Below are 56,646 nucleotides of genomic sequence, written 5' to 3' on the forward strand. Positions count from 1 at the left end.
CCGACCAGTCCGGGGTATAAATCATAATTGGCACTGGCTTTACAAAGCACCCTGTTGAGTTCTCAAAGAACAACCACACACCGACCAGAAACCCGAAGGATCCCGTTTCGGGGCAACCGCTCAAACTTACTTGGTCGAACTTTCATTGTCAACCTCGTGTCCGAGGCGATCAATTGTGGTTCGTCCGGGACCCACGATGACGCACACCGTACCCGGTGGTCGTTACTGTCGTGGGAAGCCGCAGACCGGCCGATCACCGCTTCGCGGCTCTCCGCCCGGCTCCTGCCGGCTTCAGAACTCTACCCGGTCGGCTTCGCGTCCGCAACCCCGTTTCCGGAGTGTTCCGCACCGCCCGAATCTCCAGCCTCGCTCGGCGTTGCCGCCCCGAGCCTGGTGCCCGGTCTTGGCCCGTTTGTCCGGCCTCCCCCGTGCAGAGAGAAAGTTACGCGGACCGCCCCGAGAAGGCAAATCAGGTTTCATCACTGGCTGATCGCAAGACCCCCGCGGCGTCCGGCGCGAGCTCTGCTCCATTGGACGGCGTACTGCCTGGTGCGGGTTCTGGCCCACGGGACCGAGTGGTGCCCGACGCGGAGTGCAACGGCGTGCCAGAGTGTCAGGCATGGATGAACCCGGGCCGGACGCCACGGTGCTCGCCGAGGAAGCCCTGCTCGGCCTCCTTCTGCCGTTCTGGCAGGTGGTGATCGGCGCCGTCGTGCTCGTCGTCCTGGTGCTCTCGGTACGACAGCTGGCCCGGCGCGGCAGGTCCCGGATGACCACCGCCCTGCTGGTGACCGGCGGGGTCATCGTCGGTCTCGCGGCGATCGGCGTCCTGCTGGAGGGCTGACCGCTCAGAGTCGGCGGTTGGCCAGGCTGGGCAGTTCGGCGCGGATCGTGGCGAGCCTGTCGAGATCGAGGTCGGCGAAGGCGACTCCGGACCCGTCCGGCAGCTGGGTGAGGACCGTCCCCCACGGGTCGATCATCATGCTGCGTCCGAAGCAGGTGCGGCCGGGGTCGTGGTCGCCGGTCTGACCGGCCGCCGCCACGTAGCACTGGTTTTCGATCGCCCGCGCCCGCAGCAGCACCTCCCAGTGGTCGCGGCCGGTGTGCAGCATGAACGCCGCCGGGACCACGAGCAGATGGGCGCCGCCCTCGCTGGTGAGCTGCCGGTAGAGCTCGGGAAAGCGCAGGTCGTAGCAGATCGACAGCCCGACCCGGAGCCCTTCGACGTCCACCACGACGGGTTGGACCCCGGGCGCGACACTCGCGGATTCCAGATAGGACACCCGGCCGGGGATCTCCACGTCGTACAGATGGATCTTTCGGTAGCTCGCGGCCAGGCTGCCCGTCCGGTCGAAGACCAGCGAGGTGTTGAAGGTGTGCGCCGGATCCGGGCCGACCTCGTGGAACGAGCCGGCCACCACCCAGATGCCGAGCCGCCGCGCGACCCCGGCGAAGAAGCTGCCCACCTCGCCGTCGACCGGCTCCGGCTCGGGCATCCCCGCGGCGGGGCCGAGATAGTCGACGTACTCCGGGAGGATGGCCAGGTCCGCGCCGCCGGCGGCGGCGCGTTCCAGCAGAACCTCGGCGGCGGCCAGGTTTGCCTTGCGGTCGTCCCGGGCGTTCAGCTGGCAGACTGCGACGCGCATGATCCCAGAGTACGGCCGGGACGGCCGGTACGGACAGCGTCAGATGCTGGCGAGCACCAGGGCCCCGGCGGCGAACCCGAGGCCGGCGACCTGGATCGGCCGCAGGCGCTCCCGGTCGACGGCTAGTGCGAGGAGCACAGTGCTGGCCGGGTAGAGCGCGGCGATCGCCGCCACGATGCTGAGGTGCCCCCGGGCGGCGGCGGCCAGGAAGAGCGCGTTGGCGGCGCTGTCGAGCACACCGGCGACCGCCGCCCAGACCAGCACCCGTCGCCCGAGGCGCAACCGCACGCCGGTGCCGACGGCCAGCGCGAGGCCGAAGGCGATCGAGCTGACCCGTACCGCCGCCACCGGCCACATGCCGGCGCTCTCGTCGGCCTGACCCAGGAGCGTGTAGAAGACGCCGAACAGCGCACCGGCGGCGAGCGCGAGGCCGACCTGGCGCGCCGGCACGCTGGCCCGGCCGCCGCTCGCACCCAGGCTGACCAGCGCGATCGCCAGCACCGCGAGGCCGGCGCCGGTGAGCGCCAAGGCACCCGGGAAGGACGCGGTGAACAGGCCGGCGACGATCGGCACCACAGCGGCGGTGATCGCGGTGACCGGCGCCACGACGGCCATCATCCCGCCGGCCAGCGCTCGGTACAGCAGCATGACGCCGCTGGCGCCGGCCAACCCGGCGAGCAGCCCCCAGGCGGTGTCCCGGACGGTCAGCGTGCCAGGCACGACCAGCACCAGCACGACCAGCAGCGGGACGCTCAGCAGTTGGGAGACGACGGTCACGGCGATCGGGTGAGCCCGGCGGGACGCCTTTCCGCCGGAAAAGTCGGCCGTGCCGAACGCGACTGCGGAAATCGCTGCGAGGACAATGGGGAGCATGCGTCAGTCGTACCATAATAGTGACCGTGAAGGATAGTTTGATGACCGAGGCCGCAGGCCGGGTGGGCGCGGTGACCGCTGCTGTGGCCCGGCAGGTACGTGAGCTACGCGCTGCCCGGGGCTGGTCCTTCGAGGAGTTGGCCGGCCGCTCCGGGGTGAGCAAGGCGATGCTCGTGCAGATCGAGAACTCCCGCACCAACCCGAGCATCGGCACGCTGTGCCGGGTCGCTGACGCGTTCGGCGTCAACATCGCGCGACTGCTGGAGCCCGACGAGGAACGCGCCGTGAAGATCACCACCGCGGCGGAGGCACCAGTGCTCTGGCAGGGCGAGCACGGCGGCACCGCCCACCTGCTCAGCGGGCTCGGCGAACCGGACCTTGTCGAGCTGTGGGACTGGCGGCTGGAACCCGGCGAGGCGCACCGCTCCGCCGACCACTCCCGCGGCACCCGCGAGGTCGTGCACGTGCTGACCGGCACGGTTGTCGTCCTGGTCGACGGGCAGGACCACACAGTCCAGGCCGGCGAGACGATCGAGTTCCACGCCGACCGGGAGCACGGCTACCGCAACGACACCGACGAGCCGGCGAAACTGATGATGGTGGTGGTCATCCCGTCGGGCGAGTGGGACCGCCGAACGCGATCACGCCGGCCGCGTCAGGACTGAGCGACCGGCGTGACGCGGGGAGGATCAGGCCGACTTCTCCTCGCGGTCCCGCCGGGCACGGCGCCCGGTGAACTCGCGCGGAACGATCGTCGGGTTGACGTTCTCCAGGACGACCTCGCGGGTGATCAGCACCCGGGCGGCGTCGGGGTTGCTCGGCACCTCGTACATCGCGGAGAGCAGCACTTCCTCGATGATGGCCCGTAGACCGCGGGCGCCCGTGCCCCGCAGCATGGCCTGGTCGGCAATCGCCTCCAGGGCCGGCTCGTCGAACTCCAGCTCGACGCCGTCCAACTCGAAGAGGCGCTGATATTGCCGCACCAGGGCGTTACGGGGCTCGGTGAGGATCCGCACCAGGGCGCTGCGGTCCAGGCTCCGGACGTTGGTGATCACCGGCAGGCGGCCGACGAACTCCGGGATCAGCCCGAACTTGAGCATATCTTCCGGCATGACCTGGCTGAAGATATCGTCGGTCGACCGCTCGGACACCGACCGGAGCCGGGCACCGAAGCCGGTGCCACCCTGCCCGGTGCGGGACTCGATGATCTGGTCGAGGCCCGCGAACGCGCCACCGCAGATGAACAGCACGTTCGTGGTGTCGATCTGGATGAACTCCTGGTGCGGGTGCTTACGACCGCCCTGCGGCGGGACGTTCGCCACAGTGCCTTCGAGCATCTTGAGCAGTGCCTGCTGCACGCCCTCGCCGGAGACGTCACGAGTGATCGACGGGTTCTCCGACTTGCGGGCGATCTTGTCGACCTCGTCGATGTAGATGATGCCGGTCTCGGCGCGCTTGATGTCGTAGTCGGCGGCCTGGATCAGCTTGAGGAGGATGTTCTCCACGTCCTCGCCGACGTAACCCGCCTCGGTCAGCGCTGTGGCGTCGGCGATGGCGAACGGGACGTTCAACATCCGCGCGAGCGTCTGCGCCAGGTGGGTCTTGCCGCAACCCGTCGGGCCGAGCAGCAGGATGTTGGACTTGGCCAGCTCGACGGCGTCATTGCCGGAGCCCGGCGCACCGGCCGCCTCAGCCTGGATCCGCTTGTAGTGGTTGTAGACCGCGACGGCGAGCGCCTTCTTGGCCTGGTCCTGCCCCACGACGTAGTTGTCGAGGAACTGGCAGATCTCCATCGGCTTGGGAAGCTCTTCCCACTTCACCTCGCCGGACTCGGCCAGCTCCTCTTCGATGATCTCGTTACAGAGATCGATGCACTCGTCGCAGATGTAGACCCCTGGGCCCGCGATGAGCTTCTTCACCTGCTTCTGCGACTTGCCGCAGAAGGAGCATTTAAGTAGGTCGCCGCCGTCACCGATCCGTGCCACCTACGTTCTCCCTGCACTCATCGGCCGGAGACCCGGCCCTGACCTGCGGACGCTGCGCGCCGCCCGGCTTGGTTCACCTCACCGGCCGAACCGGCGAAGCGGTACGGACCCGACGTTACCCGCTGACGGGGCATTCTCCGACCCCCAAAACGGGTGTGTCAGAGGTCGGCCGGGAACGGGTGCCCCGGCCAACCTCTGACCCGGTGCTGACTCAGCTGGCCGCGTTGGCAGCCAGCAGGCCCTTCTTACGACTGGTCAGGATGGTGTCGACCAGCCCGTACTCCTTGGACTCCTCGGCCGTCATGATCTTGTCACGGTCGATGTCCTTGCGAACCTGCTCGATCGGGCGGTTGCAGTGGCGGGACAGCATGTCCTCCAGCTGCGTCCGCATCCGCAGGATCTCCCGCGCCTGGATCTCGATGTCCGAGCCCTGCCCGTAGCCGCCCTCGGTGGCCGGCTGGTGGATGATGATCCGCGAGTTCGGAAGAGCCATCCGCTTACCCGCGGTGCCCGCCGACAGCAGCACCGCAGCCGCGCTGGCCGCCTGTCCGAGGCACACAGTGGAGATGTCCGGACGGACGTACTGCATGGTGTCGTAGATCGCCGTCATGGCCGTGAACGAGCCACCCGGCGAGTTGATGTACATGATGATGTCGCGGTCCGGGTCGGTGCCCTCCAGCGTGAGCAGCTGGGCCATCACGTCGTTCGCCGACGCGTCGTCCACCTGCACACCGAGGAAGATGATCCGGTCCTCGAAGAGCTTGTTGTACGGGTTGGACTCCTTGACCCCGTACGACGTGCGCTCGACGAACGACGGGAGGACGTAACGGTTGTGCACGGCCGCGAACTGGGGCGGCAAGCTCAGATCGGTCATCGTCAGCTCCTCAGCTCAGGGTCCCGGCGCCATCCGGAACCTGAGCGGCCCCGATGATCACCTTGTCGATGAAGCCGTAGTCCATGGCCTCCTGGGCGGTGAACCAACGGTCCCGGTCCGAGTCCGCCTCGATCTGCGACTGGCTCTGGCCGGTGTGGTGCGCGACCCGCTCCTGGAACATGCGCTTCGTGTAGAGCATCTGCTCCGCCTGGATGGCGATGTCGGACGCCGTGCCGCCCAGACCACCGGACGGCTGGTGCATCATGATCCGGGCGTGCGGCAGCGCGTACCGCTTGCCCTTGGTGCCCGCGCAGAGCAGCAGCTGGCCCATCGAGGCAGCCATGCCCATCGCCACTGTCGACACGTCGTTGTCGATGAACTGCATGGTGTCGTAGATGGCCATGCCGGAGTAGACCGAGCCACCCGGCGAGTTGATCCACAGGTTGATGTCGCGGTCCGGGTCCTCCGCGGCGAGCAGCAGCAGCTGCGCGCAGATGCGGTTGGCGACCTGGTCGGTCACCTCGCTGCCCAGGAAGATGATGCGTTCCTTGAGCAACCGGTTGTAGACCGAGTCGTCGAGGTTGCCAATCGAGTCGCCACCGCGGGCATCGATCGCCCGGCGCGACGTCGTTGGGATGTGCATGTCGGTCATGGCAGCCCTTCGCTCTCCGTACCGTCTTTCCCGACACTAACCGCTACCCGAGGCGGCAGAGTCCCGGTCGGGGCACTGTTCGCTCTCAGCGCAGTTGGGTCGGGCGCACCCGCGGCGCGGGCTTCCGGGCGTACCCGGGAATGGGTGTGGCCGCCGTGCACCGCGCAAGCGGCGGACGGCGGCCGCACCCGACGATCAGTGCTCGTGGTTGTGCTCCGCCTCGTTGGCTGCGCGCAGCGCGTCCAGGGTGACCTCGTTGCCGGCCGAGTCCTTGATCGTGATCCGCTCCATGACGGCGGCGAGCGCCTTGCCCCGGCGCACGTCACCGAAGACCGCGGCAGCAGCGCCCGAGCGCACCAGCTGGTCGTAGTACTGCTGCGGAGCCATCCCGGCGCGCTGCGCCCGGTGCACGATCTCGTGACCGAACTCGTCGTCGGAGACCTGCACGTCCTCGGCGTCGGCAAGCGTGTCCAGCAGGAGCTGCACCTTGACGCCCTCGGTCGCCGCCTCGGTCAGCTCGGCGTCGATCTGCTCCTCGGTCTTCTCCTCGGCAGCGAGGTACTCCTCCAGGGAGGCGCCGATCCGCTCCAGCTGGTCGACCATGGCCTGCTTGCGGCTGGCGACCTCCTCGCGGATGACACCCTCCGGCGCCGGCACCTCGGCGGCCTCGACAAGCTGCGCCAGCGCCTTGTCCCGCGCGGCGTAGATCTGCTCGACCTGCTTGCCCTGCGTGACCCGGGCCCGCAGGTCGCCGCGCAGCTCCTCGATGGTGTCGAACTCGCTCGCCATCTGGGCGAAGTCGTCGTTCAGCTCCGGCAGCTCCTTCTCCTTGACCGTGCGCACGGTCACCGCCACGTCGGCGTCCCGGCCGGCGAAGTCGCCGCCGACCAACTGGGTGGTGAAGGTGGTGTTGTCGCCGGCGGCGAGGCCGACCACTGCCTCGTCCAGGCCCGGCAGGAGCTGCTTGCTGCCCACCTCGTGGGAGATGTTGCTGGCCTGACCGCCGGGCACGTCCTCGCCGTCGACAGTCGCGTTCAGGTCGATCTGCACGTAGTCGCCCTCGGCGGCGGCCCGCTCGACCGTCTTGAGGGTGGCGAACCGCTCACGCAGGTTCTTCACCTGCTCGTCGATCTCGCTCTCGTCGATCTGCAGCTCGTCGACGGTCACCTCGATGGTGCTCGCGTCGGGCAGGGTGATCTCCGGGCGGACGTCGACCTCGGCCGTGAAGTTCAGCGAGTCACCGTCGTTGAACTCGGTGATCTCGACCTCCGGACGACCAAGCGTCTTCAGGTCGTGCTCCCGCACGGCGGCGAGGATGTTCTCCGGGATGGCGTCCTGGACCGCCTCGTTGAGGACGGTGCCCCGGCCCACCCGCTGGTCGATCACCGCGGTCGGCACCTTGCCCCGGCGGAAGCCCGGAACCTGGACCTGCGAACCGATCTCCCGGTACGCCTTCTTGAGGCTCGGCTCGAGCTCGACGAACGGCACCTCGATGGCGAGCCGCACGCGCGTCGGGCTCAGAGTCTCGACGGTGCTCTTCACAGGCGTACTCCTTGACGGATCTTGGTTTTTAGTCTGGGCCTTCGATTGGCCCATCGAGTGTAGGCGAGCCGGCACGGCCGGCCACTAGCGCCCGGGGCGACCCGGACGCTGACGACAGTCGGGGTGGCGGGATTTGAACCCACGGCCCCTCGCTCCCAAAGCGAGTGCGCTACCAAGCTGCGCCACACCCCGTGGCGACGTGCAGTCTATGCCGTCGCCGCCCCGCGAGCGGTGCCGGGGCGTCCCCACCGGGACAGATTCCCCGAAAGCGGGCGCGGCCCGCGCGTGGGCACCTGCAAGATCCGCACAACATCAAGGAAATCGTGGCCTGCGCGCGTGGCTGCCCGCAAGATCCGCACAACATCAGGGATGTAGTGGTATCCGCGCGCCGTGAGGCACCACTTTCCCTGAAGTTGCGCAGATCTTGGACGGAATGCGCGGCGGTGGAGGAGCGACGCAAGGCGGTGGCGCGGGGGCCAGGGGCATTGGGTACGCTGTCGGCGCGTCCCGTTTCGGCGGGGTGTGCGCGGGCGTAGCTCAATGGTAGAGCTTCAGTCTTCCAAACTGACGGTGCGGGTTCGATTCCCGTCGCCCGCTCCAACAACACGCGCAGGCCAGCACCTTGATCATCGATCACCGGCTCAACCGTGGTCGTTGGCGATCGGCCTTCGTGCCACTGATCTATCACACACGGTGTCACATCACGCCGGCCGCGCGCTTGCTGCGGCGCCGGGATCAGGTCTCGCCCCGCCCAGGCTTTCGTGGCCGGCGGCGGCGCTTCCGCAGCGATAAACCGGCCTCCCGCCCGCCCCCGGCATCGCCCGACCCCTGCTCGGCGGCACGCTTGCCAGCTCGCTCCTGCCGCGCACGCCGATACGTCAGATAGGCGACGATCGTGGCGCCCAGCGCGGCCATCCCCGACCCGGCACCAACCACGAAGCGGTTCAGCGCGGCCACGATCACGCTGGTGCGGTTCTGAACCGTGTCCGTCACCTCCACGTCAAGGTCGAAGTAGCGGGTGGGGAACAGCGGTACGTTGCTGTCGCCCCTCAGGCTTGTCACGCTGATCTGGAAAATCAGCCGCCCCGGGTTCGCGCCGACCTGCACCGACCAGCGCCACTCGGCAACATCACCGGGCGCGGCTATGACCTGCTCCGGTGGGCTGCTGGCTCTGACTGTTGCGTCACTGCCGTACCAGGACAGTTCCGCCTGCACTCGGCCGCCGACCGGCACGTTGCCCAACTCCTCCGCCTCAGCTGGACGGGTGGGGTTCTTGGGCAGTTGCTGTGGTGGTTCGGATGGGTTGACGGTGCATGGGATGTTGCCGGGGGCGCACACGGCGAGAGCGACGGGGAAAGATTCACCGACTTCGACCTGCTGTCGCAGGCGGGCGCTGGCGTTGCCGCTGTAGAGGGCGGCCCGGTCGGTGAGGAGGGCGTTCAGGTATTCGCTCTGCTTTTGCTCCGGCGTAGGTTTCGCCGTTGGTGCCCCTGGGTCCAGGCCCTCAGGTCGTTCCGGCGGCACCGGAGCCCCTGGCTCAGGAGAGTCGGCACCCGACAGGGGTATCAGCAGGGTTCCCACCCCGCAGCCGACCATTACGGTGCCGACGATGGCGGCGACGGTGGCGAGGCGTTTCACGACGTTGACGTCCTGGGTGTTGAACTCCCCCACGCGGGCCTCCTCGTCGCCGTCGAGTCACGTCAAGTGTGAGGTGTCGGGGCGACATCCGCGGCCCGCGCGAACCCCATATCGCGTAAGGCCGACATTCCCTGAGGACGTCTTGTACCTGGCATCCGCGCAGTCGGTCAGGTGGTTGGCATACCGGGAGCACGGGGCGGAAGACAGTCTGGTTGGATCGGCGTTCATGCAAATGGTGGAACGCCCCTGGGGCATCACCGCGTTCGGTGCAGCGAGCGTGAAGGCCCTACCGAATCTTGTACGCGTAAGGTTCAAGATCGTACGGCTGGAGCAGACCCCGGCCGCCGCGTTCGAGGCGGCCCGCACAGCCGTGCGGGCCGTGCGCGGCGCACTGCGCGAGCACGGGATAGCCGACGCGGCGGTCGAGGGTTCGCGCCTGGACCTGAAGACAGCCACCGAATACGCGGACGGGTCACGCAGGTTCATCGGCTACCAATGCCAGGCGGCCTTTGCGGTCCAGTCCGGCGTACTGGACGACGTCGAACCACTGCTGATCGACATCGTCTCGGCGGGTGCCAACGAGATCGAGGGCGTCGACTTCGACGTCACAGGCAAGCGCGAACTGCGGGCCGAGGCTCGGCGCCAGGCAGTGGCCGCGGCCCGGGCAAAGGCCGAGCTGTACGCCGAGGCCGCCAGCGTACGCATCGGTGCGGTCCTGCACATTGAGGACATCGACCCGGAACAGCCGGGCGCTGCCCGCTACCGCGGCCACGCCGAGGCCGCCGCTACGAGCGCCCAGGACCTCGCCCCAGGCCACGTCGTCGTGTCCGCCGCCGTGGTCCTTGGCTATGCCGTAGCCGGTGCCTGACCAAACCCGCAAGCGCGGACGCTCAACATCATGTGCGTGCAGCTGCCGCGAGGCGCGAGGTCATCAGGGCTCGGGTTACCTGCCGGCCCGTTTACCTCTCCCCCGCTGCGGATCTTGCCGTGGCGAGCGCGAGGCCGGCAGTCGTACAGACCCGTCCCGTCGGATGGGCTGGCGTGTGCGACGCTGCGGCCGTGCGTACCGTATTCGTCTTTCCGGAATCGGAGCAGGCTTCCGTCGTCGCTCTGCTGGACCGGTTGTCTCCGGGTCAGAGGAATCCATGGCTCGTGGACGGGTGCCTGTACGGGGAGCTGACCAGTGCGGGCGAAGACCTGTACGCGGATTGGGAGCCGGAGGCCGTGCGAGGGCTGACCAGGGCGTGCGGCCGGCTACCCGGTTGGGCGCTTCAGGTCGACGTCTCCGGCCGGGTCGACGGGACGGTTGAGGTACGCCGTCTGACGTTGGCGCTGCTCGTACGGGGCGGTGTCGCCGTGGACGACTACTCCGACCATCCGTGGACGGCAGAAGAGATCGCCGACGACGTGACGGTTGACGGTCTGCGCTTCTTCGACTTCGCCACCTACCACGAACGGACCAGGCAGCGGTCGGACCTCAGCCCGCCTGCACAGACCTCGTGAGCCACGCGGCGAGCTGTGCGCTGACCTGCTCGCCGACGGCGGGCGCCGCGCGTTGGGCAAGTGCGCCGAGGTCGGCGCGTTGCGCGGGCGGGATGTCGAGTGTGGGCAGTCGGGTACGCCGCCAGGTGGTGTGGTCGGCGTCCCGCACGAGCCGGGTGAGGTCGGCGCGGCCGCGTCGGGCCAGCCCGGGATCCGGGTCGACGGCCAGGAGAAGGGCGGCGCGCAACCGCTCGGGTACGTCCCGGGTGCCGAGCAGCCGGTAGCCCGCGCGCCGCAACTCCACCCGCGGTCCGGCGAGCAACTGCCAGGGCAGCTCCGCCGCAAGGGTTGCCGCGACTGGTCGTAGCGCGTTGACGGCCTCGCGGACGACCGACGGTGACGGGTCCGTCAGCAGTGGCGTGACCTGGTGGGCGTCCACGGCGCCGAGGTGGCGGAGGCCGCGTACGGCCGCAGCGCGGATCTTCGCGGCCGGGTGGCTGAGAAGTCCGTCGAGCAGGTGCGCGTCGGACTCCGAGGCGGTTTCGCTGAACCCGGCGATCGCGCCCGGCGTGGGCTCCGGGCCACCGATCGACGCCCGGTAGTGCGCCCTGGCGTCGATGCCGGCGCGGCGCGCGGCCTCCCGGGCGATGGCCCGCACCAGCGACGCGGTGTCGTCGAGGCGCGTGGCCACCTCGGCCTGCTCCCCGAGGCGCAGCAGGCCGGTGAGGGCGACGGAGCGTACGTCCGGCCGACGGTCGCGGGCCTACCGCCGCAGGATCGGGAGCCGGCCGGTCCACACCGCTTCCCGGCAGGCGGCTTCGGCCGCGAGCGAACGGAGGCGTACGTCGGTCTCGGACTCGGCGACGGCGACCAGGTCGTCGATGCGCAGCCGGCGTTGCGTCATCTCCAGTTCGAAGACGAGCCGCCGCTGGGCCGGCGAGCCGGCGGCGCCGACCACTCGGCGTACGGCTGGCGGTGCGCTGAGCAGCGCGGCCGTGACCTGGTTGACGGCGAAGCCGCCGCGCGTGCGTGCGTCCATCAGGAGTGCCATCGGCAGCGCCGCCGGAAGGTACCTGGCCGGGTCGTCGGCGAGCAGCAACGCGAGACCCGCGCGGGCCGGCTCCCGGACCTGCGCGACCCAGTCCCCGGTGCGCAGCGCCAGGAACGGCAGCAGGTCGGGGCTTCGATCGGTGAGCATGACCCGCACCGCGCGTTCACGGACGTGGCCGTCGGAGTGGATGCTCGCCAACGCCGCGACGAGCGGGGCCACTGTGGGCTGGTGCAGCCGCTTGATCAACTGGTTCAGTTGCGAAGACCGGCTGGGCCGGTGCCACACCGTCTGCCGGGCGGAGTTGTCGAGCCAGGCGGTGAGCCTCGGGGACTCTGCGATCACGGCGAGCGCCGCCCGACCCAGGTCGCTGTCGTCTGTGGCGGCGACGTCGGTCAGCAGGGAGGCGAGGTCGTCCAATGGCTCCCTGCCACCACCGACGGCACGGCGGGCAGCGGCGACGATTGCCGCCAACGCCACGTCCGCGCTGGGTCTGTCCCCGTGCCTCGGTGTCCACCACCTCACACGATCATGCTGCCGTACGCGATGCTCGGCGCGGACGCCAGCACACCCCTGGCGCCGCGCCCGATCCCAGTCCATGATCTCGCCATGACTCCCTCTCCGGTCGTCAGCCCCGTGGAAACGCGGCCCCGTCGTAACTGGTTCTTCCTTGTGTCACTGATCCCCATTGCTGTCGCGCTGGCCGGCTCCGTGATGTTGCTGTTCGTCCTCCGCTCCGAAGGTGACCTGGGACAGCCCCTCCCGCTGGGCCAGGCGGTCACCGTGCAGCTCTCGGACGAAAAGCTGGTGTGGTACAGGACGACCGATGGAGGCCCTCCTGACGTCACGTGCGCGGCGTCGCCAAAGGACGGCATCGAGATTGTCGAGTTCAGGCAGGAAGGCGCGCTCCTCAAGGGCATCACGCTCGACGACGGACAGTGGCGCGGCCTGCTCACGCTTCACGCCAGGCCAGCCGCCAGCTACGAGGTGACCTGCACGGCAGCGAATACCGGTCCGCAGGCGGCCCTGTCGATCGGTGATCCGCCACGCTTCTACGGCCCCAAGGAGACCGCACTGGGCAGCCTTGCGGCGTTGGGTGTGGCAGCCGTAGGCGCGGTCACCGGCCTGTTGCTGGCGGTGGCCCGCATGGTTCGACGCGGTGTACGCAGGGCCCGCCTCCAGCGGGAGCGCACCTCCGCGCAGGGTGGGTGACCCGCTGCGGGCGCCCCAGATCTCTTGACAGGTGTCGATCCGTGCACTGGTGTGGGCAGCAGTGACATCGACGTCCGTCAGGAGGGCACATGATCGTCCGACGACGGTGGACAGCTGCCGCCACCACAGCGATCCTGATCAGCGCGGCACTGTCCCACCCCGGTCCGGCCACCGCGGCACCCACCGCGCCCGCACCCATCACCCTGACCACCACCGAAACCGCTCTGGTAAGGGTGCAGCTGCGCGACCAGGCGCAGCTCGACCGTCTGGTCGCCAGCGGCGCGGACCTCGCCAACCGGCCCAGGGCCCGCGACGGACGGATCCTCGCCGACCTGGTGCTCACCGGCGCACAGCTCGCGGACCTGACCGCACAGGGCGCGACAGCTGTGCAGATCGTGCAGCGCGCCGGGGACGGCAGCCGGCACTTCGCCGAGAGCGTCCGCGCGGCCCAGGCCCGCACCGCTGCCGGGCTGCGCGCGCCGTCGGCCAACGCTGGCGAGCGGACCACCACCGCTGCCGCCGTCGACACCCTCCAGGTGCAGCAGGCGTACTGGTGGACGACCGGCGGTCAGACGTTCCTCCAGGCCCAGGTGGCCACCACCGCCACCGACGACCCGGACGTGGAGATCACCGTCAGTTGGCGGACGGCCGACGGCGCCACCGGCTCGTTCCCGCTGTACCGGTTCGAGGATTCGGGTGAGTACCAGTACCACTACAACCTCCCCCAGCCGGTGCCGAGCCGGCCGGTCCAGTTGACCGCCACCTCCAGCCTCGGCGGGGTCAGCCGGGTGGTCACTCCGGCGCTCTGGCCGAACGCCACCCCGCCCCCGCTGCCCGCCGGCTACCAGAAGGACTTCATCGACGCGTACCTGACGCCTGTGGACATCCAGGCGCGGATCAAGCGGCTGGCCCGCCAGTACCGGGACCTGGTGGACGTCATCGACCTGCCGAACAAGACCCAGGGGTACCGGCGCACCGCCGCCGCGTACCTCGGTGACCCGGCGGTCGCCGCCGTGGTCGTCGAGTCGGTCCGCTTCGGCGACCAGAACATGAACGGCGTGCAGGTGCGCACTGTCGACCCGGGCCGGCGGAACCGACCGCTGACAGTTGGCTACCGCGACCGGGTGCTCACCGTCTCGCTGGCCACCGACACCGCCGGCAAGACGGTGACCACCACCGACGAGGTCGCGGCGGCCATCAACGCCCGGCAACCGAACCGGTTCCGAGCCACCGTCGAGGACGGCTCGGCCGGGCTGCCCATGCCGGTCGCCGGCCCCGCCCGGCTCGACGACGGCCTCCAGGGCACCGAGGTGCCGGCGAAGCCGTGGACGGTGCAGGCGCTGCGCCTCGGCGTACACCGCGACGGCTCCCGGGTCGGTGTGCTCGCGTACTCCCAGGAACACGCCCGGGAGTGGGCCACGCCGCTGGTGACGCTTGAGTTCGCCGAGCGGATGCTCGCCAACTACCGCACCGACGCGGCAACCCGTGAGCTGCTGGAACAGGTGGACATCTTCGTCATCCCGACGGTCAACCCGGATGGCGCGAACTACTCGTTCAACGACTACAACTTCCAGCGCAAGAACCTTGTGAACCACTGCACCGGGCCGGCCCGCGACCCGAAGAACCGCAACTCGTGGGGCGTCGACGTCAACCGCAACTACACGGTCGGGTCGTACTTCGACGGGTACGTGGGCGCCAGCGCCAACTGCCTGTCCGGCAACTACGCGGGCACGGCCGAGCTGTCCGAGGCCGAGAGCAGCAACGTCATCGCGCTTGCCCGGGCCCACACCAACATCAAGTTCGCGATGAACGTGCACTCCTACGGCGGGTACTTCATGTGGCCGCCGGGGGCGTACCGGGCCGACGGGCGGATCACGCTGCCCCGGCCGTCGATCGACGAGTCGACGCTGTTCCTCAACAGCGCCCGGCGGATCGTCGGCGCCATCGCGCAGGAACGCGGCACCGTGACCTGGCCGTCGCAGACCGGCCCGGTCGCCGACGTGCTCTACTCCGCCGCCGGCAACTCCGCCGACCAGCTCTACTACGAGCTGGGCATCTTCGCCTGGGACTTCGAGGTCGGCAACGACAGGTGGAACCCGACGACGGGCGAGTGGGAGGGCGTCGGCTTCCAGCCGCCGTTCGACGAGGCACACGGCGAATCTCAGGAGTACGCCGGCGGGCTGGTCGAGCTGGTCCGGGTGGCCCGCGACTACGCAGCCGCCCAGGGCTGACCCTCAGGCGGTGCCGCACCCGATCGTGGGCGCGGCACCGCCTGGTGGCATTTCGGCTGTTTCCGGCCGGTTGCCGTCGGGTACGGCTTCTCTTCATGGAGACGAAGAGCACCGCACACCTGATCGGCGGCCCCCGGGACGGCAGCACCCACGACACCGGTGGAGACGCCCTCGTAGAGATCGAAATCGACGGCATGATGCACCGCTACATCCGGACCACCAAGCACCACGACGACGGCGGGCCGCTCTACAACTACGACGGGATGGTCGCCCCCGACGGCGGCGAGCCCGGCGTCGAGGACCCGGCCGCCCGGGTCGTCTCACCGCGCGCCGACGCCGAGGGGCACGGCGGAAGCCACTGACCCGCACAACGACGGCACCAATCGGCCCGGCCGGCCACGGATGAACCGTGGCCGGCCGGGTAAGCAGCGGCACTGCCTGGTGGGGAGACGACCGGTGTCGCGCGGGCGGGCGGCGAGAGCCCGCCCGCCCGGGCGTACGCCGGATCAGGTGTTCGTGGAGATCCAGTTCCAGGCGGAGACGACCCACTCGGTCTGCTGGAGCCACGCCACGCCGAGGCCGACGAGGAAGACAGCGGTCGCCAGGTGGGCACCCCGAGCGGTACGCCGGACCCGTCCGAGCTGCCGCTCCAGCACCATTCGGCCGATCAACCGGGACAGCGCGAACAGGCCGACCGCCACCAGCAGGCTCAACACCAGCACCAGCAGCGGGCCCGACAGGTCACCCTGACCGGAGAGCGCCCAGATCCCCCAGCAGACGAACGCGAACAGGCCACCCGCCGCGCTCCACTCGCCGCCGCGACGTAGCTGCGCCAGCCGCCAGCTCAACGGCCGGCGCGGCGCCTGCTCGCCCGGCCAGCCCGTCCCGGTCGGCTCCTGCCCGACAACCGGGAACGGCACGGTACGCGGGTTGGCCGACTGACCCACCGGCGCCACACCACGGCGGAAACCGTCCCGCTGTGGCGGCACACCGACGCCGGCCTGCGGTGGCACCTCCACGGTTCGCTCCGCCCACGGCTGCGTCTGGTCTGCCATCTTGTCCTCCCCCTGACCGGCGGCACCAACACCGCCTGAACCCGAGGGTAGCCAGCCGGCAAATCGGTCGCCGAATCCCGTACGTCGCGGACCCGCACCAGGTGTCGGATACGACACCGGCCGGGGTACGGTCGACTGATGGGTGACCCGGACCGACGCAGGCGACGGCTACGGCACCAGATCGCCCCCGACCCGGCCGGGCCGGGCGTCGACGGGTCGACGGTCAGCACGGCCGGTGTGCACGACGGCGTGGATTCGCCACCGCCGCCGCGCCGCCGCAACGGCAGCGCCAACGGTGACGAGCGTGACGGCGAGCGGGGCCTGCGCGGGCTGGTCGGCTCCGGCTCGTCGCAGGTGGGGCTGAGCGCCGCGCTGCGGGCCCGGGACGCGGCACGGCCCACCGACGCCGACCTCGCCGAGGCGGAAGCCCGGGTGGTCGTCGTCCGGCGCAACTGGGTGCCCCGCGAGGACCTCCCCCGCGCGCCACGCTGACCGCGCCGAGCACGGTCAGCGCAGGCACGGTCAGCGGTAGCCCGCGAGTAGGTCAGGGCAGGTCGGGCAGCTGGCGGGTCCGCTCGTACTCGGCGACCTGGTCGATACGCCGTGCGTGCCGCTCGTTGCCGGAGAACGGGGTGTTCAGGAACGCCTCGACGATGGCGGTGGCCTCGTCCAGGGTGTGCTGGCGGGCACCGACAGCGACCACGTTCGCGTTGTTGTGCTGGCGTGCCAACTCCGCGGTCTCGACGCTCCAGGCCAGTGCGGCGCGTACGCCCGCGATCTTGTTCGCGGCGATCTGCTCACCGTTGCCGGACCCGCCGATGACAATGCCGAGAGCGTTCTCGTCGGCCACCACCCGGTCGCCGGTGTGCAGGCAGAAGGCCGGGTAGTCGTCGTCCGGGTCGAAGTTGTGCGGGCCGACGTCGACCACGTCGTACCCCTGCTTGGCCAGATAGTTGGCCAGGTGCACCTTCAACTCGAAACCGGCGTGATCGGATCCCAGGTAGACGCGCATACGCGCAGTCTCTCAGGCCGCTGTCGGGGACGCCGCAGGGGCGGCGTCCCCGAGCCGGGTATGTCACACAGGTGCGCGGGGCACCGTCAGTGCGGCAGCTCCGCGACCACCAGACCGCCGCGCGCCTTCGGGGTGAACCAGGTGCTCTTGCGGGGCATCTTCTCCCGGGCCAGGTTCACCGCGACGAAGTCCTCCACCGTCACCGGCGCGATCAGGATGGCCAGCTCGGCCCGGCCGGCGTCGACTTCACCGGTGAGCCAGCTCGCCGGGTAGTCACCGCCGACGTAGGTGATCCGCTTGTCGCCCGGCTCCAGTCCCAGCGCGTCGCGCAGCAGCAGTCGCTCGACCTGGGCGTGGTCCAGGTTCTCCAGCCGGTCGGCGGCGGTGGCGGGCAGCCGCACCGCGTACCCCTGGCCCGCGAGCCGGAGATGGACGGTGCCGCCGGCCGCCGGAACCTCGACCGGGCCGTCGATCGGCTCGACCTCCGCGCCGGACGCGCGCAACCGGTCGAGCAGCTCGGCGGGGGTGGTGGTCAGCTCGCTGACCAGCCGGTTGTAGGGCTGAATGGCCACCGACGCGGGGGTGGTCACCACGGCCAGGAAGCGCGGCAGCCCACCGGTCTGGGCGGCCAGGCTGCGGTGGTTGCCGTCGGCGACGACCAGTTCGCCGCCGCTGGCGAGGGCGGTGAGCGTGTCCTGCTCCGGCCCGGGGCCGATCAGCCAGATGGCGTGGGTGCGCCCCGCCTGGTCGGTGTCCGTCGCGGCGGGCACGCCGGCCGTCTCGGTCGCCGCCGCGAGCGCGGCGTGCAGCTCGTCGCCACTGCCGGTCTGCAACAGGAGTACGGGTGAGAGCAGGTGACCGAGCGCCTCGGCCAGCGCCACCCGCTCACGCACCTTCGCGATGAAGACGTCCTCGTTGCGGATGACCAGGCCCGGCTCGTCGGCCCGGGTGGAGATCTGGTCGGTGTCCACCATCGCGAACAGCCCGTACGCCGGGGACTCGTCGGGGGCGCTGATCCGGTACAGCACCACCACCTGCTCGGCCGGGGTGTAGCTGCCGTCGGCCTTTGCCTCGGCGAGGCGGGCCACCGAGTCCGGCAGCGCGTCGAGGAAGGACTTGCCCAGGCTGTCTGGCGCCCGGTGCGGCATTTCGATGCCGAGGGCACTGTGCGGGTTCGCCTCGATGATCGAGGTGATCTCCGCGTCGTCAGCGAACTCGTCATAGTTCTGCGCGCCGGTGCCGCCAGTGGTGATCCAGGCCCGGGCGATCGGATGCACGACCGTCATGCCCACTGACGCTACCGGCGCTGGCGGTACCACCGGCGGGGACCCGCGCGGCGTCCACCAGATGAAAGTGCTGTAGCAGGGTTCCGAGGTCAGCCGGCGCGACCGGATGCGCCGTTGTGCCGGCGGTGCCGGCCAGCGACCACCGGACCGCCGTTGTTGCCCCGCCGGCCGGTCCCGACCGGGCCGCTTATCGCGTTGCGGCGGGGCGAGGCGGGCGGCCCCGGCACGGGACGCTCGGGCGGCGGCGCCGGAACCGGCCGCGGGCTCAGCGGCGGCGTCGGCACGGGACGCGGAGCGGTGGGCGCCGGCGGGGGCGGGGCCGGCTCAGCCGGAGCTGCCGCCGTTACGGGCACCGGCGCGGCCGCGACGGCCGGCACAGCCGCAGGCACGGGCGCGACGGACGGCACGGGCACGACGGACGCAGGCGCGGGCACGGCTGTCGGCACGGGCTCGGCGGCCGACGTGGTCGACACCACCGGTGCGCTCCCGGCCGGCGCGGCGGGCACGCCCCCGGCCGGCGAGGTGGGCGGGGTCAGGCGGGAGGTGACAGGCACCCGGGCCACGCCGACCACGATGGGCGGCGCGAGCATGTCCACGAGGTGTGCCGGTAGGTCGGGTCGGACCGTAGGCCAGCGGGAGTCGTCGACCGACCAGTACGCCGGGTCGAGAGTCTCGATCACCCCCTGTCGGGTCAACTGATCGTCACCGGACGCACGGTGCTTCGCCATCGGGATTGCCTCCACGAGCTGCGGGGTGCGGCCCTGCGGGTCGCTGCGGCGGACACCGAGGGAAACGACGCCGCCCGCCTACCGGTGACGCCGTGACCGCAAGGCGTACCCGTCGTCCGGCGCGGCGCGCCCCCGCCAGGACAACCGAGGATGACCGGACGGGGGCGCGGGTACGCGTGGATCAGTCGAAAATCGGGTCCTGCTCGCGGGTGCGCTTGAGCTCGTAGAAGCCGGGGGTACCGGCCACCAGCAGCACGCCGTCCCAGAGCCGGCCGGCCGCCTCACCCTTCGGCGCTGGCGTGATCACCGGGCCGAAGAACGCGACAGGGCTGCCGTCCGGGCCGGGCGCGTGGACGACAGGGGTGCCCACGTCCTGGCCGACCGGACGCATACCGGCCTCGTGGCTGGCCCGCAGCGCCTCGTCGTACTCGGTGCTGTCGGCTGCCGCGGCCAGCGCCGGGTCCAGGCCGGCGTCGGTAAGCGCGGCGACGTACAGCTCGTGGCCCCGCTCCTCCCGGCCGAGGTGGATCCGGGTGCCGAGCGCGGTGTAGAGCGGGCGCAGGGCGTCGTTGCCGTACCGCTGCTCGGCGGCGATGCAGACCCGCACCGGCCCCCACGCGGTCTTCAGGAATTCCCTGTACTCCTCCGGCAGCTCGTCCCGGCCGTCGTTGAGCACGGCCAGGCTCATCACGTGGAAACGAATGTCCACGTCACGGACCTGCTCGACTTCGAGCAGCCAGCGGGACGTGATCCACGCCCACGGGCAGGCCGGGTCGAACCACATGTCGGCGGTGACACGATCGGTCACTGTGAGGTCCCTTCATGACGGTGGCGTCAGGTGTGCGACGCCGCACCTTTGATCCTCACCCCGCAGCCCATCGACCGGCACCTGAACGAGAGCGTGACCTCGGCCACCGCGGGCTGCCCGTCCGTGGAAGACTCGGGGCCGGGCCGGCGCCAGGAGTGGTCGGCAGACGGGCGCCGCCGGGCGTACGGCGAAATGTGGGATGGAGACGAACAGTGCCGGGAGTGCGCAACCTGACGCAGGTCGAGGCGACCGAGCGGGCCAGCCTGCTCGACGTGATCGGGTACGACATCAGTCTGGACCTGTCAACCGCCGTGCTGGCGGCCGAGGGCCGCACGTTCCGGTCGACAACCGAGGTCCGGTTCGGTTGTACCGAGCCGGGTGCGAGCACGTTCATCGAGCTGGCCGCCGAGTCGGTGCGATCAGCAACCCTGAACGGCGCTCCCGTCGACCTGTCCGACTGGTCGGCCGAGAAGGGCCTGACGCTCACCGGCCTGGCCAGCGAGAACGTCCTGGTCGTCGACGCGGACTTCGCGTACTCCAACAGCGGCCAGGGGCTGCACCGCACCGTCGACCCGGTCGACGGCGAGACGTACCTCTACAGCCAGTTCGAGACGGCCGACGCGCAGAAGGTGTTCGCCTGCTTCGACCAGCCCGACCTGAAGAGCGTCTACACCTGGCACGCCACGGTCCCGGCGCACTGGCGGGCCGTGTCCAACATGCCCGTGCAGCGCGAGGAGCCCGCGGGTGAAGGGCTCAAGACGCTGCACTTCACCGAGTCGCCCCGGATGAGCACCTACATCACGGCGATGTGCGCCGGGCCGTACCACGAGGTGCGCGACACCCACGACGGCATCGACCTGGGTGCGTTCTGCCGGGCGTCGATGGCGCAGCACATGGACACCGACGACCTGTTCCTCGTCACCAAGCAGGGCTTCGACTTCTTCCACGAGAAGTTCGGTGTGCGCTACCCGCTGCCGAAGTACGACCAGCTGTGGGTGCCCGACTTCAACGCCGGCGCGATGGAGAACTTCGGCTGCGTGACGCACGCCGAGTCGCACTACCTGTTCCGCTCGCAGGTCACCGACTTCGAGTACGAGCAGCGGGCCAACACGATCCTGCACGAGATGGCCCACATGTGGTTCGGTGACCTGGTCACCATGCGCTGGTGGAACGACCTGTGGCTCAACGAGTCGTTCGCCGAGTGGGCCAGCCACTGGTGCAACACCCACGCCACCCGGTTCACCGAGGCGTGGACGACGTTCCTGTCCATCCGGAAGAACTGGGGCTACCGGCAGGACCAGCTCTCCTCCACCCACCCGGTCTACACCGAGATGCCGGACATGGAGGCCGTCGAGGTCAACTTCGACGGCATCACCTACGCCAAGGGCGCGAGCGTGCTCAAGCAGCTCGTCGCGTACGTGGGTGAGGAGCCGTTCGTGGCCGGGCTGCGGGCGTACTTCGCGAAGTACGCGTGGGGCAACGCCACCTTCGACGACCTGCTCACCGAGCTGGAGGCGGCCTCGGGGCGGGAGCTGCGCAAGTTCGCGGCGCAGTGGCTGGAGACCGCGCAGGTAAACACGCTGCGGCCGGAGCTGACGATCGGCGCGGACGGCACGTACGAGCAGGTGGTGGTGCGGCAGGAGGCGCCGGCGGCGTACCCGACGCTGCGTACGCACCGGATCGGCGTGGGCCTCTACGACCTGGTCGACGACCGGCTGGTGCGCCGCGAACGGTACGAGGTCGACGTGACCGGCGAGCGGACTGACATCGCCGAGCTGCGCGGTGTGCGGGCGGCCGACGTGCTGCTGCTCAACGACGACGACCTGAGCTACACCAAGCTGCGCCTGGACGACCGGTCGATGTCGACTGTGGTGCAGCACATCGGCGGCTTCGACTCGTCGCTGGCCCGCGCGCTGTGCTGGACCGCCGCGTGGGACATGACCCGCGACGCCGAGCTGGCCGCCCGTGACTACGTGGCGCTGGTGCTGGCCGGGCTGCCCGCGGAGACCGACATCAACCTGGTCACCGCCACCCTGCGTCAGGCCACCACCGCACTCACCCTGTACGCCGACCCGGCGTGGGCACCGACCGGCTGGGCCGACCTGGCCCGTACCGCAAAGGACGCGCTCGCCGCGGCCGAGGCCGGCAGCGGCTTCCAGCTGGCCTGGGCTCGGGGGTACGCGTCGGCGGCACGCTCCGACGAGGACCTGGCGACGCTGCGCGGCTGGCTGGACGGCACCGGCGCGCCCGAAGGGCTGACAGTGGACACCGAGCTGCGCTGGGCGGTTCTCGGCGCACTCGTGGCCAACGGCGCGGCCGGCCCCGCCGAGATCGAGGCGGAGCTGGCCGGTGACCGCACCGCGAGTGGCGAGCGGGAGGCCGCGTACGTGCACGCGCTGGTGCCCACCACCGCCAACAAGGCGGCCGTCTGGGATCTGCTGACCGGTCCGGAGGCGCTGCCGAACTGGCGGCACCGGGCACTGTTGCAGGGCTTCGCCCACCCGACGCAGGTGGAGCTGATCACCCCGTACCGGGAGCGGTACTTCGCGGCGGTCGGCGCGGTGTGGGCGACCCGGGACAGCGAGCCGGCGCAGGAGTTCGCCCAGTTGGCGTACCCGGCCTACCTGGTGGACGACGACACTGTGGCGGCCACCGACGCGTGGCTGGCCGAGGACGGGCATCCGGCTCCGCTGCGCCGCCTTGTCGCCGAGGGCCGCGACGGTGTGGTGCGGGCGCTCAAGGCCCGCGCGAAGGACGCCCAGGGCGCCTGACCGCTACCACCGCCGGGGGTCGGCGTGGGTGTGAACCCGCGCCGGCCCCCGGCGTTATCGTGACGGGAGGAGGCGGACGTGATGGCACATCCGATCTACCAGTGGCAACCACCGGATCGGGGCTGGCAGGAGCAGGACCTGTTCGACCTGCCCACCGACGGCAACCGCTACGAGATCATCGATGGGAGCCTGACCCGGTGACCGATGCCGAGCCGTGGGAGATGCGACTCGACCCGTCCGCCTGGCCGCGCTGACCGACAGCCCTGGACAGACCGAAGCCCGGCCCGCCGAGAGCGGGACCGGGCTTCGTCGTACGAGGTGGGCTCAGCCCTTGCCGGCGTGGCTGGCCAGCTGGTCGAGGCCGTTGATGATGCCGCCGGCCAGGTCACCGCCGCTGAACGCGCCGACCATGGAGAGCGCGGCCAGCTTGGCGTACGTGTCGGGGATGCGCTTACGGGCGTACCGCCCTGTGACGATCTCCAACTGGCGCTGGTTGGGCGACACCGCGATCAGCACGGACCGGTCGGGGTCGGCGAGCTGGCGGTGCAGCCGCTGGGCGTGCTCACGGACCGGCTCGTCGAGACCGCCGACGAAGATCGAGAAGACCAGGCCGGTGCCCTGGTCGGCCAGGCGCAGGGCCTCGTCGATGCGCAGCAGCTGGCGGGTCGAGAACGGCCCGTCCAGCACCTCCGGCGGGTTTTCCGTACCGGTCTGCTTCTCACCAACGGTCACTTGCGCCTCCGGTTCCACCGGCCGGCGCCTCGACGCTGGCCTGCTCAAGCTTGTGGCTGGTCAGGGCGGGTGCCTGCGCGCCCGCCGCCAGCGCGGTGCCGGCCGAGTCGGCCAGCTGCCCCGGGCGGCCCAGGAACCAGACCGGGGTGAAGTCGAAGGGCCGGCCGGGCCGGTAGCGCTTGGCGCCACCGCCACCGCCGCCGCCGGTGCCACCACCGCGGCTTCCGGCGTACGCCAGGCCGGCGATCACCAACACCGCAGCCACGGGGATGCCGACGAAGACCAGCAACGTCTCGGTAACAGACAATCCCAACGCCCCCAGGCGGAAGAAGGACCTCGAACAACCGGGCCGGATGGACGGTCACAATGGTGGCCGGCCGATTCCGTCGCTATTCACGTTAGCGGAGTCGACAGCCCGCCAGATTGCGGGGTGGCGATCCCACCAGTCACTGGAGTATTCCAGTTGCGCAGCCGTCTCGAGAAGCCGCGCGTCGTCGCCGTACCGGCCGGTGAGCAGCACACCGACGGGCAGCCCGTCGGCGGCTGTGGTGCCGACCGGCAGGGACACCGAGGGGTCGCCGGTGACGTTGAAAATGGCACAGTAGGGCGAGAATCGGCGTTGCCTGTCGAAGTCGGCTGCCGGGTCACCGTCGGCAGTGAACCATCCGATGGGCGCCTGCGGCGCGGCGAGCGTGGGGCAGAGCAGCATGTCGCATCCGGCGGTACGGCGGGCGCCGAGGCGGACCTGGGCCTGCAACTCGCCGAGGGTGGCTGCCAACGTACCGGCGGAGATCGCGGCGCCCCGGGCACGTAGCAGCCGGGTCAGCGGCAGCAGCTCTGCCTCCCGCTGCGGGTCCACCGGGGAGAGCGCCAGCACGTACCAGATGGTCTCGAACAGCGGCCACGCCTCGGGGCCGAGCGGCGGTGGCACCTCGACCACTTCGTGGCCTGCGGCGGTGAGCAGCGCGGCGGCCCGGTCGACGGCGGCCACGCAGTCGGGGTGCACCGGCTCGTCGGCGAGCATCGGCGTGGTGAAACGGCCGATCCGCAGCCGGCCGGGGTCGGCCCGGCGGGCCGCGGCCAGGTATCCCCCGGGCGGGGCGAGCGGCGCCAGGTAGGGCTCGCCGGGCACCGGCACGGCCATCACGTCGAGCAGCGCGGCGACGTCGGCGACGGTCCGTCCGAGCGGGCCGCTTGTGGGCAGGCCGAACGCGCCGGAGCCGAGCGGCCCGCCGGACACCACGCCGCGACTGGGCTTGTAGCCGACCAGGCCGCAGAGCGACGCCGGGATGCGCAGCGAGCCGCCACCGTCGGAGCCCTGGGCGACCGGGACCAGCCCGGCCGCCACGGCCGCCGCCGCACCACCACTGGAACCCCCTGCGGTGTACGCCAACTGCCACGGGTTGCGGGCCGGCGGCGCGACGCGGCCCTCGGAGTAGAGCGAGCAGCCCAGCTCGGACGTGGTCGTCTTGCCGAGGCTGACCAGGCCGGCGGCCTTGATGAACCGGACCACGTCGGCGTCGACGGGCGGGACGTAGTCGGCGAAGGCAGCCGAGCCGAAGGTGGTGCGGACCCCGGCGGTGAGGGTGAGGTCCTTGATCGCTGTGGGTACGCCGTGCAGTGGCCCGCGCGCCTCGGCCGGCACGGCGTCGGCGGCCCTGGCGGCCTCCCGGGCGAGTTCCGGGGTGACGGTGACGAACGCGCCAACGGTGTCGCCGAGGGCTGCCACCCGGTGCAGGTAGTGCTCGACGAGGTCGACGCTTGACAACTCACCTCGGGCCATGGCGGCTGCCTGCTCCAACGCGGTCAGGTCGTGCGGCTCAACCATCCCGTCATCCTGCCGCCCAGCCGGTTCCGACGAGCGCCGCCACGCAGATCTTGGACAGTTTCCGATCCGGGCGGACGGAAACTGTCCAAGATCTGTTCGCGCCCCGGCGGGGCGGCGGCGCCCCGGCGGGGCGCCCGGCGGCGCGCCCGCCGGGGCGGACGCTCAGCCGTGCAGGAAGCGCAGGGCGTTCGCGGACAGCAGCTTGTGGCGCTCATCGTCGGTCAGGAAGTCGGCGGCCCGGACCACCGCACCGGCCGGCCGCTCGCCCAACGGGTACGGGTAGTCGCTGCCCACGAGCACCCGGTCGGACCCCATCGTGTCGACGAGCAGCCGCAGCGCCGGAGCCGCGAAGACCACCGAGTCGACGTGGAAGCGGTCGAGGTAGCTGCTGGGCGGGCCGGCGGACGCGCCACGGACCAGGTCACCCCGCCGGTGCCAGGCGTTGTCGGCGCGACCGAGCCAGAACGGGAAGCTGCCGCCGCCGTGCGCGAAGCAGATCCGCAGCGTCTCCGGCACCTTGTCGAAGACGCCACCCAGGATCATCGCCAGCACCGACAGGTGCGTCTCGGCGGGCATTCCGGTGAGCCAGCGGGCCATCCACCTGTCCAGCCGAGGGCTGTTCGGCATGTCCCACGGGTGGACGAAGACCGGAGCGCCCACCTCGGCGCAGTGCTGCAGGAAGGTGACCACACCGGCGTCGTCCAGGTCGCGGTCACCGACGTGGTTGCCGATCTCCACGCCGACGTGCCCGGCGGCCAGGCAGCGGTCCAGTTCGGCGCAGGCGGCGTCCGGGTCCTGCAACGGCACCTGGCAGAACGGCACCAGCCGGTCGCCGCCAGCAGCGGTGAGCTCCAGTGTCAGGTCGTTGAAGATCCGAGCCACCTTCACCGCCTGGTCGGCGGGGCGGTCGTAGCTGAAGAACACCGGGGTCGGCGAGACCACCTGCACGTCCACGCCGTCGGCGTCCATGTCGGCAAGCCGCCTTGACGCGTCCCAGCACTCGGCGCCGATCGGGCGGAACTCCGCCTCCCCCACCATGATCATCGCGGCGCGTTCGGAGTCGACACGCAGCCACGGCCAGCCGGACCCGCCGCACGCCGCGCCGAGATCCGGCCAACCCTTCGGTACGACGTGCGTGTGCACGTCGACGACACCTGTCGTCATCAGCCCTTACCCGGGTGCAGGGTGCCGCAGTTGGCGCAGGTACGCGCCTGCTCGTCGGCGTAGAACGACTGGAACACCGGCGGCAGGTCGGCGGCGATGTCGCGGACCTGCAACTCCACCTCGTGCACCTTGTTGCCGCACTCGGGGCAGTACCACTGGAACTTCTCCAGGGTGCCCTCCTCGCGGACCCGCTCGACGACCACACCGATCGAGCCGGCCTCGGGGCGCTGCGGCGAGTGCGGGGTGTTCCGCGGCAGCATCCACATCTGCCCCTCGCGCACGTGCACCGTACGCGGACCCTCCGGGGTCATGAGGTTGATGTGCATGTTGCCCTTGACCTGGTAGAAGAACTCCTCGTACGGGTCGACGTGGAAGTCGGTGCGCTGGTTGGGGCCGCCCACCACCATCACGATGAAGTCGTCGCCGCCGGGGAACATCTCCTTGTTGCCCACCGGCGGCTTCAGCAGGTGCTGGTTGTCCGCGATCCAGCCCGGAAAGCTGAACGGTTCGGCGATTTCACTCACGACTGACCTCCCGAGGGAAGAAGGGCCACGGCCTGGATCTCGATGAGCAGGTGCGGGTGGGGCAACTGGTGCACCGCCACCGTGGTGCGGGTAGGCCCCGATGCGTCGAAGAACTCCGCCCACACCTCGTTGTAGCCACCGAAGTCATTCATGTTGACCAGGTACGACGTCACCTGCACCAGGTCGGTGAGGTCCGCGCCTACCGACCGCAGCAGGTCCCGGATGTTCTCGATGACCGCGCGCGTCTGTGCACGGATGTCGAGGTTCGTGGTGCCGAGTTCGTCGACCTCGACACCGGCGAACGTGTTGTCCGGCCGGCGTGACGACGTACCGGAGACGAAGACGAACCCGCCCGCGACCTTGACGTGTGGGAACGCGCCGCGTGGCACGGCCTTGCCGGCCACGACCCGCGCGGTCATGACGCCGCCTTCAGGGACGCTGTGCCCAGCTTCTCCACCACGGCGCGGACGTGGGCGCCTGGGCGCAGCGGGACGGCCGCGGTGGCAGCGCCGGCCAGGAAGACCCAGCCGGACTCCAGGCGTACGCCGTGCCGGCCGGCCAGCCGGATGCCCTCGTCGAGTGCCCGACGCGGGTCGCCGAGGATCGCCGCCGTCGAGCCGACCTGCGCCACCCGGCCGTCGACCTCCAGCAGCACGCCGAGGTTGTCCAGCCCTGCCGGAACCGGCGACCACGGCCCGATCACGAAAGCGGCGGCCGAGGTGTTGTCGGCGATCACGTCCGGCAGCGAGAAGCGGAAGTCGGCGTACCGGGAGTCGATCAGCTCGATGGCCGGGGCGACAGCGCGGACCGCGCTGGTGAAGTCGCCCACCGGCTCGCCCGGCTCGGGCAGCCGGTCCAGCAGGAAGGCCACCTCCGGCTCGACCCGGGGATGGATGTACGCGGCCGGGTCCACCACGCCACCGTCGGGCACCCGCATCGCGTCGGTGAGCCGCCCCCAGATCACCTCGTCCACACCGACCTGGGCCATCTTCGCCCTGCTTGTCAGCCCCATCTTCAGCCCGATGAGCCGCTCGCCGCGTTCCAGCCGGCGCTGCACGAGCGCGGCCTGCACGCCGTACGCGGTAGGCACGTCGAGCCCCACCTCGGCGGCGAGCTGCGGGATCGCCGTGGCGGTGTCGGCGGCCTCGCCGAGCTTCGCCGCGACGCCCAGGGTGTCCACGCCGATCATGCTGCATCATCCTTCGTTCGCGACTGCCCGGTTCGCAGACCCGGCTCGCTAGTCGCGCTCACGGGCTCCTTAGCGGCCAGGTCGAGTGCCACGTCCACGATCATGTCCTCCTGGCCGCCGACCATCCGACGGCGACCCAACTCGACCAGGATCGACCGGACGTCGACGCCGTAGCGCTCCGAAGCCCGCTCCGCGTGCCGCAGGAAGCTGGAGTAGACCCCCGCATACCCAAGGGAGAGCGTCTCGCGGTCGACCTGGACCGGCCGATCCTGAATAGGGCGGACGAGGTCGTCCGCAGCGTCCATCAACGCGAACACGTCGCAGCCGTGCTTCCAGCCGTGCAGCTCGGCGACCGCCACGAAGACCTCGAGCGGCGCGTTGCCGGCGCCCGCGCCCATGCCGGCGAGGGAGGCGTCGACGCGGACGGTCCGCCCGGACGGGGAGCCGAGCGGCCCGGCGCCGAGGATCCGGCCGTGCTCGACGGCGAGCACGCTGTTTGCCACGCCGAGGGACAGGTTGTGGTGGGCGTGGATGCCGATCTGCGTCTCCGGCTCCAGCACCTGCCGGTACGCGTCGACCCGCTGCGCCACGTCGGACATCAGCAGCCGGCCGCCGGAGTCGGTGACGTAGACGCAGTGCGCCCCGTACGACTCCATGAGCTTGGCCTGCCCGGCCAGCCCTGCCGGATCGTTCATGTGCGACATCATCAGGAACCCGGACACGTCCATGCCGTTCTCCCGCGCCCAGGAGATGTGCTGGGCGGAGATGTCGGCCTCGGTGCAGTGGGTGGCGATCCGCACGCTTGTCACGCCGAGGGCCTTCGCGGCCTTCAGGTCGGCGATGGTGCCGATGCCTGGCAGCAGCAGGGTGGTGAGCTTCGCCGTGGTGAGCACCTCGGCGGCTGCCGAGATCCACTCGGCGTCGCTTGCCGCGCCGTGACCGTAGTTGACGCTCGACCCGGCGAGCCCGTCGCCGTGCGCCACCTCGATCGCGGCCACCCCGGCGGCGTCCAGCGCGGCGGCGATCGTCCGCACCTGGTCGACCGTGTACTGGTGGGCGACGGCGTGCATGCCGTCGCGCAGCGTCACGTCCTGGATGTACAGGTCGGTCATCGCGCAGCCACCTCCGAGGAACGCAGGGCCACCAGCCGCTCGGCGGTGCGCAGCGCGGCGGAGGTCATGATGTCCAGGTTTCCGGCGTACGCCGGCAGGTAGTGCCCGGCACCGGAGACCTCAAGGAAGACCGACACCTGTAGGGCGGTGAGCTGCCGCCCGAGCGTCGGCACGTACGTCCGCACCCGCTCGAACTGCACGTCCTGCTTGAGCCGGTAGCCGGGGACGTACTCCTGGACCGTCGCCACCATCTGCGCCACCGAGGCGGCGATGGCTGTGGTGTCGGCGTCGGCGTCCGGGCAGAGGCAGTAGACGGTGTCGCGCATCAGCAGCGGCGGGTCCGCCGGGTTCAGCACGATGATCGCCTTGCCCCGTTCGGCGCCGCCGACGACCTCGATGGCTCGCGCCGTGGTCTCGGTGAACTCGTCGATGTTGGCCCGGGTGCCCGGCCCTGCCGACTTCGAGGCGATCGACGCGACGATCTCGCTGTACACCACAGGCGTGACCCGCCCGACGGCGGCGACGATCGGCACTGTCGCCTGCCCGCCGCAGGTCACCATGTTGACGTTCGGCTCGTGCAGGTGCTCGTCGAGGTTGACCGGCGGCACCACGTACGGGCCGATGGCGGCCGGGGTCAGGTCGACGACGGTGCGGCCGTGGGCGCGCAGCACCTCGTCGTGATGCCGGTGCGCGCCGGCCGAGGTGGCGTCGAAGACCAGCTCGACGTCCGCGAACTCGGGCATCGCGACGAGTCCGTCGACGCCCTCGGCGGTGGTGGCGACGCCGAGCCGGCGGGCACGGGCCAGGCCGTCGGAGGCCGGGTCGATGCCGGCCATCGCCACCATCCGCAGGCTGTCACTCAGCCGCAACACCTTGATCATCAGGTCGGTGCCGATGTTTCCGGAACCGAGCACCGCCACGCCGCCACTCATGCTGACTCTCCTCGCGAGAAGCAGGCCCGCACCGAGCCGAGCCCCGAGATCCGTGCCTCGTACGCGGCACCGGGGGTGACCGACACCATCGGCCCGAGCGCCCCGGAGAGCACCACGTCGCCGGCCCGCAACGGGTCACCGGCGCGCGCGAGCGTGCCGGCCAGCCAGTGCAGGGCGAGCAACGGGTTGCCCAGGCAGGCCGCGCCCGCGCCCACCGAGACCGGCTCACCGGCGTGCTCCAGCACCATCCCGCACAGCCGCAGGTCGACGTCGGCGAGCCGGCGCGGCGAGGTGCCGAGCACGAAGAGCCCGCTGGAGGCGTTGTCGGCGACGGTGTCCACGATGGAGATGTCCCAGGCGGCGATGCGCGAGTCGACGATCTCGATGGCCGGCAGCACGTGGTCGACAGCGCGGATCAGGTCGACGGTGGTGATCTGCGGATCGTCGAGGTCCCTGTCGAGCACGAACGCGATCTCCGCCTCGACCCGAGGCTGGAGCAGACGGTCGATGTCCACCTCGACGCCGTCGCCGACAGCCATGACGTCGGTGAGCACGCCGAAGTCCGGTTGGAACACGCCGAAGGCTTCCTGCACGACCCGGGAGGTCAGCCCGATCTTCGCGCCGACCCGGCGCTCGCCGCGGTCCTGCCAGGCCCGCGCCTGGAGCTGCTGCACGCGGTACGCCGACTCGACGTCCCCCTCGGGCAGCAGCCGCCCACGCAGCGGTGGACACGGTTTGCCGGTGCTGCGGGCCTCGGCCAGCTCCCGGTTCGCGCCCTCGATGTCAGCTTTCATGCCCGCTCCTCGCTGCGCCGGGTCACGACAGATCCACGCAGACGTTTGTGAGTTCGGAATAGAAGTTCAGTGAGTGCACGCCGCCCTCGCGGCCGATGCCGGACGCCTTCACGCCGCCGAACGGGGTCCGCAGATCCCGCAGGAACCACGTGTTGACCCAGACGATGCCGGCGTCCAGCCGGGCGCCGGCCCGGTGCGCGACGCCGACGTCCCGGGTCCACACGGTCGCCGCCAGGCCGTACTCGGTGCCGTTGGCCAGCGCGTACGCCTCGTCCTCGGTGTCGAACGGCGCGACGTGCACCACCGGGCCGAAGATCTCCTCGCGGTTGGTGCGGGCGTCCGGTCCGAGGCCGGTGAGCACTGTCGGCTGCACGTACGACCCGCCGTCGCGGGTGTCACCGAAGGTGGGCACGCCCCCGCCGGCCAGCACCTCGGCGCCCTCGGCGCGGGCCAGGTCGTAGTGACTCAGCACCTTGGCCCGGTGCTGCCGGGAGATCAGCGGCATGGTGGCGGTGGCCTCGTCGGTGGGCCAGCCGTACGCCAGTTCGCCGGCCCGCTTGGCGAGCCGGGCCGTGAACTCCTCGAAGACCGGTCGCTGCACGTAGATGCGTTCGGTGCACAGGCACACCTGCCCGCCGTTCGTGAAGCTGGACCGCACCGATCCGGCCACCGCGGCGTCCAGGTCGGCGTCGGCGAAGACCAGGCCGGCGTTCTTGCCGCCCAGCTCGAAGCTCACCGCCTTCACGCCGTCGGCGGCGGCCCGCATGATCGCCCCGCCGGTGGCCGACTCGCCGGTGAAGGTGATCGCGTCCACCCCCGGGTGGCGGGTGAGGAACTCGCCCGCCGAGTCCGGTCCGAAGCCGTGCACCAGGTTGAACACACCGGCCGGTACGCCGGCTGCGGCCATCACCTCGGCGAGCACAGTGGCCGAGGCGGGCGTCTCCTCGCTGGGCTTCACGATCACCGCGTTGCCGCAGGCGAGCGCCGGGGCAACTTTCCAGGTGAGCAGCAGCAGCGGAAGGTTCCACGGCACGATGACAGCGACCACACCGACCGGCTTGCGGACCGCGTAGTTGAGAGCCCGACCGCCGGTCGGTGTGACAGTGGTAAACGACTCGGTGGGTGCTGTCGCCACGATCTCCGCGAACGCCCGGAAGTTCGCCGCGCCGCGCGGGATGTCCAGGGTGCGGGCCTGGGAGATGGACTTGCCGGTGTCGGCGACCTCTGCGGTGACCAGGTCGTCGAAGCGCCGCTCCAACTCGTCGGCGACCCGGCGCAGCACCTCGGCGCGTTCCCGCTCCCCCATCCGGCCCCACGGGCCGCGCAGTGCCGCCCGGGCGGCGGCCACCGCGTCATCGACTGTGGACCGGGATGCCTCGTCCACCTCGAAGACCTGCTCACCCGTCACCGGGCTGACCTTGGCGAACGTCGACCCGCCGTCGACGAACTCGCCGCCGACGAAGTTGCGCAACCGCTGTGGCTTGGCCGGCGCCCGACCGGTCATCAGCTCGGGGTCCCAGTGGCCAATCATCCGCGCCGTCCTCGGCTGAGCGCCGTGCCGACCGCGCCGGCCAGCAGCAACGCGACACCACCGGCGATCGCGCCGAGCACCCGGTGCTGCCGCCGGACCCGACGGCGAACCTCGGCGTACGGGGTGGTGGAGAAGGACACCAGCTCGTACTGGGAGACGTACCGGCCGGGCAGTGCCCGCTCCAGAGCGTGCTCCACCCGTCGGCTGAGCTGGAAGACCGGCGAGGCGACCTTGTCGCGCATCTCCACGAAGTTGGTGAGCGCCATGGTCGCGATGGCCTCGGCGTTCTCCTGCCGCCGCTGCTGGTACAGCGGCAGCGCCTCCGACCACTCGTCGGCGCACTCGTCGAGGCAACGGTCCAGTTCGACGACGTCCTCGAAGGCGCAGTTGGCGCCCTGCCCGTAGAACGGCACGATGGCGTGCGCCGCGTCGCCCAGCAGACCGACGGTGCCGTTCACCTGCCAGGGAGCGCAGTGGACGGTGCCGAGCACACCCACCGGGTTGTTCTCGTAGTCGTCCACCAGGTTCGGGGCCAGCGGCACCACGTCCGGGTAGTGCCTCGCGAAGTAGTGCTCGATGGCCGCCGGGTTGTCCAACGCCGCGAAGCTGCCGGTGCCCTCGTTGGGCCAGAACAGCGTGCAGGTGAACGAGCGGTCCGGGTTCGGCAGGGCGATCATCATCGAGGTGCCGCGCGGCCAGATGTGCAGCGCGTCCGGGTCCAGCGCGAAGTCCCCACCCAGCGGCGGCAGGGTCAGCTCCTTGTACCCGTAGTCGAGCAGGTCCACGTTCTCGGTCAGCAGGCCGTCGGCGAGCAACTGCCCGCGTACTGCGGAACCCGCACCGTCGGCGCCCAGCACCACCGACGCCTTGGCGGCGACCTGGCCCTGCGGGGTCTCGAAGGTAAGGCTGCCGTTCGTCGGGTCGAGCCCGACGAGACGGTGGTCGAAGACGACGCGTACGCCGGGCAGCGCGGCGGCGGCGTCCAGCAGGGCGTTGTTCAGCGCGCCCCGGCTGATCGAGTTGATCGCCCGGTCACCGGCGGCGCTGTACGACTGGAACTGCGGCTCCCCCTCGACCGGGTGGATCATCCGGCCGCGCATCGGCAGCGCGTCGGCCATCACCTGCTCGTCGAGGCCGACGCGGCGCAACGCGTCGAGGCCACGCTCGGAGAGCGCGAGGTTGATCGAGCGTCCACGCTCGGCCGTGCCGGCACGCGGGTCGGGCCGACGCTCGTACAGGACCACCGGGTAGCCGCGTCGCGCGAGGAAGCAGGCGGCAAGGCTACCGGCCAGCCCGGCGCCGATGATCGCGATCTCGTCGCGCCGGGAGGTCATCGCGGTTGCCCCTTCGTTGAGGACTGCCCGACCGTCGCGGCGAGCGCGGCGGCGGCCCGCCAGCAGTCGTGGTAGGTGGAGTAGAGCGGCACCGGGGCGAAGCGGACGATGTCCGGTTCCCTGGCGTCGGCGACCACGCCGTGCTCGTGCCGCAGCCTCTTGGTCAGCTCGGCGGCGTTGCCGGCACCGACCCGGACGGAGAGTTGGCAGCCCCGCCGGGCCGGGTCACGGGGTGTGACGACCTGCAACGGCCGGTCGGCGGTGACCTCGTCTAGCAGGCGCTCCAGCCAGCGGGTGAGCCGCAGGCTGCGCTCGCGCAGCGCCGGCATGCCGATCGAGTCGAACAGCTCCAGCGAGGTGCGTACCGGACCCATCGCGAAGATCGGCGGATTGGAGATCTGCCAGGCGTCGGCGGTGGCCGGTGGACGCGACTCCGGGGTCATCTCGAAGCGGGTGGCCGCCTCGGTGCTCCACCAGCCCTCGAAGCGGGGCAGGTCGGGGTTGCCGAGGTGGCGCTCGTGCACGAAGACGCCACCGAGCGCACCCGGACCGGAGTTCAGGTACTTGTAGGAGCACCAGGCGGCGAAGTCGACGTCCCAGTCGTGCAGGGACAGCGGCACGTTGCCGGCGGCGTGCGCCAGGTCCCAGCCGACCACCGCGCCGGCGGCCCGCCCGGCTGCCGTGATCGTCGGGATGTCCATCAGCTCGCCGGTGAGGTAGTTGACGCCGCCGAGCATCAGCAACGCCACCGTGTGGCCCTCCCGGGCCAGGAAGTCCAGGACGTCCTCGGTGCCGAGCGTGTCGGTGCCGGGTCGGGGCTTGAGCCGCACGACCGTGGCGTCCGGGTCCAGACCGTGGAAGCGGGCCTGGCTGCGCACCGCGTAGCTGTCCGAGGGGAACGCCGTGTCCTCGATGACGATGCGGGTGCGCTCCCCCGCCGGGCGGTAGAAGCTGACCATCAGCAGGTGCAGGTTGACGGTGAGCGAGTTCATCACCACGGTCTCCGCGGGCCGGGCGCCGACAAGTCGGGCGGCCGGAGCGGTCAACAACTCGTGGTACGGCAGCCAGGGCCGCCCCGCCTCCACATGCCCCTCGACGCCGAGCCGACGCCAGTCGTCCAGGTCGGCGAGGAGTTCGTCACGGGTCGCACGTGGTTGCAGGCCGAGCGAGTTGCCCGCCAGGTACGCCGACTCGGGGTGCTCGCCGCCGTCGGCGGGCGGCACGTGGAAGAGGTGCCGGTGACCGGGGTCGGCCTCGTCGAGACGCAGCGCCTGCGCCTCGGCGGTGGCGACGTCCAGTGCGTCGGCTTCGCCCACGGCGAAGGCCAGGGGGTCGGTTGCAGGGGTGTCCACAGGGGTGTCTCGCTCTCGATTCACATCGCCGTACGTGCCGACCACAGCTCCGGGAAGACCACCCGGGCCATGCTCCGTTGCAGCCACGCCAGGCCGGCCGAGCCGCCGCTGCCGACCTTCGCGCCCATTGTCCGCTGGACCGCCTTCACGTGGTTCCAGCGCCAGTCGCCGAACTCCTCGGCCACGCCGCTGAGCGCCTCGCCCAGCAGCCGCAGCTGGTTGTCCGGACCACCGTCGACGTAGATCCGCACCCAGGCCTCCTCGACCGCCGGGTTCGGGTCGTGCTCGACCGCCACGTCCCGGTCGAGCAGGTCGGCGGGAAGGTCGAAGCCCTGCCGGGCGAGCAGCGCCACCACGTCGTCCCAGAGGCTCGGGGCGGCAAGCGCGGCGGTCAGCGCGGCGTGCACCTCGGTCTGCCTGCGGAACGGTCGGATCAGCGCCGGATCCCGCAGACCGAGCAGGAACTCCAGCTGCCGGTACATCGCCGACTGGAACCCGGAGCCCTCACCCAGCAGGTTGCGGAACCTGTTGAAGTCCGCAGGGGTCATCCAGCGCAGACCCTTCCAGGAGGCGTTGAGCCCCTCCAGGTGCAGGGTGGCGCGGCGCAGCGGGGCCAGGGCATCCGCGATCCGGTCCTCGCGCAGCAGACGCTGGGCGTCACGCAGCTCGTGGCAGGTCAGCCCGAAGTACAGCTCCATGATCTGGCTGACCACCAGGAACGACATCTCGCCGGGGTCGTCGCTCAGTGGCTGCTGCAACTGGTGCAGTGCGCTCGCCCGCACATAAGCGTCGTAGGGCACTAACTCGGCGAACTCCAGCGTCGGCTCGCCGCCGTTGCGTGCGGCCCGCGCGGCCCGCTGACGCGGGGTCACCGGTCGTACCGTGACGCCGCGTTCGGGTGCCCGCCGCTCCGTCTGATCCACCAGTCGTCTCCCTCCGGATGTGCCGACAACATGATCCCGCGGTTGGATCGGCAGATGGAATGCCTGATCAACGGCACTTCCCGGCCTGAGATGGCGAACGAAAGGCAGGTGGGCGAATCGGCTTCACGAAAGTAAGGTCGCAGCGTGGACCACATGGACTGGGCGCTACTGCGCGAGTTGCAGGCCGACGCGAGGCTCTCCTTCAGCGAGCTGTCGCGACGGGTGCACCTGTCCCCACCAGCGGTTGCGGAGCGGGTCCGCCGGCTGGAGGAGACCGGAGTGATCGTCGGCTACCACGCCCACGTCGACCTGACCCGGGCCGGTCGTACGGTGGTCGCGCTGATCCGAATGTCCTGTTATGGCGCGCGCTGCATCCTGCACGACCCAGAGGTGGCCGGCTGGCCCGAGATCCTGGAGATCCACCGGATCACCGGAGACGCGTGCAGCATGCTCAAGGTGGCCGCCGGCTCGATCGACGACTTCGAAGGGGTCATCGACCGGCTCGCCCCGTACGGGCAGCCGTCGAGCACGATGGTCCTCTCGTCGCCGCTGCACTGGCAGCCGATCCACCCACTCCCGCCCGCCGACCCGGCCGTCCCCCGCCGCTGACCCTGCCGTCCCCCGCCGCTGACCCTGCTCGTTCGCGGGTTTGCCCCCGGGCCAGCGGGAACTCAGCGGCGTACCCAGGGGAGGGTTCCGGCGGTCGACGCCGGGAGGGGGAAATCATGCAGGGACTTCGCACGATCAACCGCGCACTCTCGTCCGCACTGACGCTGTTGGGGCTGGTCGGGGCGTTCGTCCTGTTGTCGGTGGCACCGGCACGAGCCGGTGAGAACACCTTCATCGAGGTGACGCCCAACAGCGTCCAGGCCGGCAGCCGGGTGAGCATCAAGGCGAGTTGCGACAACAACAACGACCGGCAGGCAAACGTGCACTCCGACGCGTTCGGGCACGTGATGCTCAGGCCGGACAACGGCTTCCTCAAGGGGGAGGTCACCGTGCCGGCCAACAAGCAGCCCGGTGACTACCCGGTCGACCTGAAGTGCCAGAACAACCAGACGGCCTCCACCATGCTGACGGTGCTGAACATGGCATCGCCCAGCAAGGGGCCCGCGACCGGTGGTGGCGGCACCGCCGGCGGCCGGGGCACCGGCTCGATGCTCGTGCTCGGCGGCGTGGCAGTGGTGGGCGTCGCAGTCGCGCTTGGCATGGCGGGCAGCCGGCGTCGGACCGGAGCCGGCTCCTGAGCCGGGCACGCCATGACCCGCAGATCCGCGCGTACGCGGCCGGAGCGCCGTGCCCGACAGCGGGCCGGGACGGCGCTGCGCGCCTCAGGTCGGCTGGTGGCCGGCGCCTCGCGCCGACTGCGCCGGGTCGCCGGCCAGGCGGTGGCCGCGAGCGTCGCCACCACCGACCCGGATGCCCGCCCGCTGCCGCCGCGCCGTCGTCCCGTCGGGTCGCCGCTGGTGGGCCGGCGGTTCGGCCCGGGGCCGGGGCTGCCGGTGCTGGCCGTCGCCGCAGTGATGGTGCTGATCGTCGCGATGCTCGGCATCGAGCAGGTCACCGGGATCAACGTCCTGCCGGACAGTCTCAGCGCCGGCCTGCGGCCACCGCCGAAGAAGTTCCCGGTGCTGCCTGCCAGTCGACCAACCGATCTGGCCATCAACAAGATCGACGTACGGGCTCCGGTGCATGACGTGGGCATCGCCGCCGACGGCACCATCGCCGTGCCGGACGCCGCCCGCGCCCAGGAGGCCGGCTGGTACGACCAGGGCCCCACCCCCGGCCAGTACGGCCCGGCGGTGATCGTCGGACACGTGGACACCACGAGCGGGCCTGCGGTCTTCCACCAGCTCGGCGAACTGCGCTCCGGCGACGAGATCGAGGTGACCCGCTCCGACCGCAGCGTGGCGGTCTTCGAGGTGGATTCGGTGGACCACTTCGACAAGGGGCGACTGCCCGTCGACGAGGTGTACGGCGACTTCAGCCGCCCCGGCCTGCGACTGATCACCTGCGGCGGCCGATGGGTCGGCGGTGAGACCGGCTACTCGGACAACGTGGTGGTCTTCGCGTCGCTGGTCAAGGCCCGTGGTGCTTGACGGCGGGCCGCGCAGGCCCTGCCGCGACCGGGTCCAGGGCTCAGGCGGCGGCTTCGGGCTCCCGCAGGTCGAGCCAGTCCGCCCAGCGGGGGTCCGGTGCGCGGTGCCCGAGGACCCGCCAGGCGGTGCCTTTCGGAGCAGCCGGGAGCGCGTGCAACCGCCAACCCAACTCCGCGGGCGTCTTGTCACCCTTCGTGTGGTTGCACCGGGCACACGCGGCGACCACGTTCTCCCAGGCGTGCCGGCCACCCCGGCTCCGCGGGAACACGTGGTCGATGGTCTCGGCCGGCCCACGGCAGTAGGCGCAGCGCCAGCCGTCCCGGGCGAAGATCGCCCGCCGGGACAGCCCCACATGAGTGCGGTACGGCACCCGGACGAAGCGGGTCAACCGGACCACCGACGGCACCGGGAGCGCGTCTCGGGCGCTGTGCAGGATGCCGTCACCGTCGGCCACGCAGACCGCCTTGGCGGTCAGCACGAGGATCGCGGCACGACGCACCGACACGACACACAGGGGCTCGTAGGTGGCGTTGAGGACAAGCGCGCCGGAGCCCACAGTGGGTCGTATGTCAGGCATCGCGGTCACCCTCCCGGTTCAGCGGCTGCTGCGGAGGACCGCCGACCGACGTCGGGCATGACGGCCCGAACGGTCGACGCCCGTCCGATCACCGACGTCCGTTGCGCCAATCGTCCCTGATCGGACCCCGGATTGCACGTACTAATCCGGGGTCGGACATGAAGCTCCTTACCGCACCTGTCACGATGGCCGGTTCACGCCGGTCCGATCCGGCCCTCGGCGGGATCTCACCCGGCCGGTGGGTCGCCGGTGGGCGGCCGGGCCCCTTGCGGTACGAAGGCAGTGTGAGTGCCGCCAGCGTGACCCCCCTCGCCCTGCCCACCGTCGGATCGGTGAACTGCCAGGGCAGTACCTCCTGCGAATTCCTCTACCGCATGACCAGGTCGGAATGGTTCGCGGAAGGCAGCTACTGGATCCTGCTCAAACCACTGCGGGTGCTGCTGATCCTGGTGCTGGCGATGGTGGCCCGCTGGGCGCTGCACCGGACGATCAACCGCCTGGTCCGGACCACAGCCGAGGGCGCTGTGCCGACGATGCTGCGACCGCTGCGCGAGCGGGTGCCCACCGCCGCTGTCGATCCGGCCGAGTTCGTACCCGAACGGCGTCGGCAGCGGGCCGAGGCGATCGGCTCGGTGCTGCGCAGCCTGACCACCGCGTTCGTGTTCGGCATCGCGCTGCTGATGATCCTGCGCGAGTTCAGTTTCGACCTCGCGCCACTGCTGGCCAGCGCCGGCATCGCCGGCGTCGCGCTGGGCTTCGGCGCGCAGAGCCTTGTCAAGGACCTGCTGGCCGGGCTGTTCATGCTCATCGAGGACCAGTACGGCGTGGGCGACAACGTCGACCTGGGCGAGGCGACAGGTGTCGTCGAGGCGGTCGGGCTCCGCGTCACCACGGTCCGCGACGGCCGGGGCGTGCTCTGGTACATCCGCAACGGCGAGATCATCCGGGTGGGCAACAAGAGCCAGGGCTGGGCGCTTGTGGTCGTGGACCTGCCGATCGGTTTCAGCGGCACCGAGGAGGCGAGCGCCGTGCTGCGGACGGCGGCCGCCTCGGTGGCGCTCGACCCGGAACTGTCGCTGGAGATCGTGGAGGCGCCCGAGGTGCTGGGTGTCGAGCAGATGACAGTGGATGGTGCGGTGATCCGTACGGTGGTGAAGACGACAGCCGACGGTCAGTTCGCGGTAGGCCGGGAGCTGCGCCGCAGGCTGGCGGAGGCACTGGAAAACTCCGGGATCACCGCGCAGATCGCCGCCTCCCGCATCTATCAAGGTGCGCCGAGCCGACCGTTGCCCGAGGGTGAGACGGGTCAGGGTGGTGCCACCTGACCTCGGCGATCTGGCCTGGCAGCGCTGGCCGCCGATGTGGGGGTCGCGAGCCGCCCGGCCCCTCAGGTATCGTCCGTTCGTTCAGTCGGGGATGCGACGAACGAGCCGTTCGCCCTAGCTAGTTGTCAGACGATCGGGCAGAATCCGAAACACGCGTTCCCGCCGGAACGTGGTCACATCCTCGCTGATCCGTAGATCTGACGAGTGTTCCCGGCCAGGCTGCCACGAGCGGCTGTTCCGGGGGCCGATGGAGGCGACGGTGCCCGACGAGCGACCTTCCGCGGAGGGCCCGGCCACTTTTCGCGAAGTGTTCGCCCAGCGCGAGTTCCGAGCTGTCTTCGCAGCCGGGGCCCTCTCCTGGATCGGCGACTACGTCGCCAAGGCCGCCGTCACCCTCCTCGTCTACCGGCAGACCGAGTCGGTCGCGCTCTCCGCCGCCGCGTTCGCCATCAGCTACCTACCGTGGCTGGTCGGTGGCCCGCTGCTCGCCGCGTTGGCCGAGCGCTACCCGTACCGGCGGGTGATGGTGCTGTGTGACCTGATCCGGATGGCGCTGATGTTGCTCATCGCCCTTCCGAACCTGCCGGTCCCGGCGCTGCTGGTGCTCATCTTCGCCACGACGCTTGCCAACCCACCGAGCCAGGCCGCGAAGTCCGCGCTGATGCCGCAGATCCTCGCCGGGGACCGGCTGGTGGTCGGGTTGTCGCTGAACAGCAGCATCGGGCAGGCCGCCCAGGTCGTCGGCTATCTGTTCGGCGCGGCCATCGCCTCGATCGACCCGAGGGCCGCGCTGCTGTTCAACGCGGTCACGTTCGGTGTCTCCGCGCTGCTGGTCCGCTTCGGCGTACGCAACCGACCGGCGCTGATGACCAGCGCGCACCGCAGCCACCTGCTCCGGGAGACCGCGCAGGGGTTCCAGATCGTGTTCGGCACACCGGTGCTGCGGGCCATCGCGGTGCTGGTGTTCAGCGCGATGCTCTTCTCGATCGTTCCGGAGGGCCTGGCTGCCGCCTGGGCCAACGAGCACCCGAACGTCAACATGAACCCCGGGACGGCGCAAGCGGTGATCATGGTCGCCAATCCGTTGGGCTTCATCCTCGGCGGGCTGCTGGTGAGCAGGCTGTTCGGCCCGGCCCGCCGGTTGGCCCTGATGCGTCCGCTCGCCGTGCTCTCACCGCTGGTGCTGGTGCCGGCACTGCTGAATCCGTCTCCGCTGGTGGTGGCGCTGCTGGCCGCCCTGTGCGGGTTCGCGGTCGCCGGCATGCTGCCGATGGCCAACGGGCTGTTCGTCCAGGCGCTGCCCGCCGGGTTCCGGGCGCGCGCCTTCGGTGTGATGGCGACCGGCGTCCAGGTCATCCAGGGCCTCGCGGTGCTGATCACCGGAATGCTCGCCGAGCGGTTCTCCATTCCGATGGTGGTCGGGGTGTGGAGCGCCGTCGGGGTGGTGTTGATGACGATCGCCGCGCTGCGCTGGCCGGACAAGCAGACCATCGATGCGACGATCGCGGCAGCCACCGCGGCCAATGCCACGCCCGCCCCCGACCCAGCCACCTCCGCGCCAGGCACCCCGGAGCCAGGCACCCCAGCGACAGGCACCCCGGCACCGGGCGCCTCGGCCGGCGCCGCGCCCGCACCTGGCCCCCGTGGCCCCGCAGCCGGCGACATGGCGCGGGGCACCGGTGACGACCGTCACCGGCAGGCGGTCACCTGACCATCGGGCCAGCCCAGGGGCCGGCGCTTGGCCGCCGTGACCCGACGCACGGCGTACGGGTCCGGCCGGGCCGGGCCGCACCTGGCAGGATGGAACGGTGAACCCCGCAGGTGAATCCGACCGTCCCGGTGCGTCGATGACCCTCTTCGAGGCGGTCGGCGGCGAGCCCACCTTCCGCCGGCTGGTGGACGAGTTCTACGTCGGCGTGGCAGGCGATCCTCTGCTGCGGCCGATGTATCCGGAGGACCTGGGCCCGGCTGCCGACCGGATGACCCTGTTCCTGATGCAGTACTGGGGTGGACCGAACACCTACTCGGCCCAGCGCGGGCACCCACGGCTGCGGATGCGGCACGCCCCGTTCCGGATCGGCGCGGCCGAACGGGACGCCTGGCTGCGGCACATGCGCAACGCTGTGGACAAGCTCGACCTGGAGCCGCAGGTCGCCAGCGCCCTCTGGGACTACCTGGAGCGGGCCGCGTACTTCATGGTCAACGCCATGGAGGACCCGGCCGAGCCCGCCTGACGGCCCGCACCGGGCTCCCGGCAGGCGCGATGCTTCAGAGCAGCGCGCCCTCGTCGTGCAGCCAGTCCACGAAGCTGGTGGCCACCGCCGCGCCGCAGTCGAGCATCTCGACAAGCAGCGCGTCGTGGGTACCAGCGCCGAGCGGCACCTGAAGCTCGGCGTAGATCGGCAGTTGCCCGCGCTCGGTCGGGTCACCGATGTACGCCTTGCAGAACCGACGGGTGTGGTTCCACTCGTTGACCACCCGGTAGGCCCGGTCAGCCCAGTCCGGCGGGACCGTGGCGTGCGGGCGGGCCCGCATGACCAGGATCTCGTCCTCCGGGCCTTCGAGGGTCACCAGCACGGCGTGCCGCTCCCACATGGCCAGGAGGTTGCCGTCGCCGTCTGCCAGGTAACGCACGTCGAGTAGATCGAGCGCGTCACAGACCCGACCCAGGCTCACCGGCTCGACGGTGGCCGACATGTCGGCCAGCGCGGGCCTGTCGTTGCCCGGGCAGTCGTCCCCCGGCTGGCGAGGGCTGGGCGGCCCGACCCGGACCGCGCTGTCGACTGTGATCCCGCTTCCGGTTTCCGGATCCCCGCCGTCGGCGGGACCGGGGCGCCATGACCACCACGGCATCGCTCGCGCACCTCACTCCCCAGCGGATCCAGTCGCCTACGGTGCGTTGGATCCGAGGATGGACGGTACCCGGACAGCCGAGTTGAAGCACCCCCCCAACGACCGCACCGACCCAGAAGAATGAGCCAGGGTCATCCGTTCGTACGAGTGTTCAGGGGGGTCAGGCCAAGATCCGTGGCCTTCTGCAACCAGGCGGCTCCATATGGTCCCACCAGGCCGACCCAACGGCCGGCGACCCGCACCTGCACCTGCGGCCGCGCGGTGCCGTCGGCCGGGCCGAGGAAGCCCATCCGGACCAACCCCTGCACCAACCGCTGCGACACCTCCACCGGCGGGCCCGGCGGGTCGTCCGGAGTGACGAGCACTGCCACGTGGTCGAGAAGCGCGTCACGCAGGGCCCGCTGACCCACCGCACGACCTGCGACACCCTGCTCGCTCGCGGTGCGCAGAGTGCCCGCCGCCGCGTCCGCGATCCGCCGCAGCTCCGCGGTGGGCAACACCTCCACCGGCCGGCTGCGTGCCGGCGGCAACGGCCACTGCCACTGCGCGTCCCTGGAGACCGGCAACGTCGCGCCGCCACGTTCCAACTCCGCCAGCAGTTGGGCGGCGCTCACAGTGACGTCCACGGCGGTGCCGTCGGTCGGACCGCCGGCCACCGTCCGGACCACGAGCGCCTGCCACGGCAGCCGGGCCCAGAGGGCGACCCGGCCGGGCGCGCCACCCGGCCGCAGCCGAACCAGCGCACCCGGATCCAAGCGGACCAGGCGGGCCAGGAACGCGCCCGCGTCGGCCACCCCGGTCAGGCCGTGACCGGGCTGCGACGCCGCCGCCCGGTCCGGCCCCGCCGTGTCCGGCCGGGTCACCCGTCGCCGCCCTGCGGGGCGTACGTGAGCAGGAACGCCCGCTCCTCGGCGGTGATCCGCCGGGGCACCTGGCGGGTCAGGTCGAACGGCACCAGCACCGAGCGGGCGCGGCTGGCCAGCACGTCGCCGTCGTACAGCTCGTAGGCGACGGTGAACCGCGAGGGCCTGATCTCCTCCACCCACAGCTCGATCCGGACCGTGGGTGCGGCCTCCGCGGTGGCCCGACCCAGCGCGTAGTCGACGGGGCGCAGGTAGTCGACCTCGTGCCGACGGATCACGACGCCGTCGGCGAACGAGCCCACTCCCCAGGCCCGGCCGCCGGCGAACATCAACGCCACCCGCGCCTCCTCGTACAGGGTGAGGAAGCGCGAGTTGTTGACGTGGCCGTACGCGTCCAGGTCGGACCAGCGCAGTGTGCAGTGGTAGACGAACCGGTCAGACACCTTCTCGGCCGGTCAGTCGCGGGTCAGCTTGCGGTAGGTCACCCGGTGCGGACGGGCGGCCTCCGCGCCGAGGCGGTCGATCTTGTTTTTCTCGTACGCCTCGAAGTTGCCCTCGAACCAGAACCACTTCGCCGGGTTCTGGTCGTCGCCCTCCCAGGCCAGGATGTGCGTGGCGACCCGGTCGAGGAACATCCGGTCGTGGGAGATGACCACGGCGCAGCCGGGGAACTCCAGCAGGGCGTTCTCCAGGCTGGACAGCGTCTCCACGTCCAGGTCGTTCGTCGGCTCGTCGAGCAGGATGACGTTGCCGCCGATCTTGAGGGTCAGCGCCAGGTTGAGCCGGTTGCGCTCGCCGCCGGAGAGCACCTTCGTCGGCTTCTGCTGGTCCGGTCCCTTGAAGCCGAACGCGGCGATGTACGCCCGCGACGGCATCTCGACCTTGCCCACCATGAGGTAGTCAAGCCCGTCGGAGACGACCTCCCAGACGGTCTTGTCGCCGTCGAGGCCCTGCCGGTTCTGGTCGACGTACGACAGCGAGACCGTGGGGCCGACGCGGACCTCGCCGCTTGTCGGCTCCTCCAACCCGACGATGGTCTTGAAGAGGGTGGTCTTGCCGACGCCGTTCGGGCCGATGATGCCGACGATGCCGTTGCGGGGCAGCGAGAACGACAGGTCGTCGATGAGCAGCCGGTCGCCGAAGCCCTTGCTGAGGTGGGACGCCTCGATCACCGTGCTGCCCAGGCGCGGGCCCGGCGGGATCTGGATCTCCTCGAAGTCCAGCTTGCGGGTCTTCTCCGCCTCGGTGGCCATCTCGTCGTACCGGTCCAGGCGGGCCTTGGACTTGGTCTGCCGGGCCTTGGCGTTGGAGCGGACCCACTCCAGTTCCTCGGTGAGGCGCTTCTTCATCTTGGCGTCGCGGCGGCCCTCGACGGCCAGGCGTGCGGCCTTCTTCTCCAGGTAGGTGGAGTAGTTGCCCTCGTAGCCGATGGCCCGGCCCCGGTCCAGCTCCAGGATCCAGCCGGCCACCTTGTCCAGGAAGTACCGGTCGTGGGTGATCGCCATGACCGTGCCGGCGTACTTGGCGAGGTGCTGCTCCAACCAGGAGACGCTCTCCGCGTCCAGGTGGTTGGTGGGCTCGTCGAGCAGCAGCAGGTCGGGGGCCTCCAGGAGCAGCTTGCACAGCGCGACGCGGCGGCGCTCACCACCGGAGAGCTGGGTCACGTCGGCGTCCGGCGGCGGGCAGCGCAGCGCGTCCATGGCGAGTTCGAGCTTGGAGTCGATGTCCCACGCGTCGAGGTGGTCCAGCTCCTCCTGGAGCTTGCCCATCTCCTCCATCAACTCGTCGGAGTAGTCGGTCGCCATCTGCTCGGCGATCTTGTTGAACCGCTCCAGCTTGGCCTTGGTCTCGGCGACCGCCTCCTCGACGTTGCCGAGCACGGTCTTGGCGTCGTTGAGCGGGGGCTCCTGGGCGAGCATGCCGACGGTGTAACCGGGCATGAGCCGGGCCTCGCCGTTGCTCGGCTTGTCCAGCCCTGCCATGATCTTGAGGAGGCTGGACTTACCGGCGCCGTTCGGGCCGACCACACCGATCTTGGCCCCCGGCAGGAAGCTCAGCGTCACGTTGTCGAGCACGACCTTGTCGCCGTGCGCCTTGCGCGCCTTTTCCAGGACGTAGATGTACTGGGCCACGGTGCGGGCTACCTCCGTCGGTTTGCTGTCGCCTGATGGGCGGCGCGGCGCGGGCTCGAATCTCCACCCGCCGCCGCCGGCCGGGAGCCGGCCACGCGCACGCCACCCTCAATCCTGACAGGTACGGCGCGCTTCGCCCACATCACCCCGCCTCCGGGGTACGCGGCGCGCCGCCGACCGGACCTGCTGCCGACTGCCGCGAGCCGCTCGTCAGGCCTCTGGACCTGCCTGTTGTCGACAAGATCACCTTGAGGATTCGGCGAAGCGTGAGCGGGTAGGAGACTCCGGCACGGGGGCCCAGACACCGCAGCTACGCTCAGTACTCTCATCGCGGTGGACCCGTCAGTACCCGGAGGTGGCCGATCGTGACCGTCCGTAGCTCCTTTGTCGTAGTGGCGAACCGTCTGCCGGTCGACGAGGTGAGCACACCCGAGGGACGGCAGTGGCGACGCAGCCCCGGCGGGCTGGTCACCGCGCTGCATCCCGTGCTCGCCGAACACCAGGGCACCTGGGTCGGGTGGGCCGGTGGCACCGGCGCCGCCCCCGAGCCGTTCGACCTGGAGGGCATCCGACTGCACCCGGTGCCGCTGAGCGCCGAGGAGTTGGAGCGCTACTACGAGGGCCAGTCCAACGCGACGATCTGGCCGCTCTACCACGACGCTGTCGAGACACCCGCTTACAAGCGTCGCTGGCGGGAGGCGTACCGCCTGGTAAACGCCCGGTTCGCGGAGGCCGCGGCGGACGTGGCGGCCGAGGGTGCGACGGTCTGGGTGCAGGACTACCAGCTCCAGCTGGTCCCGGCGATGCTGCGTGAGCTGCGACCGGACCTGCGGATCGGCTTCTTCCTGCACATCCCGTTCCCGCCGATCGAGCTGTTCATGCAGATGCCGTTCCGTACGGAGATCCTGCGCGGCCTGCTCGGCTCCGACCTGGTCGGCTTCCAGCAGCGGCTGGCCGCGCAGAACTTCGTCCGGCTGGCCCGGCACCTGCTCGGCCTGCGCTACGAGGGCCAGATGATCCAGGTCGACGGCCGGCAGGTGAAGGCGGGCGCGTTCCCCATCTCGATCGACACCAAGGAGATGGAGCGGCTTGCCGAGGACCCGGCGATCCAGGCCCGGGCCAAGCAGATCCGCGCCGAACTGGGCGACCCGAAGACGATCATCCTGGGTGTGGACCGGCTCGACTACACCAAGGGCATCGAGTTGCGCCTGAAGGCCTTCCGCGAACTGCTTGCTGACGGAAAGTTGACAGTTCCGGATGCGGTTATGGTGCAGGTGGCCACGCCGAGCCGCGAGCGCGTCGAGCACTACCAGGCACTTCGAGTCAAGGTTGAGCGCGAGGTTGGTCGGATTAATGGCGAATTCGGCCGGGTCGGCGTGCCGGCGGTGCATTATCTGCATCAGTCGTACAGTCGCAGTGAACTGGCCGCGATGTACGTCGCTGCCGACGTGATGATGGTGACCCCGCTGCGAGACGGAATGAATCTGGTGGCCAAGGAGTACGTCGCATCGCGCGCCGACCAGGGTGGCGCGCTCGTGCTCAGTGAATTCGCCGGCGCCGCAACAGAGCTGCGTCAGGCCTTTTTGTGTAACCCGCACGACCCGGACGCGGTCAAGGACGCCCTGCTCCGGGCAGTGCACGTGGAGAAAACCGAGGCACGCCGCCGGATGCGGACAATGCAACGCCACCTGCGCACCCACGACGTGGGGCACTGGGCCAAGTCTTTCCTCTCCGAACTCGGAGTGTCCGAGGCGGAGGCCGCGTGAACACGTCCGTCACCGACGGAGCGGCGATCGCCGCCGCAGTGATGGACCCGGAACTGCGATCCGCCATCGGCCGGATCGCCCGGGTTCCCCAACTCCTCATCGCCTGCGACTACGACGGCACGATCGCGCCGATCGTCGAGGATCCGAGCACCGCCGTACCGCTGCCCGAGGCCGTGGCCGCGATCCGCGCGCTCGCCGCGCTGCCGCAGACCACAGTGGCGGTGGTCTCGGGCCGGGCGCTGCGCGATCTGGCCGCGCTCTCCCGGCTGCCCAGCGAGGTGCACCTCGTCGGCAGCCACGGCTCCGAGTTCGACATCGGCTTCGTCGAGCGGCTCTCCCCCGAGCTGGTGGCGGTCCGCCAACAGGTGCGCAACGCGCTGCGGGAGATCGCCGCCGAGCACCCCGGCATCCGGCTGGAACGCAAGCCGGCAAGCGTCGCCATGCACACCCGGGGAGTCGACCCGCAGGTCGCCGCCTCGGCAATCGAAGCGGCCCTGAACGGCCCGGCGACCTTCGACGGCGTCACGGTCACGCAAGGCAAGGAGGTCATCGAGCTGTCCGTGGTGGCCACCCACAAGGGCACCGCGATCGACCAGCTCCGGACCCAGCTCGCGGCAAGCGCGGTGCTCTTCATCGGCGACGACGTCACCGACGAGAACGCGTTCAGCAACCTGCACGGGCCGGACCTCGGCATCAAGATCGGTCCCGGCGAGACGCAGGCCGACTACCGGGTGGCCGAGCCGATCGAGGCGGCCCGCGCGCTCGGGCTGCTGCTGGAGACCCGCAGGCACTGGCTGTTCGGCGAGCGGGCGGTGCCCATCGAACGGCACTCCATGCTGGCCAACGGCCGTACCGTCGCGCTGCTCACCCCCGAGGCCAAGGTCAGCTGGCTCTGCCACCCCAAGCCGGACTCGGCGGCGATCTTCGCCGACCTGGTCGGCGGCAGCCCCGCCGGCCACTTCAGCGTCGCCCCGGAACGCGGCGGTATTCCGCTGGGCCAGCGCTACCGCTCCGGCACGATGACAGTGGAGACCCGGTGGTCCGGGCTCACCGTCACCGACTGGCTGGACAAGCCGACCAGGGAGACCATCCCGGACGGCGCCGCGGTGATCACCGGTGACTCGACACTCGTCCGGGTGTTGACCGGCAGCGGCCGGGTCCGGCTGGACTTCGCGCCGCGACCCGAATTCGGTCAGGTCGCCGTGCAGTTGCAACCGCTCGGCGACGGCCTCCTGGTGCTCGGCTCGAACGAGCCGATCGCCCTCTACTCCCCCGGGGTGGAGTGGGACGTCACGAACGACGGCGGCTACGAGACCGCCAAGGCGGTCGTCGACCTCTCCGCCGCTGGCGGGCAGATCGTGCTGGAGCTTCGCTTCGGCACGAACAGCCTGGACCACCACCGGGTGCCGGTCCACGAGCGGCAGGCCGCCGCCGAGCAGCCGTGGAAGGACTGGGTGGCCTCGCTGCGGCTGCCGTCCACCGCCCGCGACCTGGTCGCCCGCAGCGCCCTCACGCTGCGAGGGCTCTGCCACGAGGCGACCGGCTCGATCCTGGCCGCGGCCACCACCTCGCTCCCCGAGGAGCTGGGCGGCGTCCGCAACTGGGACTACCGCTACTGCTGGCTGCGGGACGCGGCGCTCACCGCCCGCGCGCTTGTCGACCTCGGCTCCATCGAGGAGGCCGAAGCGCTGCTGCGCTGGGTCGACGGCTGCATCGAACGCACCGGCGGTCACCCGGAGCGGCTGCACCCGCTCTACACGATCGACGGCTACGAGCTGGGTGCCGAGGCGGTCATCGACACGCTGCCCGGGTACGCCGGCTCCAGGCCGGTCCGGGTCGGCAACCTCGCCAACCACCAGCTGCAACTGGACGTCTTCGGCCCGATCGCCGACCTCATCGCGGCCGTCGCCGACGCCCGCGGTTCGGTGCGTGACGACGAGTGGCGGGTCCTGGAGAACATGGTCGAGGCGGTCCGCCGCCGCTGGCACGAGCCCGACCACGGCATCTGGGAGGCTCGGCTCCCACCCCGGCACCACGTCTTCTCCAAGGTGATGTGCTGGATGACAGTCGACCGGGCGCTGCACGTGATGCGCCAGCACGGCGGCGAGGACCGGCCGGAGTGGACGGACCTGCGCGACCGGATCGGCGCCAACGTGCTGGAGCACGGCTGGCACTCCGACGTGGAGGCGTACAGCGTCGCCTACGGCGACGAGGACATGGACGCCTCGTCGCTCTGGATCGGGCTCTCCGGCCTGCTCCCGGGTGACGACCCGCGTTTCCTGTCCACAGTCCTGCGGATCGAGGCGGACCTGCGCAGCGGTCCGGTCGTCTACCGCTACCACTGGGACGACGGCCTGCCCGGCCGTGAGGGTGGCTTCCACATCTGCACGGCGTGGCTGATCGAAGCGTACCTGCGCACCGGTCGCCGCACCGACGCCGAGGAACTGTTCGCGCAGATGGTGCTCACGGCCGGCCCGACAGGGCTGCTCCCCGAGCAGTACGACCCGCTCGCCGAGCGGGGCCTGGGCAACCACCCGCAGGCGTACAGCCACCTGGGGCTGATCCGCTGCGCCCTGCTGCTGGACAACATGCTCAAGCAGTAGCCGAATAGTCAGTTCGTCGACGGGCCGGAGCAGCGTTGCTCCGGCCCGTTCGTCTGCGATGCTGTGGCCGTGGAGTACGTGTCCCGAGTGCCGCGACCGCCGCTGGACGGGCTGATCGACGACCTGTACTACCTGGAGGGCGCGTCGCCGTACGCCCGGCTGACGCTGCCGGCGATGCCTGCGGCGTTGCTCATCGTCAACCTCGGGGCGCCGTTCCGCATCCGCGCCGGCACCGACATCGAGACCGCCGAGTACGCCGACGGCTGCGTGGTCACCACGCCCACCCGCGCGCTGGAGTTCGGCTACCCACCCCGGACCCGGTCCGTCGGCGTACACATCAAGCCGTGGGGGTTGGCGCCGTTCCTGCCGATGCCGGCTGCCGAGCTGTGTGACCGGCCGGTGACGGTTGAGCAGGTCTGGGGCCGGCCCGCCGTTGCAGAGCTGCGGGACCGGCTGGCCACGGCGGCCGGACCGCACGAGATGCTGACGCTGCTTGAGGAGGAGCTGATGCGACGGCTGTGCGAGACCACCGGCCTGGGGCTGGTCCGCCGCACCAGCAGCGTCATCGCGGCGGCCAGCGGTGGGGTGGTGATCGGCGACCTGAGCGCGGCAGCCGGCATCAGCAGCAGTCATCTGGCACAGCGGTTCAAGGAGCTCATCGGCGTCACGCCGAAGCGGCTGGCCCGCACCTACCGCTTCGCCGCCACCGTGTTCACGATCGACCCCGCCGAGCGTGTCGACTGGGGCGGCCTCGCCGGTGGCGCCGGCTATTTCGACCAAGCCCACTTCGGCCACGAGTTCCGGGCGTTCACCGGGCTCACGCCGACCCGGTACCTCGAAGTCCGGCGGCGGTTCCTGCGCGAACATCCCGGCCACGTGCTGGATGGTTGGCCGTTGCCGCTCGATTGATTTCTTACAAGAGGCAGAGCCCACGGCCCGCTAATTTGGGGGAAACCGAAGGCAGAGGAGAGCGGCGTGGGCAGTGTGGTCCTGTACAGCTCGGTGTCGGTGGACGGCTTCGTCGCGGACGAGAATGACCAGCCCGGGCCGCTGTTCGACTGGTTGACCAGCGGTGACGTCCCGTTGGACTCCAGCGGCGAGCTGAAGGTGTCGCAGACGTCCTACGACTACACACGGCCGTACTGGGACCAGATCGGGGTGACAGTCGTGGGCCGCCGCGTCTTCGACATGACCGACGGCTGGGACGGGAAGCCTCCGGGCGGGATCGACCATGTGGTCGTCGTGACGCACCGGCCCGCGCCCGAGGGCTGGGACCCCGAGGCGCCGTTCCACTTCGTCGACGGTGTCGAGGCAGCAGTGGCCAAGGCGCAGGAGCTTGCGGGTGACCGCATCGTCGAGGTCGCCGCTGGCGACGTCGGTGGCCAGGTGCTTGCCGCAGGCCTGGCCGACGAGGTGCGTATGGACGTCGTACCCGTCGTGTTCGGGGCCGGGAAGCGCTACTTCGGGTCGGTCGACGCGCAGCGCCTGTTGGAGGATCCCGACGTGGTGATCCAGGGCAACCGGGTGCTTCACCTGCGCTATCAGGTGCGCCGTTAACAATCGCAGTGGAGCGCGAAGAGGTCCCTGCGTCACCCGTCCAGGGCACCCACCACGTCGCCGACCACCACGACGGCTGGCGGGCGGACGTCGGCCGCCACCGCGTCGGCGGCCACCGTGTCGAGCGTCGAGCGCAGCACCCGCTGGGCGCCCGTGGTGGCCTCCTGGACGACGGCTGCCGGCGTCTGCGGCGGTCGGCCGTGCGCGATGAGGGTTGCAGTGATGGCAGCGAGGTTCTTCAGCCCCATCAGGATCACCAAGGTGCCGCGCAGGCCCGCCAGGGCGTCCCACCGCACAAGCGACGCCGGCGAGTCGGGTGCCAGGTGGCCGGAGACCACAGTGAACTCGTGCGCCACCCCCCGGTGGGTGACCGGAATCCCGGCCGCCGCAGGGGCGGCGATCGAGCTGGTCACTCCCGGCACGACGGTCACCGGCACGCCGGCCGCCGCGCAGGCAAGCAGCTCTTCGCCGCCCCGGCCGAAGACGTACGGGTCGCCGCCCTTGAGCCGCACCACGAAGGCGCCAGCCAGGGCACGGTCGACCAGGATCTGGTTGATCTCCTCCTGTGCCCGGGACGGGCCGTAGGGGATCTTCGAGGCGTCCACCAGCTCGACATCGGGGCGTAGCTCGTCCAGGAGCAGCCCGGGCACCAGCCGGTCTGCGACGACCACGTCGGCCTCGGTGAGCAGCCGCCAGCCCTTCACGGTGATCAACTCTGGGTCACCGGGGCCGGCCCCGACCAGTGCCACCCGTCCGCCGCCCGCGTTAGGAAGGGCCCCTTCCTCTACCGCAGGCGTTAACAGGGGGCCCTTCCTTGCACCGAGGAGGTTGCGGATCGCGTCTCGGACACTCATTGCCCGTCGCGGGTCGCCGCCGCCGAGCACCGCCACGGTGACCGGGCCGTGCCGGGTCACCGCCGGGGTCCAGGCGGTGGCCGCCGTGCGGTCGTCGGCCCGGACGCAGAAGATCCGCCGCTCGGCGGCGGCGGCGCTCACCGACGCCGCGGCGAGGGGGTCGTCGATCGCTACCTGGACCAGCCACGCCCCGTCCAGGTCGTCGGGCGCGAACCGGCGCGGCACCCAGCGCAGCCGCCCCGCGTCGACGTGCGCGCGCAGCGCCGGGGTCAGCTCCGGTGCCACGAGCAGGACGTCCGCACCGGCGTCCAGCAGCGCCGGGACGCGCCGGGTGGCGACCGCGCCGCCGCCCACCACTACCACCCGCCGCCCGTCGAGCCGCAGACCGAGGGGGTACGGGCTGGCGCTCACAGCGCACCTCCGAGCCGGACGCGCGTCGTCACTTCTCGGCCACCCCTGCGGAGTCGAAGGTCGCCACCTCGTGCAGCACCCGCACCGCGCCGGTGACCACCGGAAGCGCCAGCAGCGCCCCGGTGCCCTCGCCGAGACGCAGCCCCAGGTCGATGAGCGGGTCGAGGCCCAGGCTGCGCAGTGCCACCGTGGCGCCCGGCTCGGCCGAGCGGTGCCCGGCGACCATGGCGAATACCGCGTTCGGCGCGAACGCGGCGGCGGCGAGGGCGGCGGAAACCGCGATCACGCCGTCCAGAAGCACAGGTGTACGGCGCGCCGCCGCACCCAGGATCAGCCCGGTCAGTGCCGCGTGCTCCAGGCCACCGACGGCGGCCAGCACGCCCAGCGGGTCAGCCGGGTCGGGCTCGTGCAGGGCAAGCGCGGCACGCACCACAGCCACCTTGCGGGCGTACGTCGGGTCGTCGACGCCGGTGCCCCGACCGGTGGAGTCGGCCGGGTCGACACCTGTGAACGCGGCGATCAGCGCGGCCGCCGGGGTGGTGTTGCCGATGCCCATGTCGCCGGTGAGCAGGATGCCGGCACCGGCGTCGATCAACTCGTCGGCGATCCGGATGCCGGTGCACACCGCAGCCAGCGCCTCGTCTCGGGTGAGCGCGGCGGTCACCGTGAAGTCCCGGGTGCCCCGGCGCACCGACGCGGCGACAAGCCGGGGCGTGGCCGGATCGTGCACGGCCGGGTCCTGCACAGGCAGGCCGGATGTCGCTGGGTCGTTCGCGGCCGGGTCGGGGACCTCATCCGGGGTGGCAAGCGGGTTGGCGACCCCTACGTCGACAACTGTGACCGAGGCGCCGGCCTGCCGGGCGAACGCGTTGACGACCGCACCGCCGGCCAGGAAGTTGCCGATCATCTGCCCGGTGACCTCCTGCGGCCACGGGGTCACCCCCTGGGCGTGCACCCCGTGGTCCCCCGCGAAGATCGCTACCGCGGCCGGCTCGGGCAACGGCGGTGGGCAGACCCCGGCGAGCCCTGCGAGGCGTACCGACAGGTCTTCCAGCGCACCCAGCGAGCCCGGCGGCTTGGTCAGGCGGCCGTGCATCTCCCGGGCGGCGGCCATTGCCGACTCGTCCAGTGGCGCGATGGCCGCGATCGTGGTCTCCAACATCATGCCTCCATGATCTCGCGCAGCACCTCGACGAACGCGTCGGTGGTGTTTCGGTCACGTACCGCCAGGCGCAGCCAGTCCGGGCCGAGACCCGGGAACGTGTCACCGCGACGGACCGCCCAGCCCCGGTCCCGCAGCGCCGCGCGGACGCGCGTCGCGCCGGGCAGGTGCACGAGCACGAACGCGCTGGCGGGGCGGCCTGCGACGCGTACACCGGGGATGCTGGCGAGGCGGGCCACCAGGTGGTCGCGGTCGGCGGCGAGGTCGACGGCGATCGCGCGCTCGGCCTGGACGGCGACGGGCGTGGCGCACGCCGCGGCGGCGGCCAGCGCGGGCGTGGAGACGGCCCAGAGCGGCTGGACGGCGGCCAGCCGGGACAGCAGCTCCGGGGCGCCGAGCAAATAGCCGATCCGCAGGCCGGCGAGCCCCCAGGTCTTGGTGAGGCTGCGCACCACGAGCAGGCCGGGCAGGTCACGCCGCTCGGCGAGTGACTCCGGTTCGCCGCTGTGCCCGCCTGTGGTGTCGGCGAACGCCTCGTCGACAACGAGCACCCGACCCGGGCGGGCCAGCGCGGCCACCGTCTCGGCGGGGTGCAGCACCGACGTGGGATTGGTCGGGTTGCCGATCATCACCAGGTCGGCGTCGGCGGGCACCCGGGAGGCGTCGAGCCGGAAGCCGTCGGCCGGGTCGAGCAGCACCCGCTCGACCGTGTGACCGGCGGCCCGCAGCGCCGCCTCCGGTTCGGTGAACTGGGGGTGCACGACCACCGGTCGCCGGATGCCGCGCAGCGCCTGGGCGATGAGCACGAAGCCCTCGGCGGCCCCGGCGGTGAGCAGTACCTCGTTCGGGGGACGCCGGTGCCGGGCGGCGACGGCGCCCCGGGCCGCCGACGGGTCCGGGTAGCGGGCCAGGTCGGTGAGGGTGGCAGCGATCGGCTCGGCCAACCAGGCAGGCGGTGGCGCCTGGCGGACGTTGACGGCGAGGTCGATGAGGCCGACGCCGACCTCCGCGTCCCCGTGGTGTGCCAGATCCGGCTCGGGCGCCACAGCCGGATCGGCCGCAGCGACCGGCGGTACGTCGCTCGGCTGATCACGCATGCCCGCGATCCTGCCGGGAAGGCTGCCGGCGGGACAATCGATCCCGGCGTAAGGCACATCACCACCCCGCTGGTTTATGAGTTTTTCTCATGTTCGATTCTGAAATGTCATAACTTGGCCATGTGAGCAACCGACCCCTTGCTGCCGCTGGTCGACTCGTTCCTCTCCTGCGCGCCGGGCTCATCGCCGGCATCGTGATCGCCGCCGCCGCGTACCCGCTCGTCGCCCTGACCGGGCTCGGCGCGAAGGCCACCGCACACGCCGTGGAGCACAAGACCAAGCTGCTGGCCACCGCCCTGCCCGCCGAGACCTCCTACCTCTACGCCCCGGACGGCAAGACCGTACTGACCATGTTCTACGAGGAGTACCGGCAGTACACGAAGCTGTCGGACATGTCGCCGAACATCCAGCAGGCGATCGTCGCCGCCGAGGACTCCCGCTTCTACCAGCACCACGGCGTCGACCCGAAGGGCGTGGCCCGCGCCTTCGTGTCCAACGCCCGCTCCAGCGGAGTCTCCCAGGGTGCCTCCACGCTCACCATGCAGTACGTCCGGATGGCCCTGCGGGACAGCGCGACAACGCCCAAGGAGGTCCAGGAAGCCACCCAGCAGACCAGCCTGCGCAAGGTCAAGGAGATGCGGATGGCGCTGGACCTGGAGAAGGAGCTGAGCAAAGAACAGATCATGGAGCGCTACCTGAACTCGGCGTACTTCGGTCACCGGGCGTACGGCATCTACGCGGCAAGCGAGATCTTCTTCTCCAAGACCCCGAAGGACCTCACCCCCGTCGAGGCGGCCACCCTCGCCGGCCTGGTCAAGTCCCCATCCGAGTACGACCCCGCCGACTCCGACCAGAAGGAGGCCACCGGGCGGCGCAACTACGTGCTGGACAGGATGAGCCAACTCGGCTACCTCTCCCCCGACTCGGCCGCCGCCGCCAAGTCCGAGCCGATCCGACTGAAGCTGACCACCCCGCCGCACGACTGCGCGGCGATCCCGGAGAAGTACAACAGTTGGGGCTTCGCCTGCGACTACCTGAAGAACTGGTGGAGTTCCCAGCCCGCGTTCGGCGCCAGCCGCCTGGAGCGGA

At 70.9% G+C, this 56,646-nt stretch carries 56 protein-coding genes and 2 tRNA genes (1 of these 58 only partly in view); 21 read left to right on the plus strand and 37 right to left on the minus strand.

What is annotated here, in order from left to right; translation table 11 throughout:
• Positions 1-619: 619 nt before the first annotated feature.
• The gene (locus ADK66_RS06400; protein ID WP_053652973.1) at positions 620-844 is read left to right on the plus strand and encodes a hypothetical protein; all 225 of its coding nucleotides are present in this window, start codon (positions 620-622) and stop codon (positions 842-844) included.
• 4 nt (positions 845-848) lie between these two features.
• Here the strand turns inward: ADK66_RS06400 and ADK66_RS06405 are convergent, their stop codons facing one another.
• Both ADK66_RS06405 and ADK66_RS06410 read right to left on the minus strand, forming a co-directional pair.
• On the minus strand, positions 849-1,646 hold the full coding sequence (locus ADK66_RS06405) for a carbon-nitrogen hydrolase family protein (RefSeq protein ID WP_053652974.1): 798 nt from the start codon (positions 1,644-1,646) through the stop codon (positions 849-851).
• A gap of 39 nt (positions 1,647-1,685) precedes the next feature.
• Positions 1,686-2,519, minus strand: a complete 834-nt coding sequence (locus tag ADK66_RS06410; RefSeq protein ID WP_053652975.1) for a DMT family transporter — start codon at positions 2,517-2,519, stop codon at positions 1,686-1,688.
• Positions 2,520-2,560: 41 nt separating this feature from the next.
• On the opposite strand from ADK66_RS06410, the gene ADK66_RS06415 reads away from it, so the two are divergent.
• The gene (locus tag ADK66_RS06415; RefSeq protein WP_053652976.1) at positions 2,561-3,184 is read left to right on the plus strand and encodes a cupin domain-containing protein; all 624 of its coding nucleotides are present in this window, start codon (positions 2,561-2,563) and stop codon (positions 3,182-3,184) included.
• Positions 3,185-3,208: 24 nt separating this feature from the next.
• Here ADK66_RS06415 and clpX read toward each other — a convergent pair whose 3' ends face one another.
• The 5 genes from clpX to ADK66_RS06440 form a co-directional block, all read right to left on the minus strand.
• The gene (gene clpX, locus ADK66_RS06420) at positions 3,209-4,504 is read right to left on the minus strand and encodes an ATP-dependent Clp protease ATP-binding subunit ClpX (protein ID WP_053652977.1); all 1,296 of its coding nucleotides are present in this window, start codon (positions 4,502-4,504) and stop codon (positions 3,209-3,211) included.
• A gap of 211 nt (positions 4,505-4,715) precedes the next feature.
• Complete coding sequence (locus ADK66_RS06425) at positions 4,716-5,378, minus strand: ATP-dependent Clp protease proteolytic subunit (protein ID WP_053652978.1); 663 nt, start codon at positions 5,376-5,378, stop codon at positions 4,716-4,718.
• Between the two features lie 10 nt (positions 5,379-5,388).
• The gene (locus ADK66_RS06430) at positions 5,389-6,030 is read right to left on the minus strand and encodes an ATP-dependent Clp protease proteolytic subunit (RefSeq protein ID WP_053652979.1); all 642 of its coding nucleotides are present in this window, start codon (positions 6,028-6,030) and stop codon (positions 5,389-5,391) included.
• A gap of 195 nt (positions 6,031-6,225) precedes the next feature.
• Positions 6,226-7,572: a trigger factor gene (gene tig / locus ADK66_RS06435; protein ID WP_053652980.1), complete on the minus strand. Its 1,347-nt coding sequence runs from the start codon at positions 7,570-7,572 to the stop codon at positions 6,226-6,228.
• A gap of 118 nt (positions 7,573-7,690) precedes the next feature.
• Positions 7,691-7,764: transfer RNA gene (locus ADK66_RS06440), tRNA-Pro, on the minus strand.
• A gap of 334 nt (positions 7,765-8,098) precedes the next feature.
• Between ADK66_RS06440 and ADK66_RS06445 the strand changes: the two genes are divergently transcribed.
• A tRNA-Gly gene (locus ADK66_RS06445) sits at positions 8,099-8,172 on the plus strand.
• Between the two features lie 135 nt (positions 8,173-8,307).
• Here the strand turns inward: ADK66_RS06445 and ADK66_RS06450 are convergent.
• Complete coding sequence (locus tag ADK66_RS06450) at positions 8,308-9,243, minus strand: hypothetical protein (protein WP_053652981.1); 936 nt, start codon at positions 9,241-9,243, stop codon at positions 8,308-8,310.
• 109 nt (positions 9,244-9,352) lie between these two features.
• Between ADK66_RS06450 and ADK66_RS06455 the strand changes: the two genes are divergently transcribed.
• Together ADK66_RS06455 and ADK66_RS06460 are read left to right on the plus strand one after the other, a co-directional pair.
• The gene (locus tag ADK66_RS06455; protein WP_231639931.1) at positions 9,353-10,078 is read left to right on the plus strand and encodes an SIMPL domain-containing protein; all 726 of its coding nucleotides are present in this window, start codon (positions 9,353-9,355) and stop codon (positions 10,076-10,078) included.
• Positions 10,079-10,269: 191 nt separating this feature from the next.
• On the plus strand, positions 10,270-10,713 hold the full coding sequence (locus ADK66_RS06460) for a hypothetical protein (RefSeq protein WP_157552293.1): 444 nt from the start codon (positions 10,270-10,272) through the stop codon (positions 10,711-10,713).
• Here ADK66_RS06460 and ADK66_RS32205 read toward each other — a convergent pair.
• Together ADK66_RS32205 and ADK66_RS32210 are read right to left on the minus strand one after the other, a co-directional pair.
• Entirely contained in the window at positions 10,688-11,383 is a 696-nt protein-coding gene (locus tag ADK66_RS32205) for a HEAT repeat domain-containing protein (protein WP_231639932.1), read from the minus strand. The genes ADK66_RS06460 and ADK66_RS32205 overlap by 26 nt on opposite strands.
• A gap of 72 nt (positions 11,384-11,455) precedes the next feature.
• Positions 11,456-12,220, minus strand: a complete 765-nt coding sequence (locus ADK66_RS32210; RefSeq protein ID WP_231639933.1) for a hypothetical protein — start codon at positions 12,218-12,220, stop codon at positions 11,456-11,458.
• A gap of 129 nt (positions 12,221-12,349) precedes the next feature.
• Between ADK66_RS32210 and ADK66_RS06470 the strand changes: the two genes are divergently transcribed.
• The 3 genes from ADK66_RS06470 (at position 12,350) to ADK66_RS06480 (ending at position 15,545) form a co-directional block, all read left to right on the plus strand.
• Positions 12,350-12,952, plus strand: a complete 603-nt coding sequence (locus ADK66_RS06470) for a hypothetical protein (RefSeq protein WP_167943011.1) — start codon at positions 12,350-12,352, stop codon at positions 12,950-12,952.
• An 89-nt stretch (positions 12,953-13,041) separates the two neighbouring features.
• Positions 13,042-15,183 carry a M14 family zinc carboxypeptidase gene (locus ADK66_RS06475; protein WP_053652985.1) on the plus strand — a complete coding sequence of 714 codons (2,142 nt, stop codon included), beginning with the start codon at positions 13,042-13,044 and terminating at the stop codon, positions 15,181-15,183.
• A gap of 95 nt (positions 15,184-15,278) precedes the next feature.
• The gene (locus ADK66_RS06480; protein ID WP_053652986.1) at positions 15,279-15,545 is read left to right on the plus strand and encodes a hypothetical protein; all 267 of its coding nucleotides are present in this window, start codon (positions 15,279-15,281) and stop codon (positions 15,543-15,545) included.
• Positions 15,546-15,689: 144 nt separating this feature from the next.
• Here ADK66_RS06480 and ADK66_RS06485 read toward each other — a convergent pair whose 3' ends face one another.
• Positions 15,690-16,238: a hypothetical protein gene (locus tag ADK66_RS06485; protein ID WP_053652987.1), complete on the minus strand. Its 549-nt coding sequence runs from the start codon at positions 16,236-16,238 to the stop codon at positions 15,690-15,692.
• A gap of 138 nt (positions 16,239-16,376) precedes the next feature.
• Here ADK66_RS06485 and ADK66_RS06490 point away from each other — a divergent pair, with 138 nt between their 5' ends.
• Positions 16,377-16,730, plus strand: coding sequence for a hypothetical protein (locus ADK66_RS06490; protein WP_053652988.1), 354 nt, complete (start codon positions 16,377-16,379; stop codon positions 16,728-16,730).
• Positions 16,731-16,782: 52 nt separating this feature from the next.
• On the opposite strand, the gene ADK66_RS06495 is transcribed toward ADK66_RS06490, so the two are convergent.
• The 4 genes from ADK66_RS06495 to ADK66_RS06510 all read right to left on the minus strand — a co-directional run bounded on the left by ADK66_RS06495 (position 16,783) and on the right by ADK66_RS06510 (position 20,072).
• The gene (locus ADK66_RS06495) at positions 16,783-17,250 is read right to left on the minus strand and encodes a ribose-5-phosphate isomerase (RefSeq protein WP_053652989.1); all 468 of its coding nucleotides are present in this window, start codon (positions 17,248-17,250) and stop codon (positions 16,783-16,785) included.
• Positions 17,251-17,336: 86 nt separating this feature from the next.
• Positions 17,337-18,536, minus strand: a complete 1,200-nt coding sequence (locus ADK66_RS06500; RefSeq protein ID WP_053652990.1) for a DUF1015 family protein — start codon at positions 18,534-18,536, stop codon at positions 17,337-17,339.
• 89 nt (positions 18,537-18,625) lie between these two features.
• Entirely contained in the window at positions 18,626-19,264 is a 639-nt protein-coding gene (locus ADK66_RS06505; RefSeq protein ID WP_157552295.1) for a hypothetical protein, read from the minus strand.
• A 181-nt stretch (positions 19,265-19,445) separates the two neighbouring features.
• Positions 19,446-20,072 (minus strand): DsbA family protein, encoded by a 627-nt coding sequence (locus ADK66_RS06510; RefSeq protein ID WP_053652992.1) that lies wholly within the window; start codon positions 20,070-20,072, stop codon positions 19,446-19,448.
• 221 nt (positions 20,073-20,293) lie between these two features.
• On the opposite strand from ADK66_RS06510, the gene pepN reads away from it, so the two are divergent.
• Positions 20,294-22,843, plus strand: coding sequence for an aminopeptidase N (gene pepN, locus ADK66_RS06520; protein WP_053652994.1), 2,550 nt, complete (start codon positions 20,294-20,296; stop codon positions 22,841-22,843).
• Positions 22,844-23,167: 324 nt separating this feature from the next.
• Here pepN and ADK66_RS06525 read toward each other — a convergent pair whose 3' ends face one another.
• The 14 genes from ADK66_RS06525 to ADK66_RS06590 all read right to left on the minus strand — a co-directional run bounded on the left by ADK66_RS06525 (position 23,168) and on the right by ADK66_RS06590 (position 36,258).
• On the minus strand, positions 23,168-23,575 hold the full coding sequence (locus tag ADK66_RS06525) for a DUF5130 family protein (RefSeq protein WP_053652995.1): 408 nt from the start codon (positions 23,573-23,575) through the stop codon (positions 23,168-23,170).
• On the minus strand, positions 23,562-23,864 hold the full coding sequence (locus ADK66_RS06530; protein ID WP_053652996.1) for a hypothetical protein: 303 nt from the start codon (positions 23,862-23,864) through the stop codon (positions 23,562-23,564). Before ADK66_RS06530 ends, ADK66_RS06525 begins: the two co-directional genes overlap by 14 nt.
• A 72-nt stretch (positions 23,865-23,936) precedes the next feature.
• On the minus strand, positions 23,937-25,403 hold the full coding sequence (locus ADK66_RS06535) for an amidase (protein WP_053652997.1): 1,467 nt from the start codon (positions 25,401-25,403) through the stop codon (positions 23,937-23,939).
• Between the two features lie 162 nt (positions 25,404-25,565).
• The gene (locus tag ADK66_RS06540; RefSeq protein ID WP_053652998.1) at positions 25,566-26,567 is read right to left on the minus strand and encodes an amidohydrolase family protein; all 1,002 of its coding nucleotides are present in this window, start codon (positions 26,565-26,567) and stop codon (positions 25,566-25,568) included.
• Positions 26,567-27,091, minus strand: coding sequence for a 3-hydroxyanthranilate 3,4-dioxygenase (locus ADK66_RS06545; RefSeq protein WP_053652999.1), 525 nt, complete (start codon positions 27,089-27,091; stop codon positions 26,567-26,569). Before ADK66_RS06545 ends, ADK66_RS06540 begins: the two co-directional genes overlap by 1 nt.
• Positions 27,088-27,510, minus strand: a complete 423-nt coding sequence (locus ADK66_RS06550; protein ID WP_053653000.1) for a RidA family protein — start codon at positions 27,508-27,510, stop codon at positions 27,088-27,090. Before ADK66_RS06550 ends, ADK66_RS06545 begins: the two co-directional genes overlap by 4 nt.
• Positions 27,507-28,280 (minus strand): 2-keto-4-pentenoate hydratase, encoded by a 774-nt coding sequence (locus ADK66_RS06555; protein WP_053653001.1) that lies wholly within the window; start codon positions 28,278-28,280, stop codon positions 27,507-27,509. Before ADK66_RS06555 ends, ADK66_RS06550 begins: the two co-directional genes overlap by 4 nt.
• Positions 28,277-29,392: a 4-hydroxy-2-oxovalerate aldolase gene (gene dmpG / locus ADK66_RS06560; RefSeq protein WP_053653002.1), complete on the minus strand. Its 1,116-nt coding sequence runs from the start codon at positions 29,390-29,392 to the stop codon at positions 28,277-28,279. Before dmpG ends, ADK66_RS06555 begins: the two co-directional genes overlap by 4 nt.
• Entirely contained in the window at positions 29,389-30,324 is a 936-nt protein-coding gene (locus ADK66_RS06565; RefSeq protein ID WP_053653003.1) for an acetaldehyde dehydrogenase (acetylating), read from the minus strand. The genes dmpG and ADK66_RS06565 overlap by 4 nt, the downstream gene beginning before the upstream one ends.
• A complete protein-coding gene (locus ADK66_RS06570; protein WP_053653004.1) occupies positions 30,321-31,118 on the minus strand; it encodes a 2-keto-4-pentenoate hydratase in 798 nt (265 codons plus the stop codon). Before ADK66_RS06570 ends, ADK66_RS06565 begins: the two co-directional genes overlap by 4 nt.
• A gap of 22 nt (positions 31,119-31,140) precedes the next feature.
• Positions 31,141-32,622, minus strand: a complete 1,482-nt coding sequence (locus ADK66_RS06575; RefSeq protein ID WP_053653005.1) for a 2-hydroxymuconic semialdehyde dehydrogenase — start codon at positions 32,620-32,622, stop codon at positions 31,141-31,143.
• Between the two features lie 23 nt (positions 32,623-32,645).
• On the minus strand, positions 32,646-33,983 hold the full coding sequence (locus tag ADK66_RS06580) for an NAD(P)/FAD-dependent oxidoreductase (protein ID WP_053653006.1): 1,338 nt from the start codon (positions 33,981-33,983) through the stop codon (positions 32,646-32,648).
• Positions 33,980-35,281: a kynureninase gene (gene kynU, locus ADK66_RS06585; RefSeq protein WP_053653123.1), complete on the minus strand. Its 1,302-nt coding sequence runs from the start codon at positions 35,279-35,281 to the stop codon at positions 33,980-33,982. Before kynU ends, ADK66_RS06580 begins: the two co-directional genes overlap by 4 nt.
• A 74-nt stretch (positions 35,282-35,355) precedes the next feature.
• The gene (locus ADK66_RS06590) at positions 35,356-36,258 is read right to left on the minus strand and encodes a tryptophan 2,3-dioxygenase (RefSeq protein WP_053653007.1); all 903 of its coding nucleotides are present in this window, start codon (positions 36,256-36,258) and stop codon (positions 35,356-35,358) included.
• 144 nt (positions 36,259-36,402) lie between these two features.
• On the opposite strand from ADK66_RS06590, the gene ADK66_RS06595 reads away from it, so the two are divergent.
• From ADK66_RS06595 to ADK66_RS06605, 3 genes are all read left to right on the plus strand, one after another.
• Positions 36,403-36,867 carry an Lrp/AsnC family transcriptional regulator gene (locus ADK66_RS06595; RefSeq protein WP_053653008.1) on the plus strand — a complete coding sequence of 155 codons (465 nt, stop codon included), beginning with the start codon at positions 36,403-36,405 and terminating at the stop codon, positions 36,865-36,867.
• 164 nt (positions 36,868-37,031) lie between these two features.
• Entirely contained in the window at positions 37,032-37,505 is a 474-nt protein-coding gene (locus tag ADK66_RS06600; RefSeq protein WP_053653124.1) for a hypothetical protein, read from the plus strand.
• A 75-nt stretch (positions 37,506-37,580) separates the two neighbouring features.
• On the plus strand, positions 37,581-38,357 hold the full coding sequence (locus ADK66_RS06605; RefSeq protein ID WP_231639948.1) for a class F sortase: 777 nt from the start codon (positions 37,581-37,583) through the stop codon (positions 38,355-38,357).
• A gap of 40 nt (positions 38,358-38,397) precedes the next feature.
• On the opposite strand, the gene ADK66_RS06610 is transcribed toward ADK66_RS06605, so the two are convergent.
• Positions 38,398-38,934, minus strand: coding sequence for an HNH endonuclease (locus ADK66_RS06610; protein ID WP_053653125.1), 537 nt, complete (start codon positions 38,932-38,934; stop codon positions 38,398-38,400).
• 158 nt (positions 38,935-39,092) lie between these two features.
• Between ADK66_RS06610 and ADK66_RS06615 the strand changes: the two genes are divergently transcribed.
• From ADK66_RS06615 to ADK66_RS06625, 3 genes are all read left to right on the plus strand, one after another.
• Positions 39,093-40,259, plus strand: coding sequence for a mechanosensitive ion channel family protein (locus tag ADK66_RS06615; protein WP_157552297.1), 1,167 nt, complete (start codon positions 39,093-39,095; stop codon positions 40,257-40,259).
• Positions 40,260-40,506: 247 nt separating this feature from the next.
• Positions 40,507-41,970, plus strand: a complete 1,464-nt coding sequence (locus tag ADK66_RS06620) for an MFS transporter (RefSeq protein ID WP_082377267.1) — start codon at positions 40,507-40,509, stop codon at positions 41,968-41,970.
• A gap of 97 nt (positions 41,971-42,067) precedes the next feature.
• Positions 42,068-42,493, plus strand: a complete 426-nt coding sequence (locus ADK66_RS06625; protein ID WP_053653010.1) for a globin — start codon at positions 42,068-42,070, stop codon at positions 42,491-42,493.
• 34 nt (positions 42,494-42,527) lie between these two features.
• On the opposite strand, the gene ADK66_RS06630 is transcribed toward ADK66_RS06625, so the two are convergent.
• The 4 genes from ADK66_RS06630 to ettA all read right to left on the minus strand — a co-directional run bounded on the left by ADK66_RS06630 (position 42,528) and on the right by ettA (position 46,107).
• Positions 42,528-43,112 carry a YbjN domain-containing protein gene (locus ADK66_RS06630; protein ID WP_053653011.1) on the minus strand — a complete coding sequence of 195 codons (585 nt, stop codon included), beginning with the start codon at positions 43,110-43,112 and terminating at the stop codon, positions 42,528-42,530.
• Positions 43,113-43,243: 131 nt separating this feature from the next.
• A complete protein-coding gene (locus ADK66_RS06635) occupies positions 43,244-43,975 on the minus strand; it encodes a hypothetical protein (protein ID WP_053653012.1) in 732 nt (243 codons plus the stop codon).
• Positions 43,972-44,418 (minus strand): thioesterase family protein, encoded by a 447-nt coding sequence (locus ADK66_RS06640; RefSeq protein ID WP_053653013.1) that lies wholly within the window; start codon positions 44,416-44,418, stop codon positions 43,972-43,974. Before ADK66_RS06640 ends, ADK66_RS06635 begins: the two co-directional genes overlap by 4 nt.
• Positions 44,419-44,430: 12 nt before the next feature.
• A complete protein-coding gene (ettA, locus tag ADK66_RS06645) occupies positions 44,431-46,107 on the minus strand; it encodes an energy-dependent translational throttle protein EttA (protein ID WP_053653014.1) in 1,677 nt (558 codons plus the stop codon).
• Positions 46,108-46,472: 365 nt separating this feature from the next.
• Between ettA and ADK66_RS06650 the strand changes: the two genes are divergently transcribed.
• From ADK66_RS06650 to ADK66_RS06665, 4 genes are all read left to right on the plus strand, one after another.
• Positions 46,473-47,873, plus strand: a complete 1,401-nt coding sequence (locus tag ADK66_RS06650) for a trehalose-6-phosphate synthase (RefSeq protein WP_053653015.1) — start codon at positions 46,473-46,475, stop codon at positions 47,871-47,873.
• A 41-nt stretch (positions 47,874-47,914) separates the two neighbouring features.
• Positions 47,915-50,476, plus strand: coding sequence for a trehalose-phosphatase (gene otsB, locus ADK66_RS06655; RefSeq protein WP_157552309.1), 2,562 nt, complete (start codon positions 47,915-47,917; stop codon positions 50,474-50,476).
• Positions 50,477-50,545: 69 nt separating this feature from the next.
• On the plus strand, positions 50,546-51,385 hold the full coding sequence (locus tag ADK66_RS06660) for a helix-turn-helix domain-containing protein (protein ID WP_231639934.1): 840 nt from the start codon (positions 50,546-50,548) through the stop codon (positions 51,383-51,385).
• 66 nt (positions 51,386-51,451) lie between these two features.
• Positions 51,452-52,033, plus strand: a complete 582-nt coding sequence (locus tag ADK66_RS06665) for a dihydrofolate reductase family protein (RefSeq protein WP_053653017.1) — start codon at positions 51,452-51,454, stop codon at positions 52,031-52,033.
• Positions 52,034-52,065: 32 nt separating this feature from the next.
• Here the strand turns inward: ADK66_RS06665 and cobA are convergent, their stop codons facing one another.
• Genes cobA through cobC form a run of 3 tightly spaced genes read right to left on the minus strand, consistent with a single transcriptional unit; the run spans position 52,066 to position 55,557 of the window.
• A complete protein-coding gene (gene cobA, locus ADK66_RS06670; protein WP_053653018.1) occupies positions 52,066-53,298 on the minus strand; it encodes a uroporphyrinogen-III C-methyltransferase in 1,233 nt (410 codons plus the stop codon).
• Between the two features lie 28 nt (positions 53,299-53,326).
• Positions 53,327-54,460 carry a nicotinate-nucleotide--dimethylbenzimidazole phosphoribosyltransferase gene (locus ADK66_RS06675; RefSeq protein ID WP_053653019.1) on the minus strand — a complete coding sequence of 378 codons (1,134 nt, stop codon included), beginning with the start codon at positions 54,458-54,460 and terminating at the stop codon, positions 53,327-53,329.
• Positions 54,460-55,557, minus strand: coding sequence for an Rv2231c family pyridoxal phosphate-dependent protein CobC (cobC, locus tag ADK66_RS06680; RefSeq protein ID WP_053653020.1), 1,098 nt, complete (start codon positions 55,555-55,557; stop codon positions 54,460-54,462). The genes ADK66_RS06675 and cobC overlap by 1 nt, the downstream gene beginning before the upstream one ends.
• A 122-nt stretch (positions 55,558-55,679) precedes the next feature.
• On the opposite strand from cobC, the gene ADK66_RS06685 reads away from it, so the two are divergent.
• Positions 55,680-56,646: the 5' portion of a transglycosylase domain-containing protein gene (locus tag ADK66_RS06685; RefSeq protein ID WP_053653021.1), read on the plus strand. Its footprint extends 1,166 nt past the window's final position; only the first 967 of its 2,133 coding nucleotides appear in the window; its start codon is at positions 55,680-55,682; its stop codon lies beyond the right edge, outside the window.

The organism is Micromonospora sp. NRRL B-16802 (assembly GCF_001279555.1).
Lineage (GTDB): Bacteria > Actinomycetota > Actinomycetes > Mycobacteriales > Micromonosporaceae > Micromonospora > Micromonospora profundi.

Bases quoted from the DNA above. Each gene is read 5' to 3' on its own strand.
- ADK66_RS06400 (WP_053652973.1), top strand. From the start codon at position 620: ATGGATGAACCCGGGCCGGACGCCACGGTGCTCGCCGAGGAAGCCCTG.
- ADK66_RS06405 (WP_053652974.1), bottom strand. From the start codon at position 1,646: ATGCGCGTCGCAGTCTGCCAGCTGAACGCCCGGGACGACCGCAAGGCA.
- ADK66_RS06410 (WP_053652975.1), bottom strand. From the start codon at position 2,519: ATGCTCCCCATTGTCCTCGCAGCGATTTCCGCAGTCGCGTTCGGCACG.
- ADK66_RS06415 (WP_053652976.1), top strand. From the start codon at position 2,561: ATGACCGAGGCCGCAGGCCGGGTGGGCGCGGTGACCGCTGCTGTGGCC.
- ADK66_RS06425 (WP_053652978.1), bottom strand. From the start codon at position 5,378: ATGACCGATCTGAGCTTGCCGCCCCAGTTCGCGGCCGTGCACAACCGT.
- ADK66_RS06430 (WP_053652979.1), bottom strand. From the start codon at position 6,030: ATGACCGACATGCACATCCCAACGACGTCGCGCCGGGCGATCGATGCC.
- ADK66_RS06470 (WP_167943011.1), top strand. From the start codon at position 12,350: ATGACTCCCTCTCCGGTCGTCAGCCCCGTGGAAACGCGGCCCCGTCGT.
- ADK66_RS06475 (WP_053652985.1), top strand. From the start codon at position 13,042: ATGATCGTCCGACGACGGTGGACAGCTGCCGCCACCACAGCGATCCTG.
- ADK66_RS06480 (WP_053652986.1), top strand. From the start codon at position 15,279: ATGGAGACGAAGAGCACCGCACACCTGATCGGCGGCCCCCGGGACGGC.
- ADK66_RS06485 (WP_053652987.1), bottom strand. From the start codon at position 16,238: ATGGCAGACCAGACGCAGCCGTGGGCGGAGCGAACCGTGGAGGTGCCA.
- ADK66_RS06490 (WP_053652988.1), top strand. From the start codon at position 16,377: ATGGGTGACCCGGACCGACGCAGGCGACGGCTACGGCACCAGATCGCC.
- ADK66_RS06495 (WP_053652989.1), bottom strand. From the start codon at position 17,250: ATGCGCGTCTACCTGGGATCCGATCACGCCGGTTTCGAGTTGAAGGTG.
- ADK66_RS06500 (WP_053652990.1), bottom strand. From the start codon at position 18,536: ATGACGGTCGTGCATCCGATCGCCCGGGCCTGGATCACCACTGGCGGC.
- ADK66_RS06505 (WP_157552295.1), bottom strand. From the start codon at position 19,264: ATGGCGAAGCACCGTGCGTCCGGTGACGATCAGTTGACCCGACAGGGG.
- ADK66_RS06535 (WP_053652997.1), bottom strand. From the start codon at position 25,403: ATGGTTGAGCCGCACGACCTGACCGCGTTGGAGCAGGCAGCCGCCATG.
- ADK66_RS06540 (WP_053652998.1), bottom strand. From the start codon at position 26,567: ATGACGACAGGTGTCGTCGACGTGCACACGCACGTCGTACCGAAGGGT.
- ADK66_RS06550 (WP_053653000.1), bottom strand. From the start codon at position 27,510: ATGACCGCGCGGGTCGTGGCCGGCAAGGCCGTGCCACGCGGCGCGTTC.
- ADK66_RS06555 (WP_053653001.1), bottom strand. From the start codon at position 28,280: ATGATCGGCGTGGACACCCTGGGCGTCGCGGCGAAGCTCGGCGAGGCC.
- dmpG (WP_053653002.1), bottom strand. From the start codon at position 29,392: ATGACCGACCTGTACATCCAGGACGTGACGCTGCGCGACGGCATGCAC.
- ADK66_RS06565 (WP_053653003.1), bottom strand. From the start codon at position 30,324: ATGAGTGGCGGCGTGGCGGTGCTCGGTTCCGGAAACATCGGCACCGAC.
- ADK66_RS06570 (WP_053653004.1), bottom strand. From the start codon at position 31,118: ATGAAAGCTGACATCGAGGGCGCGAACCGGGAGCTGGCCGAGGCCCGC.
- ADK66_RS06575 (WP_053653005.1), bottom strand. From the start codon at position 32,622: ATGACCGGTCGGGCGCCGGCCAAGCCACAGCGGTTGCGCAACTTCGTC.
- ADK66_RS06580 (WP_053653006.1), bottom strand. From the start codon at position 33,983: ATGACCTCCCGGCGCGACGAGATCGCGATCATCGGCGCCGGGCTGGCC.
- ADK66_RS06610 (WP_053653125.1), bottom strand. From the start codon at position 38,934: ATGCCTGACATACGACCCACTGTGGGCTCCGGCGCGCTTGTCCTCAAC.
- ADK66_RS06615 (WP_157552297.1), top strand. From the start codon at position 39,093: ATGAAGCTCCTTACCGCACCTGTCACGATGGCCGGTTCACGCCGGTCC.
- ADK66_RS06620 (WP_082377267.1), top strand. From the start codon at position 40,507: ATGGAGGCGACGGTGCCCGACGAGCGACCTTCCGCGGAGGGCCCGGCC.
- ADK66_RS06630 (WP_053653011.1), bottom strand. From the start codon at position 43,112: ATGCCGTGGTGGTCATGGCGCCCCGGTCCCGCCGACGGCGGGGATCCG.
- otsB (WP_157552309.1), top strand. From the start codon at position 47,915: ATGGACCCGGAACTGCGATCCGCCATCGGCCGGATCGCCCGGGTTCCC.
- ADK66_RS06675 (WP_053653019.1), bottom strand. From the start codon at position 54,460: ATGTTGGAGACCACGATCGCGGCCATCGCGCCACTGGACGAGTCGGCA.
- cobC (WP_053653020.1), bottom strand. From the start codon at position 55,557: ATGCGTGATCAGCCGAGCGACGTACCGCCGGTCGCTGCGGCCGATCCG.